Consider the following 44760-nt stretch of genomic DNA (forward strand, 5'->3'; position numbering starts at 1 on the left):
GCAAGAGCGGAAATCCATTATGTGCCTCGCCTCATTACCACCGACATGCTGGCGCTGCGGGAGGCGGCGGTGGCGGGCGTGGGGGTAGTGCAGTTGCCCATTTTGATGGTGAAAGATCAGCTTGCCACAGGGGAACTGGTACGGGTACTTGAGGCGTGGGAGCCAAGACGGGAGGTGATCCATGCGGTATATCCGTCCCGGCGCGGTTTGCTGCCGTCGGTCAGGGCGCTGGTGGATTTTCTCACTGAAGAGTATGCGCGGATGGTGGAAGACTGATGCTTTTTGTCCGGCGACCCGACCGGTGACACAACGTCCTTCTGGCGACTTTATTTTTATGTACAGTGTTCACGCGGACACTGTACATACCGTTACACAGCAACGCTCATCTTTTTATATACACCTGGTATAGAATGTCGCAAAAGATAAGTCTCAAATTCAACCGAAAAACACGCGGCTATTTGTTGTGTCAGTGTTAGAAAAATGAGTGTCATAAATTTTAAATAAATGAATACTATGTAGTCTTACCTACTTATAATGAAAATCAAAAATACGCTCTGTTTACATATCCTGATGGCTACTCTGGCTGTCTTGTTTCTCTGTGTTCACCCGTTGGTGACAAGCTTTGATCCACCGCTTGAGTTCCAGCCGCTGATTAAATCGATGGATGGGACACCAAAAGAACAAGCGGAAAGAATAGCCACGATTTCTCATGCGTTAAAAGGGAATTCGATTTTCTTCATCGGGGCATCTGAAGTGGCTACCTCTGAAGAAGAACATTACGCTGTATATAATTACTTTAATAAGCAATTGCACAAACCTGTAGTGGCGTATGGTGATAGTTTTGTCGATGACACGACACAATTTTTACTGTTTTCACGCTTTAAGGATGACCTTAACGCAAACAGTAAAGTTGTTTTACTTCTGGCTCCTGACAGCTTTTATTCGAAAGGTCTGCCACCAGCAATTTTTGCCGATAATTTCCCGGGGTCTATTTTCAATCCGCTGATGAAAGATCCGCAGGCACGTCCTTTGCTGACTCATTATTTACAGCATATTGATGCGAAGGATATAAGCCATTTAACGTTTGGCCAAATGGCTGTGTATGGCTGGCATCCGGATCTCATCTGGGAAGAGGTGAGCAATCAGTTCGCCAACTTCTGTACGATGATTAAAAACGACTGGCTGGCCATGCTCAATATTGAACCACAGACGGTACAACCGTGGCCGCAGCAGTCGACAACCCCTGTTGTTCCTGACTGGAATAAAGAGCTGGCTCATGCGCGCGAGTTGAATAAAAAACGTCAGCAGAGCGCGGCTACAATGTGGATGGATAAGTCTGTTTATGAACCGGGAGACAAGCCGGAACAGTGGGATGACACACCTGTGGTGCCCGAACAGATTGCGTCGTTAAAGAAAACTATCCAGCTTCTGAAACAACGCCATGTACAGGTGATTGCTATCGTCGACCCTGTTAACCCCTGGGCGCTCTACAACACCGACACATTCCGGCCGGTTGATAAGCAAATTCAAACCATTCTGGAAGAGAACCAGGTTCCCTATTTAGATATGTACGCTATGCCGTATGAGAACGGCTGGAACTGGGATCGCCTGCATCCTTCTGAACTGGCATGGGTTCCTATGATTCGCTTTATTGCAGAGAGCTTTAAATGATGAAAACCGCGATTCGTCTTTTTTTCCTTTATCTCCTGCTGGCAATCACCGTCGTTGCGTGGACCTCTGTCGATGACAGCATGAGTTTACAGCTGCATTTTGAATATCAAAAGTTCTGAGGTTGAATGATGTACAGCTCAGGAATGTTTTTTTTCTATTTGTTTTCATCAGCCCTGGTGTTTGCGCTGGTTAATCGCCTGTTGCATCGTCGACTGACGTATTTATCTGCCTTTTCAGTGCTGTCAGCATTAGGGTGGGGGTATATTTTCCAGGGTGATTATATTGTCCCGGTTGCCGTTTTTTTAGTTTTTTATGTTCTCGTTACATTAAAAGAGAAGGGGTGGTTAAAAACCTGGCAAGCGGTCTCCTTAACGTTGCTGCCATTGTTTTTGGTGAAATTACACTTAAATAACCACTGGGGGATGATCGGCCTCTCTTTCATGACGTTCCGCGCGATTGATGTATTGCTTTATCGCAGTAAAAAAGATGGTCGGAATTTCCTGCACTATTTCTGCTATCTCTTTATGCCCTTTGTTATTCTGGCCGGCCCAATGTACCGCTGGCGGACATGGATTAGCGATGTGAGCAAGCCTGTCTTCGCGATTACCCGCGAGCAGTTTTTAGTGGCGTTAGAGCAAATAGTTACCGGTATCGTCCAGAAGTTCTTGTTCGCTATGCTGGTCGACACGCTGGTTGTGCAGCGGTGGAGCCATGAGCCGTTCTCGCTGACCGTAGGTGTGGTGATGTCGATTGCCTATAGCGCCTATCTCTACTTTGATTTTGCTGGTTACAGCAATATGGCTATTGGGGCCGGTCGCTTATTTGGACTGAATATTCCGGCGAACTTCAATATTCCCATCCTTGCGAAAAACCCGCAGGATTTCTGGCGTCGCTTCCACATTAGCCTTTCTGAATGGCTGCGCGATGTGGTCTTTATGCCAATTTATATGAACTTGATGAAGTTCAACTTTTTCCGCCAGAACAAAACGCTGGCGCAGAATATCGGTATTTTTTGCACCCTGTTCTGTATGGGAGCGTGGAACGGACTCGAACGCCATTATGTCATCAGTGGAGCACTCTTTGGCGCTATTTCTGTTGTTCACAACATGCTGCTGTGGTTAGCCAAACGTAACCCGACGTTGAACAACGGGTTACAGCATCCGGTTATTGCATTTTTGGGGCGAATTCTGACGCTGGGAAGCGCCGCAGCCTCCCTTTACATCTTTAGTGGAATGTCACCTCTATGAAAAATCAATCCGATCTCCAGGAACTGCAAGATTTCTTGCGTGCGGCATTACGTGATCCCGCAGTTCCCCAGCAACTGGCCATCAGCGGTAGTGACGAAGCCTTAAGCTGGTTGCAACTTTCCTCTGCCGTGGTGGACTGGGAGCAACGCTATCAGCGTTGCCAGCCCTCCGCCGGCATGCCAGTCGTCTTGTACGGACATCAGCAGGCTGAGTTCGCCGTGGCGATTTATAGCTGCCTGTTGCACAACATTCCGTATATCCCGGTGGACTGTATCTACCCGCAGGAGCGGCTTAAAGAGATCTGCCACCTGGCGAATGCGCCTTACTATTACGATGTCGCGACAAAGCAGTTCATCGCCACCGGTGAAACGGGCAAGGTGCTGGCCGAACAGGATCTCGCTTATATCATGTTCACCTCTGGCAGCACTGGTAAACCGAAAGGGGTGCAGATTGGACGTGAAAGCGTATGGCACTTCATGAAATGGGTAAGCCAGGACTTTTTCCTGCCGGAAAAACCGGTGTTAATGAACCACGCGGTGTTCAGCTTCGACCTCTCCCTGATCCCTTTACTGGCGAATCTGGCGATGGGGGGACATATCGTTCTGAACGCAAAAGAAGATATCCTGCAGGATAACTGGCTGGACAGACTGAAAATGAATGCTGTTTCTGCCTGGGTTTCAACACCGTCTTTTGCTTATCAGAAATTGCTTTCTCCGCAGTTCAACAGTGAATATTTGCCTGACCTGAGCGTCTTTATTTTCATTGGTGAAGTATTAAATAAAGCGTTGGTTAAACAGTTACGTCGCCGTTTCCCACAGGCAAAAATTATCAATTCCTATGGCCCAACGGAAGCGACCATCGCGACCACCGTGGTTGAGATAACGGATGAGATCCTCAACAGCGACAACGCAGTGTTGCCGGTTGGGGTGATGATGCCTGACAGCAAAATGGAAATTACCGCCGAAGGCGAACTGATTATCTGGGGTAAGAACGTGATGCGCGGCTATCTCGGTTTACCGCAGGAGAACGCGGAAAAATTACTGCACCGGGAAAGTGAAGCGTTTCGTGGCTACCGAACCGGCGACCTGGGTTATGAAGATGGACTCATCTACTGCCAGGGGCGTAACGACAGCCAGGTCAAACTGAACGGCTACCGTATTGAAATCAACGAGATTGAAAACCGCCTGCTGGCCATGTCAGGTATCAGTGAAGCGGTGGTTCTGCCGCTGATGAAATCCTGCGGTAGCGTGTTGCGTATTGCCGCTTTCTGCGTGACGGATTTGGCACCGGAGGCCATTAAAACATCGCTGGCGAAAGTGGTGCCACCTTATATGGTACCTTCACAAATCATCATTAAAGACGCTTTGCCGCTGAATCCTAACGGTAAAATTGACCGTAAGTTGCTGGACTCTCATGCCCGCACGAATTAATTACCCCAGGAAAGGTTATGGAACAAGAAATTCTCGCCCTGTTTGAAAAAGTGTTATCCCGCAAAGTGGGTTTTCACGATGAGCTGATTGAATCCGACATTCTCGACTCCATTCTGGCGGTCGACATGGTACTGGAGGTGCAGGACGTGTACGGTTGTATGATCCCGCCGACCGAAGTTGCGACGGTGCTGAAAACTCCGGCAGATTTGGCTCGCTATATTGAAGAAAACCGTTAATCGCGATTGGTGTTAACGTTTCTGTGAAGACCCTGGATGATTTCATTCAGGGTTTTTTATTGCCCCATTCGCAGGCGTGCAACATGCGAAAAAAAAGCCCGTACTTTCGTACGAGCTCTTTCTCGAATATGGCGGTGAGGGGGGGATTGACTCGCTTCGCTCGCCGTTACTCGGCCCATCCACGGGCCTCGCCCCTTCGGGGCCAACGCAGGCGTTGTTCAAAAACGCTTCCGGCGTTTTTGTGCGGGCAGATTCCTCGCAGGCTCGTCATCTGTCCAACTGGCTGTCGCCAGTTGTCGAACCCCGGTCGGGTGTTCTCATCCCCCCCGCAGGCGTGCAACATGCGAAAAAAAAGCCCATACTTTCGTACGAGCTCTTTCTCGAATATGGCGGTGAGGGGGGGATTCGAACCCCCGATACGTTGCCGTATACACACTTTCCAGGCGTGCTCCTTCAGCCACTCGGACACCTCACCATATTGTCATCCCGTTGTTACCGGAACGGGCGCTAATGTAAGGAAAAGCCGAACTGCCGTCAACCCACTTTTTCAGTAAATTAGCGCGTTTAGACAAACTTCAGACAACCTGATTCCTAAATGTGCTGAAAGTGCCTTTTTTATCAGCAACGCGGTTTGCTGATAAATTTGTTATGCTGGCAATCTGGTTGAAAATGAAAATAAAAAGCGCAATGAAAGGCAGGAATGACTATGGATATTATCTTTTATCACCCCACTTTTGATACGTCTTACTGGATTAAGGCGCTTTCGGCTGCATTGCCGGGTGCACGCGTTCGCGAGTGGAAGCGTGGTGATCATGAACATGCTGACTACGCGCTGGTCTGGCATCCGCCAGTTGAAATGCTGCAGGGACGCAAACTGAAGGCCGTTTTTGCGCTGGGAGCCGGTGTGGATTCGATTCTGAGTAAACTGAAAGCGCACCCTGAAATGCTGCCTGAAGATATCCCGTTGTTCCGCCTGGAAGATACCGGAATGGGCCAGCAAATGCAGGAATATGCCGTAAGCCAGGTACTGCACTGGTTCCGTCGCTTTGACGATTATCTGGCACTCAAACAGCAATCCCACTGGGAACCCCTGCCGGAGTATCAGCGCGAAGATTTTACGATAGGTATTCTCGGCGCTGGCGTGCTTGGCTCAAAAGTGGCCGAAGCCCTTGCCCCGTGGGGATTCCCGCTGCGCTGTTGGAGCCGCAGCCGCAAGGATTATCCTGGTGTGAAGAGTTTTGCCGGAACAGATGAACTTCCGGCGTTCCTGAAAGATACGCGTGTGCTGATTAACCTGTTGCCGAATACGGCGGAAACGGTGGGGATCATTAACAGTACACTCCTGAATCAACTGGCTGACCGGAGCTACTTAATGAACCTGGCGCGTGGGGTGCATCTGGTGGAAACCGATCTGCTGAACGCTCTGGACACTGGAAAGCTCAAAGGCGCGATGCTGGATGTTTACAGCCGTGAACCATTGCCTGCAGAGAGCCCGCTGTGGGCTCACCCGCGCGTGGCAATGACGCCGCACGTGGCGGCCGTTACGCGCCCGGCAGAAGCGGTGGCCTATATTTCCCATACGATAGGTGAGATGGAACAAGGGAATGCAGTGACAGGCCACGTCGACAGGCAGCGCGGTTACTGAGAGAAACCCGGCGTTAGCCGGGTTTTTGCTAATATTCGAGACAGATAACTGCTATCCTTGGGAAAAACCGCAGAGGAGAGAGAGATGTATCCCGTTGACCTGCATATGCACACCGTCGCCAGCACCCACGCGTATAGCACCCTCCATGATTACATCGCGCAAGCAAAGCTAAAAGGTATCAAGCTTTTTGCGATAACCGATCATGGCCCGGATATGGCAGATGCGCCGCACTACTGGCATTTTGTGAATATGAGGATCTGGCCACGTCTGGTGGACGGAGTAGGGATACTGCGTGGCATCGAAGCGAATATTAAAAATATCGACGGTGAAATCGACTGCACCGGCCCGATGCTGACCTCGCTGGATTTGATTATTGCCGGTTTCCATGAGCCGGTTTTTGCGCCACAGGATAAAGAGGCCAACACCGCAGCGATGATTGCAACGATTGCCAGCGGCAACGTGCATATTATCAGCCATCCTGGCAACCCTAAGTTCCCGATTGATATTCAGGCCGTTGCGCAGGCGGCGGCAAAACACCGTGTGGCGCTGGAAATTAATAATTCCTCCTTTGTTCACTCGCGTAAAGGTAGTGAAGCAAACTGCCGCGAAGTGGCTGCCGCAGTGCGTGATGCCGGTGGTATGGTGGCGCTGGGTTCTGATTCACATACTGCATTTACGTTGGGCGATTTTAGCGAGTGTCTGAATATTCTTAATGACGTCGGTTTCCCTGAAGCACGGATCCTTAACGTCACGCCACGCCGTATGCTTGATTTCCTGGAGTCGCGCGGAATGGCTCCGATTGATGAATTTGCCGATCTTTAATTGTGTAATGGAACAAAAAATGAATGAGTTTTCTATCCTCTGCCGCGTGCTGGGTACGCTGTATTACCGCCAGCCGCAGGACCCGTTGCTGGTTCCGCTTTTTACGATGATCCGTGAAGGGAAACTGGCGCAAAACTGGCCGCTGGAACAGGATGATTTGCTGGAGCGCCTGCAAAAAAGCTGTGACATGCAACAGATTTCGGACGATTACAACGCGCTGTTCGTGGGCGAAGAGTGCCGTGTGTCACCGTACCGCTCTGCCTGGCAGGAAGGGGCGACGGAAGCAGAAGTGCGTGCCTTTCTCTCTGAGCGTGGCATGCCGCTGACCGATATGCCAGCCGACCACATTGGTACGCTGCTGCTGGCCGCTTCCTGGATTGAAGATCATGCCTCTGACGATGAAAACGAAGCCATCGAAACCCTCTTCGAAGAGTATCTGCTGCCCTGGTGTGGCACTTTCCTCGGGAAAGTTGAAGCACATGCGATCTCACCATTCTGGCGAACCCTGGCTCCACTCACCCGCGATGCTATCGCCGCAATGTGGGATGAGTTAGAAGAAGAGATTGAAGGGTGATTTAGGTCACATAAATTCTGCAACAGCACATTTCAATTTGCACATAATGTGCTTCTGATCTCATTTCTATGGCGCGCTTCTGCTAAGATGCGCGCCATGAACATATTACTTTGTATTGCACTCACAACAGGCATTCTCTCCGGGCTATGGGGATGGGTCGCGGTGTCTCTCGGGCTGCTTAGCTGGGCCGGGTTTCTCGGCTGCACGGCCTATTTCGCCTGCCCACAGGGTGGCGTAAAAGGGCTGTTTATCTCTGGCTGTACGCTGATGAGCGGCGTTATCTGGGCACTGGTGATTATGAAAGGCAGTGCGCTGGCTCCGCATCTGGAGATCCTGGGCTATGTCATGACAGGTATTGTGGCCTTCCTGATGTGTGTTCAGGCGAAGCATCTGCTGCTTTCATTTGTGCCGGGAACCTTTATGGGGGCATGTGCCACCTTTGCAGGGCAGGGTGACTGGAAGCTGGTGGTTCCCTCGCTGGCGCTGGGGTTGCTGTTTGGCTATGCCATGAAAAACAGCGGTCTTTGGCTGGCGGCACGACGGGAAAAGGCACAAAACATTTCTGCGCTGAGTGAATAAAAAAAGGCGAGATAACCATCTCGCCTTTTTTATGCGCTTTCGATCAGGATTCCGGAGGCACCGACATATCGCGGTATTTCACGAGTATCGGGTTTTGCACATCTGCTTTGTTCTGCAGATCCCACAGTCCGCGATCGATCCCGTCATTAATCAGGAAAATGACGCCAGTTTCAATGGCTGACATCAGACACATCATGACCGGCTCGTTTGAGGTATAACCAATTTCACCTTCCAGTAAACGCTGGTAATCAATAAAGCGGAATACCCCCGCCTGTACTTCATAAGAAAGAATGGTTTTACTGGTAGTGACCGAAGACAGAACCTCACCCGTGCTGACGTTGACCACGCGCAGGTTTACGGCGATTTGGTCAAGCTGATACTGGGTATCTGCACCGATACCGAAGTAACGCGCCCCGACGCCACCAGATTTAACGTTGCTTTCGTAGCCAATAATCGAACCTTCGATCATCACGTTCGCCGCCGCCAGTGATTGCAGTGGCGTGCGGTTATTCATTGCCACTGTGCCATTTTCCTGTGCGGCACGAATAATTTTACGTTCATTCAACAGGTTCTGAAGCCCCTGGCGTTCCAGAGGAATAAACCAGTGCGAGTCCTTGAGCGCGGTAACCAGCATGGCAGTGGCACTCTGTGGCACTGCCGTAGAGAAGTTACTGGCTGGGTAAGGCTTAAATTGCCCCGTTTCATCCTGAATGTTGTAAACGGAGACAAATATTTTACCCGTTGGTGCAGGTAAATGGGTTAAATCACGGTAACTTTGAGCCCGAGGCATTAATGTTGGTTTTGCAGCTTCTTTAGGTGGAGCAGTTAAACAACCGCTCAATAAGCACACTGCAACAAATATCAGGAAGCGCTGCATGATCGTTGTCCTTATTTTGATGTTGTTCAGAAGTTCGTGGAGTTACTTTGTAAACCGGAAACCTGGATGGTGGATGTTTTCCCCGTTTTCCGATCGGTCACGTTCAGCTGTAGCTGCCCATCCGTATTGGCGATGTCGACAATAAAGTCGTTGGTCACCATTCGGCCTGGTTTACCGGTATTAATGTTGGTCAACAAACCACCCAAAATTTGCGACTGAATAGCCTGCGTGAAGTTGTCCAGTGCTGATGGAGTGTCTACGTTATAATTCTTAAGGCTTGGATCTTTATAGGAGTTTTGTGCCTGGGCTTCGTTCAACAGGAACGCCCCGTTGTTGGGGTTACCGCCAAAGTTAGGGTTACGGAACTGGAACGTCATATTTCCGGCCCAGCTTACTGGTGCTACTAGCATTAACGAAATAACTGCATATGCAATACGCATGACAGCCTCCGGATATAGGTTCACTAAAACTCGTCTTTTGCTAAATCGCTGGTGCTTAATAGGGCTTTATCTATTTGCAGGCGATTAATAGCGTCTTCAGTTTGTGCCAGTGCTAAGGCTACGTTTTTATCGAAGTCTATTTTCGTGGGAAATAAAAATGTCTGGTAAATAACGTCCTGATTCGCCGTTATTGTTATCCAGCTTCCCCATCGAGCACTGGGCCGTTCGTTGATTGTTATATTCCCAGGGTACTTACCGTCCCATTTGTCGCTAAAGGCACGATAAAAACTGTGTCCGGTAGATGAGACAGTGTGGTCTGTTAACAATCCGGGAACTTCAACCTCGACGGCCTGAAGGTTCCCAGCAGCGAGCAGAAAGCCCGCTGCGGCAATCCAACTCAACGTGCGTTTCATGTGATTAACGCCTGAGGTTATCGTTTGCCCATGAGACTGCCTGAGTTCGGTTTTTAACAGCTATCTTCTTGAAAAGATTATAGAGATGCGTCTTAACGGTATTTTCGCTGATAAATAACGAACGGGCGATTTCAATATTTGAAGCACCGATACGCAACTTGTTCAGGATCTCTTTCTCACGATGCGTAAGGAGTGCCGACTCTGAACTGTTATAGCGATAATTTCCGGAGTGTGTGATGAGGTAGCTGGCAAGTTTTTGCGAAAAATAGCACTCTCCGCGCAAGATGCCCTGCATGCCTTCCACAACCCGATCTTCTTCATCAGTGACGTAAAAAACGCCATTGATATGCGGCCAGCTTTCAATGTCTCTGAAAGGATACTCATCAGGAGTATTCAATAATAGCACTCGGATATTATTGTTTTTCCTGCTTAAATTATCTTGCCAGTAATGGATGAGCTTTTTATCCGCTTCCATCATATCGAGAAGAATTATGCTACCAGGTGCAATATCATCGAAAGAACGTTGAATATTATGCAATTTCCCGTTCAATGATAAAGATTGCTTTAAATGTTGTAATAAAGCGGTCGCTTGCAAAGAAGGTTTGGTGATCAACAGTAATGTATGACCATGTAAACTATGGACTTCATTATACATGATGAAACCCCACTTTTTTATGACACCTGGCAGCTATCCTCTTAATAAAGAAAAGAGGACACCAGAAGTACTGACAGATGTTGCACTGCTGTGTGTAGAATCAGACCATAACCTCCAGGAGGAGGTAAATATAAAACAAATCTCGTACATCTAATTTCAATCTAGCTATTACGAACTTTAAAGCAAGTGTTAAACGTGTAACAAGATGTAAAAATCAATATTAATTTGTGAAAAATGAACATTTGAAATGCTGCGATTTGATAGGAAAGTTGTACATGCTAATAGCCCTGCATAGATTTTAAAAATCATACAAATATTTATAACATTATAATTTATATTGATATTTTTTATTGTTGATATGCTTTGTAAAGGTATGAGCTCGTGAAAATTTCTAAGTCCTTTAATCCAGCTGAAATCCTCTTAAGAAAGTGCATCTCGTGATCGCGTGATGATCAAAATGTTATCCTTGCGTCACATAACATGCCCGTCATGAAAGGCTGGACAACCAGCCCTGCCCTTGTACAGCCTGCCGCGCAGAACTTTTTTATAAAAAACCAAATGGTGCTGAATACAGCGATTTTTGGCATAAATTAATACTTTGAGGTGACATGATAAATAAAAATAATCCACGCGGGTGAGATATTAAAAATGTTTCAACAGACATACTCTTCACCGTAACGACACGTTAACAAAACAACGAGTCGTTTTAACCCTAAGTCACATTTTCAAGGTTATGTTTTTTGTATATAGCCAGGTCCAGGGTGACAACATGAAAAACACATCGTTATTTATGATGTTTACATTACTGGGTGTGCCTGGATTTGTTATCGCGGCGAGTTCAGATTTAGCAAACGCTGAATATAATTTCGCGGTTAATGAGTTAAGTCGGTCATCTTTAAATCAGGCAGCCATTGTTGGTCAACAGGGCGTAAATAATGACGCTCAGGTTCGTCAGGGCGGGGCTAAATTACTGTCCGTTGTTTCCCAGGATGGGGTAGGCAACAGAGCGAGAGTTGATCAATCAGGGACTTATAACTTTGCTTATATCGCTCAGAGCGGAAGCGCGAACGATGCGAGTATTACGCAAGGTGCATATGGTAATACGGCAATGATTATCCAACAAGGGTCGGGTAATAAAGCAAGTATTACGCAGTACGGTACGCAGAAAACCGCAGTTGTAGTGCAGAAACAGTCGCAAATGGCAATTCGCGTTATCCAACGTTAGTTATTTAGCGGCGACTTTAATCAATCCGATGGGGGTTTTACCATGAAATTTATCAAAGTGGCAGCACTTGCAGCAATCGTTGTTTCTGGTAGTGCTATGGCCGGTATGATTGATCAAGGCGGTTGGGGTCATGGCGGTCATGACAATGGTCCAAATTCAACCATGAGCATTTACCAGTACGGTGGTGGTAACTCAGCTGTCGCCTTGCAGACTGACGCAAGAAATTCCAGCCTGACAATTCGTCAGAGTGGTGGCGGTAACGGTGCTGACGTTGGCCAGGGCTCTGACGACAGTACTATTAACCTGACCCAGCATGGTTTTGGCAACAGCGCAACACTTGACCAGTGGAACGGCAAAAACTCCACTATGAATGTCAGCCAGTACGGTGGTGCTAACGGTGCCATTGTCGATCAGACTGCATCTAACTCAAGTGTGACTGTGCAGCAGGTCGGTTTTGGTAACCACGTGACAGCTCATCAGTATTAATACTGAAATCTGTGCTACAAAAAAACAGGGCATATGCCCTGTTTTTTTTCGGGAGTTCATCATGAATACCTTAATACTCCTCGCTGCACTCTCAAGTCAGATAACGTTTAAAACCTCGCAACAGGGAAATATGACGACCATTATTCCCCAGGTAATATTGACGGAATCGTGTGAGTGTCGGGTTCAGGTTCTCTCTGTGCGGCAAGGGCTGGGGGGACAAAGTACGTCGCAACAGCAAAATACCCTTTCTATACCCGCTAATCAGACGATTGATTTAACAAGATTGAGTTTAAATATTGGTGCAGGGGATACGGTGAAGATTACGGTCACCGTTTCCGATGGAAAATCGCTTCATTTATCGCAGCAATGGTCACCGCCAGGTTCGGCCCTGTAATTATTCATTAAATCAATGAGTTGAGTGCTGTGGCGATATTCGCTGGTTGTTACTATGATGTGATCAGGGACTGAGAAAAATGTGCTGTCCAGTCGCCTGATACTGCGTTTGTCATAATGGAGCGCTTTGCCCCTCAAGGACGATTTTCATTGAGGAGTATGTCTCATGACTAAATATAACGCTCAACTCGTTTCAGGTCTTGCCCTAATCATATCTGCTTTTATTCCCCCGGCCTTTTCAGCAACCGTTGTTGATGGTGGGGTGATTCATTTTCGTGGAGCCATTGTCGCCGATCCGTGTGAGGTCACACCGCAACAGCGACAGTTGGCGATGTCTTGTCCGGATAATAACCGGATGCAAACGCGCACGATCAGCTACGAGGATGCCCTGAACGGTAAGGAGACCGCTTCCAGCCTGGCGACTCTCAGTATGAAGTACCTCAATCCTGAAAAAACGCTTGCGGTTGTACAAATTCAGTATCGTTGATCCCTCTCTTCCGCTGGGCGGCGGAAGAGGTTTTTTCCGATAGTTTTTTCTCAATACCTCCTCTGCGATACACTTAAGAAAAAGGCGGGTAGCAGAGGGTATTTATGAAACCGCAAATTGAAGTCATTCACGGCGATATTACGACGCAGCACGTCGACGTGATCGTCAATGCAGCAAATCCATCACTGATGGGGGGAGGGGGGGTGGATGGCGCTATCCACCGTGCAGCAGGGCCACAGTTGTCAGAAGCCTGTAAAATGGTGCGTCAGCAACAAGGTGAATGTCCTCCCGGGCATGCGGTGATTACAATTGCGGGTAATCTCCCTGCCAAAGCAGTGATTCACACCGTGGGACCGATATGGCAGGGTGGCGAACAGCATGAGGCACGGATCCTGGAAGATGCATACCGTAACTGTCTGCGCCTTGCTGCCGACAATGGTTATAAAACGATGGCCTTCCCGGCCATCAGTACCGGTGTTTTCGGCTATCCCAGGGCTGCAGCGGCAACCATCGCCGTTGAAACCGTTTACCGATACCTGTCCCTCAAACCGATGCCAGAGCAGGTGTTCTTTGTCTGTTTCGATGAAGAAACGACACACCTCTATCAGCGACTATTGGCCCAGTGTGGGCAAGAATTCGATACCTGAAATGCAAACGCGGCGCACTGAGTGCGCCGCGTTGTTTATGAGGTTTTCGTTTGCGTTTTTCCCGAAAAAAGGAAGCGCAGCAGCGGGATCCGCAGATGGATTTCGTAGAGCACGAGCGCCAGGCCAACAACAAAGACCAGCCCGGTAAAGAAGCCCAGCGTGTTGGAGGCGATATGCGGCGTAATATAGGCTCCGAAGAAGAGTGTCAGCGGGTGGTGCACCAGATAAATAAACAGCGATGCGTTGACGAAATAGGTCACCCGATGGGATTTAAAATTCAACAGGCGATGGCCTAACGCGAATACCACATTGACCATCCACAAACCGAGCAGCATGGTGATGACGCTCTCGGTTTCATACATCCATGCATCGCCGCTGCCGTAACGCTGGTTCAGCAGGTAGGCCATAAAGGCGATTGCCGCACCGAAAGCGCACCACGGTGACGGGGTTGTAAAGAGCGATTTAAGCTTCGGATAAACAAATGCCAGTGCCCCGATTAAAAAGAAAGGGATATAGAACAGCGACTGCATTACCACAAAATTGAACAACCCGTCGCTCAGTATCGGTGGATAGACAATAAAAAGGGTGCGTCTTATGGCCGCATAAATGATACCCAGCAGCAAAAAGAGCAGTGACAGTTTACCCAGGGTAATGCTGGCGAAGAAACGGTCGGTTTGATCGCTCAGGTGACGGCGCAGGCGACCGAATATCACCAGACTGACCGTAGTGAGCACCACCAGAACCAGCAAGAACCAGAGGTGGGATACCAGCTCCCAGACCAGCGTGTTGTATTTTTCATACAGCGACAGATTGGGCCAGTTCTCCGCTTTACCTTTTACATACTGCAGCATAATAAACTGAGGCAGCGTCAGCAGCGGGATAGCGGTCAACATCGGGATGCCTACTCGCTCCACTCGCACTTTCCACCAGCGCTTGATCGGATAGCGCAAAAACAGCATGTAGGAAAAGTAACCGGAAATGACAAAAAACACCTGCATACGGAAGGCGTGAATAAAATCATTAAACAGCGTGAGCCACCAGGAAGGAACCTGGCTGTTAACGTGCCAGGTGTGGCTGGAGTAAATCAATGAAATGTGGAATGGGATCCCCAATAGCATCAGCCATGCCCGGATCGAGTCGAGGAAATATTCACGTTGTACGGGTGTTGTGCTCATATAACTTTGTGCATTCTCAGACTTTTCGCCTTATCCCTAAGACTCATAATGGTTACATTCGAAGCCAACCCTACACCAAGACCGACACCCTGTCTCCAGGATAAGCACGCAAAGTGAAAAGCAGGTTCTTTCATTTGCTTAATCCCTGAGCCAGCGAGCTGAACAAAGCAGTGATAATGTTGTCGGATTGCCTGAGTTTCCATTAAAATGGATCGGATCGATATAAGCACACAAAGGGGGAAGTGCTTACTTATTATGAAACATAAACCACAGATGATGAAAATGCGTTGGTTGGGTGCGGCAGTGGTCTTGTCCCTGTATACCTCATCGGCACTGGCCTTTAACATCGATGATGTCGCAAAACAGGCGAAATCGATGGCTGGCAAGGGCTATGAAGCGCCGAAAAGTAACTTGCCCTCCGTTTTCCGCGACATGAAGTATGCGGACTATCAGCAGATCCAGTTCAATCACGACAAAGCGTACTGGAACAATATTAAAACCCCGTTCAAGCTTGAGTTTTATCACCAGGGCATGTACTTCGACACGCCTGTTGCGATCAATGAAGTGACCGCGAACACGGTACGTAAAATCAAGTACAACCCGGGTTATTTCAATTTTGGTGATGTGCAGCACGACAAAGACACGGTGAAGGACCTGGGCTTTGCTGGCTTCAAAGTGCTTTACCCTATCAACAGCAAAGATAAAAACGACGAAATCGTCAGTATGCTCGGTGCCAGCTACTTCCGCGTGATTGGCTCAGGGCAGGTATACGGGCTTTCTGCGCGTGGCCTGGCTATTGATACCGCACTGCCTTCCGGTGAAGAGTTCCCACGTTTTCGTGAGTTCTGGATTGAACGTCCAAAACCAACGGATAAACGTCTGACTATCTACGCACTGCTGGATTCCCCTCGCGCAACAGGTGCTTATCGCTTCGTGATTATGCCAGGACGTGACACGGTTGTTGACGTGCAGTCTAAAGTGTACCTGCGCGATAAAGTGGGCAAACTGGGTGTTGCGCCACTGACCAGTATGTTCCTGTTCGGGCCGAATCAGCCGTCACCGGCGACCAACTTCCGCCCGGAACTGCATGACTCCAACGGTCTCTCTATTCATGCCGGTAACGGTGAGTGGATCTGGCGTCCGCTGAACAACCCGAAACATCTGGCGGTTAGCAGCTTTGCGATGGAAAACCCGCAAGGTTTCGGCCTTCTGCAACGCGGTCGTCAGTTCTCCCGCTTTGAAGATCTGGATGACCGTTACGATCAGCGCCCAAGCGCCTGGGTAACACCAAAAGGTGACTGGGGTAAAGGGAAGGTTGAGCTGGTTGAAATTCCAACCAACGACGAAACCAACGATAACATCGTTGCTTACTGGACGCCGGATCAACTCCCGGAATCCGGTAAAGAGATGAACTTCAAATACACCATTACCTTTAGCCGTGACGAAGACAAACTGCATGCGCCGGATAATGCGTATGTCATGCAGACGCGCCGTTCTACGGGTGATGTGAAGCAGTCTAATCTTATCCGTCAGCCGGATGGCACTCTTGCATTTGTCGTGGATTTCACCGGGCAGGATATGAAAAAACTGTCTCCGGATACCGCTGTTACCGCACAGGCCAGCATCGGTGATAACGGTGAGATCGTTGAGAATGCCGTGCGTTATAACCCGGTAACGAAAGGGTGGCGTCTGACCCTGCGCGTGAAAGTGAAAGATCCGAAACAGACCACTGAAATGCGCGCTGCGCTGGTGAGTGACGATCAGCCGCTGAGTGAAACCTGGAGCTATCAGCTACCTGCCAATGAATAATACAACTGAATATATTGATGCCATGCCGCTGACGGACATTGAAAAAGCGGCACTGCCTGAGAGCGACATCCGTGCGGTGCAAACCGCGCTGGATGGTGAACATCGTCAGTTTACCCGTGATGATGACACGCCTCTGGGGTCAGTGAAGGCGCGTCTGGCGCAGGCATGGCCAGACTCGCTGGCAGAAGGGCAGCTGATCAAAGACGATGAAGGACGTGACCAGCTGCAGGCAATGCCGAAGGCAACGCGTTCCTCTATGTTCCCGGATCCCTGGCGTACCAACCCGGTAGGCCGCTTCTGGGACCGCTTGCGCGGGCGTGATGTGACGCCCCGCTATCTGTCGCGTCTGACGAAAGAAGAACAGGCATCGGAACAGAAATGGCGTACCGTGGGGACGATCCGTCGCTACATTTTGCTGTTGCTGACGCTGGCGCAAACGGTCGTTGCAACCTGGTACATGAAAACCATTCTGCCTTACCAGGGCTGGGCGCTTATCAACCCAGCTGACATGGTGGGCCAGAATTTCTGGGTCTCCTTCATGCAGTTGCTGCCGTATATCCTGCAAAGCGGCATCCTTCTGCTGTTCGCCGTTCTGTTCTGCTGGGTATCGGCCGGTTTCTGGACGGCGCTGATGGGCTTCCTGCAGCTACTGATGGGACGAGACAAATACAGCATTTCCGCGTCAACGGTTGGGGATGAACCCCTTAATCCTGAACACCGTACTGCGCTGATCATGCCTATTTGTAACGAAGACGTTGACCGCGTATTTGCGGGGCTGCGTGCAACCTGGGAGTCCGTTAAGGCGACCGGCAACGCGGAACATTTCGACGTCTATATCCTGAGTGACAGCTACAACCCGGATATCTGCGTGGCCGAGCAAAAGGCCTGGATGGAGTTGATTGCCGAAGTGCAGGGCGAAGGCCAGATTTTCTACCGCCGCCGTCGTCGTCGTGTGAAGCGTAAGAGCGGTAACATCGATGACTTCTGCCGTCGTTGGGGTAATCAGTACAGCTACATGGTGGTGCTGGATGCCGACTCCGTGATGAGCGGTGACTGTCTGACCGGCCTGGTGCGTCTGATGGAAGCTAACCCGAACGCGGGTATCATTCAGTCCTCGCCAAAAGCATCCGGTATGGACACGCTTTATGCGCGCTGCCAACAGTTTGCCACGCGTGTTTACGGGCCGCTGTTCACTGCGGGTCTGCACTTCTGGCAACTGGGTGAGTCTCACTACTGGGGCCACAACGCTATTATCCGCGTGAAACCGTTCATCGAGCACTGTGCGCTGGCACCGCTGCCGGGTGAAGGTTCGTTTGCCGGGTCTATTCTGTCGCACGACTTCGTGGAAGCGGCGCTGATGCGTCGTGCAGGATGGGGCGTCTGGATTGCCTACGATCTGCCTGGCTCATATGAAGAACTGCCACCGAACCTGCTGGATGAACTCAAGCGTGACCGCCGCTGGTGTCACGGTAACCTGATGAACTTCCGCCTGTTCCTGGTGAAAGGGATGCACCCGGTTCACCGTGCGGTATTCCTGACGGGTGTGATGTCCTATCTCTCCGCACCGCTGTGGTTTATGTTCCTTGCACTCTCCACCGCGTTACAGGTGGTACATGCCCTGACGGAACCACAGTACTTCCTGCAGCCGCGCCAGTTGTTCCCGGTGTGGCCGCAGTGGCGTCCTGAACTGGCGATTGCGCTGTTTGCCTCAACAATGGTGCTGCTGTTCCTGCCGAAGCTGCTCAGTATCATCCTGATCTGGTGCAAAGGCTCGAAAGAGTATGGCGGTTTCTGCCGTGTGACGGTGTCGTTGCTCCTTGAGGTGCTGTTCTCCGTGCTGCTGGCACCGGTTCGTATGCTGTTCCATACCGTGTTTGTGGTCAGCGCGTTCCTGGGCTGGGAAGTGGTATGGAACTCACCACAGCGTGACGATGATTCCACGCCGTGGAGTGAAGCCTTTATGCGTCACGGTTCGCAGTTGCTGCTGGGTCTGGTGTGGGCGGCAGGGATGGCGTGGCTGGATCTGCGCTTCCTGTTCTGGCTTGCCCCGATTGTCTTCTCGCTGATCCTGTCGCCGTTTGTCTCCGTGATCTCCAGCCGTTCAACGGTGGGGCTGCGTACCAAACGCTGGAAGCTGTTCCTGATCCCGGAAGAGTATTCACCGCCGCAGGTACTGGTTGATACGGACAAATATCTGGAGCTGAACCGTAACCGCACGCTGGATGATGGCTTTATGCACGCGGTGTTTAACCCGTCATTCAACGCCCTGGCAACGGCAATGGCGACGGCGCGTCACCGTGCAAGTAAAGTGCTGGAAATTGCCCGCGATCGTCACGTTGAGCAAGCGCTGAATGAGACGCCGGAAAAACTGAACCGCGACCGTCGTCTGGTTCTGTTGAGCGACCCGGTCACAATGGCCCGGCTTCACTATCGTGTGTGGTCTGCTCCGGAGAAATACTCTTCGTGGGTGGGCTACTATGAAGGGCTGAAGCTTAACCCACTGGCGCTGAAGGCAAAATAGGTTTTCTTTGCCCGTGCGCGGGCCTGAAAATCACGTAGGTCGGGTCAGCGAAGCACCACCCGGCAACAAAATACCGGCTGAGAGGCCGGTATTTTTTTAGAGGTTACTCATGAGAATAATCATCGTTGTGATGATGGCGTGTTTACTCAGCGGTTGCGGCAGTATCATCAGCCGCACCATTCCAGGGCAAGGTCATGGCAATCAGTACTACCCCGGCGTGAAATGGGATGTACGTGATTCCGCATGGCGCTATCTGACCGTGCTCGATCTACCATTCTCACTGGTATTCGATACGCTACTGTTACCGATTGACGCCCAGCACGGTCCCTACGAGTAAGGGTAAGTTAACGTTCGTCCCACTCGTCGGCAGCGGTCTGACCCTCTTCCGTATCCAGCGGAGGTTCAAGCTGAAATTCTCCCTCATCCCACTCGTGCAGGGTATTTTCTTCAAGCCACTCCTGACGTAGCTCGATTTCATCATAGTCACCATCGAAGACGGCCTGTGCACCTTCACCGCTCAGGATCGGCAAGCATTCTCCATCTTCGCCTTCTTCTGCGAAGAATTCAGCCTGCCACATAATATCCCCGTCCTGCAGAATATATTTTTGGATATTGAGTTGTTGCACGTCAGCATCTTCTTCCTCAATGCCGGGATTATCGGCAAGGAATTCTTCGCGAGCGGCATCAATAGCTTCTTCCAGCGTACTATAGAATACATATTCTTTATCGGACATAATGAGTTCCTCAATGATTATGTTTATCAAATGTATAGGTGCATGAATGCGAACTGTCAAAGCCTACATCTATAGTAGGGTATCAAGCTTGCAGCAGGTTGATGCTTTTGGCTTAGATCGCCAAATTAGTACAGTATTAGACTTCCTCGAAAACGCTAAACTACCCGCTGAATTAGGGTATCAGCTCGATCCAAGCAATCATGAAGTACTGGATTCGGATAAAGGGCTTAGTGGCTACGCCGGGCACAACTTCACAAAGGGGTCATTGGGGCGATTCAAGGAACGTGTAAAGTCAGGAGAGATTACAGAAGGCTGTTTGCTAATTGAGAGTGTGGACAGGTTTTCCAGAAAACAGGGCTATGATGCCATTGATGAATTCACTTTCCTGATCAAGCGTAACATTGACATTGTTGAAGTAGAGACAGGGCAAATCTACAGCTACAAGCTTGACCATAAACTGTCCACTCTATCAACGAGCATTGAACGTGCTTACCAGGAATCAAAACGTAAGGCTCGTATCAGTAAGAAGTCATGGCAAAAACGTAAAAAAGACTCTGTAGATACTGGTATTGCTCTTAACAACAATACCCCTGATTGGCTGTCATTAAGTCAGGATAAGAAGTCTTATGAATTGGATGTTCAGAAGGTGCAGACAATTACAAAAATTTTTGAGTTATACCGTGATGGCTATGGTGTAACTCAGATCGTGAATCTGATGAACAAAGAAGGCGAGAGGTACAACGGCAAAGGCTGGAATACCGTTACGGTTTACAACAAATTGCGTGATCGTCGGCTTAATGGCTACCTTGTTGGTAAGTACACCACCATACCTAAAAAAGATAATGAAAGTACTAATGATGCTGAAAAGCGGATCTTAGAGAATATTAAAATAAAGAAAGAAGCGAACGATAATGCAAAGCGTATCTATCCAGTAGTGATTGAGGATGACCTCTTTTCAAGAGTACAATCAATGATGGATAGGAATGTATCTTCCAAAAAGCAAAAAAGTACAACTACTAAACAAAGAAATCTTTTTAATGGACTTACTAAATGTAATGAGTGCGGTAGTCCGATGATCGTCCAATCCATGTCTAATGGTGGACAATACTTACGTTGTTACAGACAACGAACAAAAGATGAAAAGTGTAATTCCAAAATGTTACGGTACTTTGAAACTGAAAAGGTACTCTTACAACATATCAAAAATCTCAATCTAGATGAAATCTATGGTGATGAAAAAAGTAATCAGTCACTTGATACCTTAAAACGATTACTTTCTGATGTGAATGGAAAAATAGCATTGCTGAATGAAAAAGTTCAGAGTGCAAACGATGAAAGTGAATTGTTTGCAATAATGGAATTTAAGAGGAAACGAATTTTAGAAAAGGATGAGTTGATTGCAAAGATCAACTCGCTTGAGAATCAATGTGAAGCAGTTACTTTGAATTATACATATGATATTGAGCAACTTACTAATCAAGATAATACAGTAATTAGACGTAAGGCTAACGAGCATATAGCTAAAGTTATATCTTCTGTTAAATGCCGAAGAATTGATTCGAGTTACATAGGTGCTTACTATCTTTATGATATAACCTACCATAGAGATATACTAAAACACATACTGATTACTGATAACAGCGGCAAGCTGATTAGTGAAATAACCATATCCGAAAAAGACAACGAACGTACTTATCTGGTAAGAGAAGAAGATCAAACTGTATTCAAGGTAGAATCTAATGGCAATGCGTGGGTAATGTATGCGAGTAGAACAAAAACAATAGATGATCTACTCTATTATATAAACACAATGATGGTGGGAAGAGAGCCTGATGATTTCACATACCTACTAAACGAAGACCATATCGAATGGATTGATTAGTACTGTAGAGGTTTATTGATATGTGGATTAACCCACTTATAGATATGATACTTGGTATTGGCCTAGTGTGCGGTATTGGTTGGTTAATCCTTAGGTTTTGGCCTTACTTCTTTAGTGTAGTATTCATAATGGCGACGATTTATGAAGTGTGGAACATCTTCAGATGATAGATACGCCGAAAGGGGGTTTGCGGGATTAGTAACTATCTATAACTATGAATAGTACTGAAAAGATTCAGAAAGGTAGTTTCATCATTTAAAACTTAATTTTTACCTCACCTGATGCTCTGTGTGAGGTTTTTTTGTATAAGGAGTGTGTTTCTGTGTCTGAAGAAATCAGACGCATATGGAGCGTTAAAGGGGTCGTTGTGAGGTGCTATTCAAATAACTGAAGACTGAACCTAAGCTATACACTTGCTTTTGTAGAGAGCAGATCCGATATGAGAAAAGAGAGGAAATCTCTCTATTTCAATCACTTGCGTGATTTTTGGGATAATCGACTGAAAATCGATAAAAAAAAGTAAGAAAATCTATAATAGATGAAAGCTAATAAAAAATGATTTTTAATAGCTTAGTATCTCATGGAATTAATAAAAAGTCAACATCTGAAATTACAATACTGCACCCGGTGGGTTTGATTTCATCAATTGAAGTAACATTGTAACACTCTTGATTGTAACTTGTCAAAATCCTGTTTGATTTCATTTAAGTAACTTTTTGACTAAGCCGTTTTCCGCCCTTACCATAGCAACTGTCAAAACGAGATGGTTTCAATACACGAGTAAAACAATAGATAACAGGAGGTAGCCCATGAGATGACTTTTAATTTAGACAACAAAGGGGGTCTCTATGACCGTATCAAAACGTGGCCGTGTGCCAAAAACAATCAAAGAAGCAGTACAAGCACAGTTTGCTCACATGGGGGAGGGCTATACAACACTTACAAAGTGGAAGAAGACTGAAAGCGTAGCCTACTTTAGTGTCTATCGTGAGTTGCCAAATGAACCAGAACCAATAATCTATACATTTGCTATTCATGGTGATGAAATACGCTACACATGTTGTGACGTGAACACCTGTGAAGCAACTCAGATATCATTAGCCTACTCAGAGGATGCTTTCTTTCAGTTCATGTTCAAATGTAATCTACCATTAGAATTTGAAGCATTTTCAGAAATAATGCGTCTGATAACTATACATGGGATAGACGTTTCAGCATTCTATAAATAAAAAGAATGAGAGGCATTATATTATGCCTCTTCTATATCAACTCCTATTTTTGCTAGTCACTATAAATAGTACTACATGAATAGGAGAATGATTATGATTTGGTTAGGTAATGTACTCATTGAAGTTCTTGCTACTATTGTATATATGTTTGTACTATTCCCACTTTGGGTAGTGCTATATCTTTGTTTTATGGTTTTAGCGTTACTGTCACTTCCCCTAAAGATCCCGATGATTAGAAGGTATCACGGAGTTAGTAATTCACAAGATTCTACAAAAAAAGATAAATAAAACGTAAGACAGAAAAATGAAACGGGATTTGTTTACATGGTATAATATAAGTATCTTGGGACACTTGGGGATCTATGTCCTATAATAAGATATTGCTATTTGTATGAAGTCGAAAAACATCCAGATAGCCCAAATCCCCACTCTAACTACAGAGAATAAATAGTAGTAATAACATTATAACTACTCCTATTGTTAATTAAAGATGGCCCTGAAAGGGGCTGCTTTTATACTTGAAATAAGACGAGTTATGTAACGCAAAAGGTAAATTTATGGAAAAGAAAAACAAAGATATTCCAGTATCAATTCGTATCACGACAGAACAAGCTGAGGCCATTCAAAAAATGTTAGTTGATACAGGTAAGGCAAAGAACCGATCAGCTGGTATTCAGTACTTGATTACTCAAATGATGATAAAAGGATAAATTATATTATGGTTGTCTACTAACCACACAATGAGTAGAAACGCGATTACAGGAAGTAACGCGAGAAAAAATAGGATGTTATATGAACTATAAAAAAGAGTGGTACTTAAAACCAGATGAAAGAATAAATGAAGAAATGTTAGGGCAGATGGAACTAGATAGTGGTGTTACACTTCTAATTGCTGATGTTGGTACTGGTAAAAGTTTCTCATTGGCAAAAAGAACTAATAACCTCTTTGGTGCTCCACTACTTAGTATTGTTGGTAGTGTTGAAGGGATTAGAGTACTTACATGGAACGCGATAGTATCAATGGTACAGTCCACCACTGATAAATCTGTTTTCAAAGATATGACAATAACTATTGATGAAGCACATGGTATATATACTGACTTTAGCTATAAGTCTAAAGTAATCCGTGAACTAATTGATTCATTCAAGTACTTCAAATCTGTTATTCTAATGTCCGGTACTACCAAATCTGAATATTTTAACAGTTTCAATATTGATCGTGTATATCGTGTACACAAACAACAAGAAGCAATGAAAGAAATCAAAACATACTACTATGATAGAAACGGTAAAGCAGTATTAGAATCTATGATTCTTGCCAATAAAGGTAAACGCCGTTCTATTGCTCTTGTGAATGATATCAAACTATGTAAACGTATTGCTAAAAAATATGGTGATAAAGCGTTAGTAGTTTCTTCAGAAGTAAAAGAAGAAGAAAACGTAAAATCATTCTTTGAGTCAAAACTAATGACTAATGGTGATCATGATTATGAATTGATCATTGGTACTGATAGTATACGTGAAGGGTTATCAATCGAGGATAATGAAGAACACGTAGATATCTTTATCTATGGTAATACTGATCCAGATGGTATAGAACAATTCTGTAATAGATTTCGTAATGTTTCGATGTTGAAAACTGTTCATTATATAGTGCCTGTACGTGATTCTAGTACGCTTCCAGACTTTGATATAGATACTTATACTTCTGATGCTCAGATGTTCGCAGAGAGCGTTACAAACCGTTACAGAGGCTTTACTAATGAGGTATTCAAAGATAATTTCAAGGCACAGTACTCGCAAGATGTAAAAGGTAGTCATCTACGCTATGACCGTGAAAGTGATGCTTTCATAGTTGATATTCTAAGCATTGATGCGGCATATGCCGATCACCGTTTCCACCAAACAGTATATGATCGTGGTATGTTTGAGTATCATATGATGGATTATGATTTCAATGTACAACCGCCTGTATTGATATCTGGTGATAATAATGTAGCTGAATCAATCCGTGCTGATATGGCAATTATCAAACGTGAACAAGCTGAAGAACGTGATGAAGTACTTTCTAGTTTAGTTGATAGTTATCGTTGCGGAACATTTAAATATGCGGGTAAACATGAAGAGTATGATGCGATACGTGAAAGCATTGATAAACTTCTAAAGGCTGGTTTGAAACCAACTCAAATTGAACAAGTAGTACATGGTGTTATTAGTGATAAGAGTTTTATTAGTCGCGTATGGGCTGATTATAGTTATGTGGATGAACATTCTAATATTAGGAATAAAGTACTAATGTACATTGCTAAAGAATGTCCCGATGATTCACTATCTTTCATTGATATGTCAATTCTAAGTAATCTTATTATTGGTCATGTATTAAAAGAACTATTTGATGGTGATAAAGCCCGTATGAAGAAAAACAAATTATGGTCACAAGTGATTCAATATGAAAGGGGGGATTTAGTAGTAAAATCAGGTCAAGAGGCTAAGATCATAAACCGTTATATTACTCTTGATAAACGAGTACAAAACCGTGTAAGTGCTAACACTCCAGCATTCATAAAGGCAGTATGTCAGATGCGTAAGATTGATCGTTACAGTACTTATCCGGTGAAGTACACAACCCTAAGCGGGATTGAGATTGACAAGGAAGCAGTAGAGAAAGAAGCAGAACGAAAATTCATCGGTGACGTTGCCGCCCTACGTACACGCTTCATGGCTCTACATGCTGCCTAACTCCTGATTTGTCACAGACAGAGTATATAGTATTATTATAATTATAGATCTCTCTGTGACAAAATCTACCTTACTTCTTGATCTAAGCCGTAGGCGTGACAAAACAAAAAAAACACAGGCGATAAAAAAGGCAGCCCGAAGGCCGCCACATTGATAACACACTATTTATCGCCTCTATACGAGGAATCTAAATGAAAGAACAATTCATATATATGTGTACTGTACAGAATAAGCACACAAAAGAACTTAGTGTAAAAGTTGGATATACATCAAACATACTACAACGTATGAAACAGCTAGAAAGATCTAATATTCATTATGAATACTCTGGCTTCCGTTTATTCGAACACAAATCTAAAATAATTGGGTACTTGTTTGATGAGCAGAGGATTCATGTAAGAAACAGAAAATATCTAGCAGGTATCAGCCGTGAAGCAATGCCAGTAGGTTATACTGAATGCTATGAGTGGGGTTATCAATACGAGCTAATTTCACAATTGACATATCTTGGTTATATTTGTGTTTATGATGAAAGTACTTATCAACCCCCACAAACACCAATGTTCCAATGGTAAATACCATATACACTAACAAGGACCTTGATGTATGGATATTGAAAAAGTTGAATATGAGTGGGGTGCAGAGTACCGCTGTTATGTAGATGAAGTACTAACAAGTATTATTCTAAAATCAGGAGGTACTGTCTATTTCTGGAATGATGAGTACTGTAGAATTAAAAACACAGAGCAAGATATTGATATGATCTATTCACCTGTATTTGGTCTTAGGTTCAATACAGATGAAACTGAACAGAGTAAAAAGATACTATGGGATATGTTTCTACCAGGACTAAAGGCACAACCAACAATTGAAGGTTATCCACTACTAGATAGTGAGTATCATCATTTGATGTACTGTAGGGACATTATTCAATAATATTATTAAATACACAGAAAGATTAACTAATAACAGGATTTATATATGCTACGAACAGAATTCCAAAATTATGAAGATGATTCATTTTACTTTCTATACGTTACAGACACGTTAAGAATAGAAACTGATGGCGATAGTGGTTTGGTAATAGAGCTACATGGTACATACAAGCAAGAACCAATAGATATGAACTACTATCTGAACTTGCCAGATGATGAGGCTGCTTACTTCCAGCAATCATTGGTAAATCCAGAACTGGATACAATAATTAAGGCAATGAATATTTTATATGTCAATTTATACTGGAGTCTTCATAATCCCCCTTCAAAGGTATAGGGGGAGTATATCCGATTACAAACTATGATTTTTTATATCTTGGAGTTCTAAATCTGAATTGACGAATACGATTGTCATCATTATTCGATGTGTCTTTTATTTTTTTATCACAATAAAATAATGTTGTTCCAATAGAATATATAAAGGCGAGGAAGTAGAAGATAGAAAAACATAGATGGCTGCTAAATATATTATAAAAAGAATAACAAAAACATGCGAGCCATACAGCTATAATAAACTTGCTAAGATAAATGTTTATTTTTGATACTGATGGTCGCTTTGTATGCTCACTTTCGAAAAAAAATGCTTTGTAAAGATTTCCTGTTATGTAGTATTCAATTTTATCAATTATAAATTCCCAGTTCTCTTGCCAATACTTGCTGCCAACATTTACATAATAAAAACAGCAAGAAAATACAACGCCAATTATGGCAATGGCTGGGGCAAGATGGCTATAACGGTAATTAGATAAAGTTAGCCCAAAAGCAGTTGTAACTACAGTGAAAAATGCGAAGAAATAGGTGGCTCGTTTCCAATACAATTCTATTTCAAACTTTCTAATATCATGAGCTTTTTCTAATGCCAGCCCTAACATTTTATGATGCCGTGATTCTTCTTTGAATATCTTAACATCATCGTTGAAAAAGCATTTAAAGAATTCTCTATCTTCTAGACGTATACTAATTTCTTCTTTATCTTTCACTCTAATTTCTCCTGATACTAATTATAAATCACTTTACCAATGTGTAAATGATCGAGTACACTCCGGTTTCACGCCATATCTACAATGGGGTTTTGGTTTGTTAGGCGTAGGTGTGGCGTGATACTTCATAACATTTGTTAATCATGAACCAACTACTCCTGAACGTAGATAATCAATGGCCGAAACGGTTACTTCACCTTAAAGAACGTTATAAATTTCTGCTTTTTGAATATATTGTAGGCACTCTCTGATGCAGCCAAACTTTGTAAATATTCCTCGTAGTGTTGATTGAAGTTTTTCCTACTAAACTCAAAACCTTTTTGGTGATTATTGGCATAATCAAAAAGGCTTGATTGAGCAGAAATATAAACATTACACGCAGATGCGTTAACATCCCTAAGTGACTTAGTGACTGCAAGTATAATGTCTTTATTTTCTACTTGAATTGACCATCGTTCCATAAGTTCTAATTCTATTACTAAGTTGTCAATTTTTGATATATATTCTCTATGTTTATTTTCGGATATCTCAAATTCATCAGCTTTTTTTTGATCTGGTTTCTTCAAACCACTATTCAACTCCTTGAGGTAATTAACAACTTGATAAATATCTTCTATAGTTTTATATGTTGTGTTGTATAGATGGTCAGTTACGGCTAAGATCTCTTCTGCTTTATCAAAACCCGTAGTATGAGATCTTTGAGAGAACCATTGTTTAGCGTTCCATGCAGCATACAAGGCTGCCCCTGCCATAATGAGATTAGCGATAGAACTAAACCAGTCACTAACCGAACCCCACTCGAAACCTTCATTGCCAGAAAAAAGAAACTTTATAAGTACCAAGCATGTAATTATTAATAATGTAGAAACTATTATTATAAGAGCGATATTAGCTTTTCTACAGTCTATCATAGGATGTTCCTAAATTTATAAAAGGTAATGCAATCACTTTACCATTAATCACCGAATAACGTACACTCCGGTTTCACGCTACATCTACAAAGGGGTTTGGTTTGTTGTGGTGTAGGTGTAGCGTGAAGTTAGAACGGTAATTCACCCTGCATATCACAGAATGCATCATCCTTATAATGTGCCTCCAACATAGCTTGCTGTGCGTAGAACCAACTACCAACAGCAAAGATATCCACTGGCTGAGCTACCTCAAGCATAAAGTAGTATGCGTTACTTGAAGTCACACCGAACCAGTACAAACGAGTACCATCCTCATGAGGTGTTGTCTCGAACAAGACACATTGCCCGTCTTCAATGCGTTCTAAGTACCCTCCAGGATGAACAACCACTATCCGTTGTCCACACTGCCAATACACCTGAACACCTTTTCTAACGCTTGAATCAAACGAATTCTTATTACCCATTTTCCTGCCCTTCGATGAGATTATGATGCTGTAAATTTATACAGTGTTTTTGTGTTGATCAATACGAAACGCTAAGAATCACATAAAAACGATCATTTTCAATAAGTTAAGTAATTTTCTTTAGTGTGGTTAGTCTTTCATTGATATCTAAAAACGATCAATAATTGATCATTAACCAATTTTTGAGATAAGCAGGGATGATCAATACAACCTTCATAGCAGAACCAATCATGACAACATCAGGCCAGCTCATAGGCTGTGAACTGTTAACCCGCTTCCATCGTGAAGATCTGCCAGTACTGAACAGTAAGTACTTCATCATGGCTATGACGGTCGAAGGGAAGAAGGAACTACTCAAACAACAATTAGAGAATGTAGAAGTTCATGCGTCATGGTTCAGAGATAACCGACTTTTCTGTACCGTTAACGTTGATACCGTACAGGCACGGCTTTGTGTCTTTGACAGGGAGATTATTGAGTTATTGGATAAGCTGGATTTCATCAGGCTTGAGATCTCAGAGAACTTTGAAGGGCTGGAATTGGGTATTGAACACCCGGTACTTAGTACCCTGTTAAACGTAGGCTATCGATTGTTTCTTGATGACCTTGGTTCCGGTCGGGCTAACGTAGCGGCGTTAACTACTGGATGTTATGAGGCGGTAAAACTTGATAGAGCGTTCTACCGTCAGGAAGTACAGAAACCCACATTCAACGTACTGATGAAGAACATCATGAACTACTGCCCGTATGTGATCGTGGAGGGAGTAGAGCAACGCCAAGAGCTACCAGTATTACGCGATGCTGGAGTAACGGCAGTACAAGGATACCTGTACCGATCAGTACCGTTTAACAAGATACACAACCTTCTCTAACACCATAGTAAATACCCTATAGACATCAACTATGGGGTATACCTATGAACATCACATTACACTTCCCTAAAGGCTCTACCAGCATCATAGACGGTACTTATACAGGCTACGAGTACTCACGTTCAGATAAGCTAATCAACGCTCAAATCACGTTTGATGAATCATACAAGCTATTCATCAACCAACACCGTTTAGTACTCAGCTATAAATACATCACAGTGAATCACCAGCACAGCTACACAATCGGTAGATGGGTTTATGACTGGAACACAATAGACAATTACAAAGGCTCAGAGCGTGTACACCTCGACTATCTACACTGCTTGACTCAGGAACTAATACAAGATGAATCATTGAACGGTAGACCTATAGATAACTATCGAATTGCTCTATTGATCAATCAATTCAGAGAAGAAAAATAACTCAACAAAATGAGAACCTTTTTCATTTAGGTTCTCTTTGGGCTTTAAAACACCGCGTAGATTTCGACGCACTTTGTTTTAAATATATGTGAAAAAATAATAAAGAGGCGAAACGATATCGAAATGAATAAGAACATTAGCATGAATCAGCTTGCGAAGCAGTACGGATACAACGAATCCACCGTTCGCGAATGGAAAGCACAGGGTATGCCAATTGGTGAAGGTACTGAAGAAGCTGATACACGAGCATGGATAGTACAGAACGTTATTCTACCATTGCGTAATACTGATACACGCGAACAAATAGATCAAGAACGCCTACGTAAACTAAAGGCAGAGGCAGCTTTATCAGAACTTGAATTACAGATGAAACATGGAACAGTAGTTAGTACTGAATATCTTGAACAAGTACTAACTGAATATCTATTTCAAGTTAAAACCGCGATGAGGGCAATCCCAAGTAAAACATACTTAGAGCTATTTGCTCAGACAGACGCGAAAGATTTAAGAGATATATTAAAACAACATATTGATAGTACTTTATTCCAGCTAGGAAGCATGGAATTTGAACTACCCACGGATGAAGAAATACTAGAAGATGGAAACGAACAAGAAGAAATTAACGAAAGTACTAAAGAGAGTACTCCCGACGATACAACCGCCGAAGATACAGAAAACGAGTGAATGGATTAGTAATGGTGTAGTTAAGTTTGTTGATGGACCGAATATGGGGCTTGATTGGGTTCCATTTAGTTTCCAACGAGAACCAATGGATATTGCTCAACAAAGGAGTACAAAAAAGATAGTTCTACAATCATGTTCACAACTTCTCAAAACTACAGTACTACAATCAATAGCATTTAACCTTATGGCAAATGATCCATGTAATTTTGCTTTTGGTAGTAGTTCTGAATCTGAAGTAAAGAAATTCAAGGACGGTAAATTTCTACCTGCTATTGAAACGAGTGAAGTACTGAAGCCTTTAGTAACAGATAAGAACGATAAGAACGCCGCTAATAACGCCAAACAAACACAAATGGTCAACGGTACTTTCGTATACTGGCTTAACTTGAATACTCCAGGGAACCTACGCGGTATTACATGTAGGGTAGTACTACTAGATGAAGTATCAAATGTTGGTATTACAGAGGAGGGCAATCCAATCAAATTATCCGAAGCACGAACAAGTACTTTCGGTGATGATGCTCTAGTAGTGATTTCAAGTACACCATTATATAAAGATGATCTAATTAACTCAGAATATAATTTATCCGATAAACGCCGTTGGTTTGTTACTCACACTTGCGGTCATGAGTATACTTTTGAATGGGAACAAGTAGCCTTTGAATTTAAGCAACTTGAAAACGGGCGAGCAATACCAGACAGTACTACAACTCGTTTAATTTGCCCCCATTGTCAGGAAGAGATAGACGAACATACACGCCACCAAATGATTGATAACGGTCGATGGGTGGCTACAAGTACTGATGGTGATCCGGGTGTAGTTGGCTATCAAATATCACGTATGTATTCCCCATTGAATACTATTTCTGAAATGGTTAGTAAGTTTGCCGATGCTCTTTATAATTTCAATCTTCAAACATTTTATAATAATGAATTGGGATTACCCTATGAAGATGAATACGCAAAAGAACTAGATATACTTCGATTGGAATCATTACGTGAAGATGAATTTAATCTACATAAAATACCTGAAAGTACTTTAGGTATAACAATAGCAGTAGACCAACAATTAGATCGCCTCGAAGCTACTATATTAGGTTTTGATGAAAAGAACATTTATGTACTTGGACATGAATTCTTCTATGGTCATGACTGTACAAAGATTGAATCTCAAGCATGGAAGGACTTAGATCTGTTTTGTCGTCAAGATTTCCGAAGTATTGACGGTCGAATAGTACCTACACTTGCTGTATTCGTGGATTCATCGAACGGTAACGCTACGGATACGGTTAAGAAGTTTACCGCACGTTGGGCTAAGTATCATCCTATTAAGGGTTCTAGCAGTACTACAAGTGACTTATTCAAACAGAGTACACAGGCAGGATATAAACTCCAGATCCTAAATGTTCATGAGCAAAAGAATACTATTCGAAAACTTTTAAACTTGATGCTCAGTACTGAAGCAGAGAACGCACCAATTCAATTACGATTCTCAAGTAGTCTTCCATCAGATTACTTTGAACAATTATCTTCAGAGGAATTAAAACCTGCTGGGGGTAAATTAGTATGGCGACTTAAGAAAGGACAGAAGCGAAATGAGGCTTTGGATTGCCTCGTATATGGAATGATAGCAATTGTATATTCACAATCACAATTAGGTACTCAACCGTTCAGAAAACTACGAGAACATAAAGCTAAATCATTACCTCAAAAGATAAATAAATCAGAAGAATCACAACCTACCCAAAGTACTAGACGTGCAAGGCGAACTGGTATGGGGGCAAAATGGTTTGGAAAAACGTAAAATGATAAGGATATAAAATGGCAATTTTACCAGAAAAGATATATATGGTTTCAAACCCATATGATTATCTAGTAACAATTCCTGCTAAAACACTTTTCGTTATTTCATATGTCAGTACTGGTAATTCAATTACATTAGATAATAAAGACGGTGCTAGTGAACAATCATTCACTATCACCTTCGAGACTAACGTTGCTTCAGAGAAACTATTCTGTACAACGATTACTGATGGCATTGCTAGTACTTCCCAATGTGAAGTAATCGATCCAACTAAACATACTGAAGAATACGCACGTATTCGCAAAATGATTGAAGAAGTTGAAGCTGTAATTGAAGCAAAAATACAAGGTGGTGCGAATTACAGCATTGCAATTAATAACAAAACTCTAGTTAGTGAGTCATTAGCAAACTTAGAAGCAATCCGTGCTCGTTATATTGAACGTGCTAATTCTCTATGGGCTAAAATGAATGGTCAATCAACATCTGGTTCAAGTAAACCATTTAAGAGCATGACCGTATTCCGAGATCCTAACTATCCGAATCGTTGGGGTACTCGCTAATGTGGTTTAAGAAAAAACAACCTGAACAACCAAAACCAGTACAGAAAACAAATGAAGTCCGTGAACATGTTGGTAAAACACTACAGCGTGATTTAAACCAGATCCGTACTACAAGTAATGGTATTAATACTTTCGGCTTTGGTGTCGGTACAAATACAGTAAGTATTAATAATATCATTAAATGGCATTTATCAGAATGGCGTAATCAATCACGTGATGCAACATTAGTAAACCCAATTGCACGAAAGTATATGATGCTTTCTGTAGATGGTGTTGTAGGCAGTAATGGTATCTATGTAAAACCCTCTGTAGATATTGATGTTGATGAAGAAACCAAACATACCATTAACCAACAATTAGAAAAGATTTTTGATAAATGGGCATATGATGCTGATAAATTCTCTATTGATGGTTCAATGACTTTTGATCTATTCGCACAAGTACTTGAAAAACATCGTTGTCGTGATGGTGAAGCGTTTGTACGTATTCATAATTTCAACCGTTCTATCAAGATTGAAATTATTGATTCTGCTAGATTGACTCAGTTGAATAACGCAGTACTGGCAGATGGATATATTAGTAATGGAATTGAATATAACAAGTACCGTCAACCAGTAAACTACTATTTCGCTAAATATAATCCAGTAACATATACATATGATGCTACTAGTTATGAAGTTGTACCAGCAAGTGAAATCCTACATTACTTTGTTATGGATGATGCCACACAGGAACGCGGCATACCCGATCTAATTGCCAGTACTAAGGTATTAGCTGACCTCAAGAACTTCCAGGAAGCGGCATTACTTGCCAAAAGAATCTCAGCAAGTGTAACCACATTCATTACCAATAATGGAAACAACAATGAATTAGCACTAACTGAAGGTGAACAAGATACTGCGATTTATAATGAGTACTTAGAACCTGGTGCAATCTTTGAATTAAATGCTAACCAAGATGTTAAATCAGTTGATCCTCGTAATGGTGTCGATGGTATAGCAGAATTCACAGATGTACTATTTGATAATATTTCAATGGGTTTAAATGTAACTAAGCAATCCCTAATGGGTAGTACTGCTGATGCGTCATTTAGTGCTGCGAAACTTGCCGAACGCCTACAAGCTACAACATTCAGTACTCGAACTAATGTACTTATAAATAAAGTACTCAAGCCAATTTATACGGCTTGGTTAAAAAACGAAATGCTAAATAATAGTAAGTTGAAATTAAGTTTTTCTGATTTCGACGATCTTGTATGTGCTCGCTATATTCCTACTAAACCTATTTCACTAGATCCATTGAAGGATATCCAATGTGAAGTAGCTGCAATTGATGCAGGTTTGAAATCCCGTACACAGGTAATTAGTGAAATGGGTGGTGATCCACGTGTTGTACTTCAAGAAATAGAAAATGAGAAAAATATGAACAAGGAAGTTCTAAATGAAAAACAAAAACCAGACGAGGGAACTAACCCTACCAACGGCGATTAATTCTGATAATCGTACCGTTGAAGTTGCTTTTTGTTCTGAAGCTGGCGTATTACGTGAAATAGAAGGAAAGGTATATACCGAAATACTTCTATGTAATCCAGAAAATGTAGACCTATCGCGTTTGAATAATTCAGGGGCAGTTCTTTTCAATCATGATCGAGATCATTTGATTGGAAGGGTTCTATCTGCACGTATTGATTCAGATAAAGTAGGTCGTGCTGTATTACAGATTTCTAATGCTTCAGAAAAAGAATGGGAACAAATCAATGAAGGCGTATTAACACATATTAGCTTTGGTTACACAGTTAATGATTACCGTATTGAAGGTAATATTATCTATGTAACTCGTTTCACACCATATGAAATATCTCTGGTAACTGTACCTGCTGATTGTACTGCTGGTGTTGGTCGTTCATTGATAAATAACAATGATGACAACCAGAAGGATACGATCATGGAAGATGATAACGAAATTGAAAGTACTGAACCTGAAATTAAAGAAGAATCAGAAGTAATTAGTACTGAACTTGAATCTGAAGAAGAAGTAGAAGAATCCCTAGAAGAAGAAATTACTGAAACTGAAGAAGTGCGTATGAGCGATGAAGAACTATTAGAACAAATTTCTAATCGTCCAGACTTGCTTGAACGAATGATAAATAAAATCGAAGTTGAAGAAACACGCGAAGAAGTACAAGAAAGTACTGCCAATTCTGAATCAGAAGATTCTACCGATGAAGTAGAACGTAAACGTGAATTGGAATCAATCGGCGTAGTTCTAAATATTGATGTGTCTGAAGCAATTGAAAATGGAATTTCAGTTGAGGACTTCAAACGCACACTAAATACAAAAACAAATCCTAATCATGATAAGGAAATCAAAATGGAAAAATCCGTATTAAATGGCCTAATTCGTTCACTAAGTGAAGGTAATTTTGCTGGTAAAACTGAAATCCCTGCGAGCGATTTCGTTCGTACTTCTACTACTGTTGGCGGTGCTGCTCTAGTTAAAGAAGTATATGCTGATTCTTATATTGATGTGCTACGTGCTCAATCAGTATTTGCGAATCTACCTGTACAAGTATACTCAAATCTAGAAGGTGAGGGTAATCTAGTTCTACCTAAACTATCTTCTGATTTCACCGATAACTTCGGATATGTTACTGAAGGTGCTCCATCACCATCTTATAACGCAGCTTTTGAGAAGATTACTCTAAAGCCAGAAATCTTTACTGGTTCTGTTGAACTAACTCGTACTCTAATTAAATCCGCGTCTACTGCTGAACAATATATTCAAGACGCAATGGTTAAAGGTGCTGCTCTAAAACTAGAACGTCTAATTCTTACTGACGTTGTTGCTGCTGCTCCAGAAGTTACACTAACTGCTGCTATTACTAAACAAGATGTTATTAGTGCTCTAGCTACTCTAGCTGCTGCTAACGTCCGTATTGAAAATGTAGTTGCTATTGTACACCCTACTACCGCTGCTGTATTGCGTACTACTCTAGATGGTTCTAACACCTCTGCTAAGTACTTGCTACAAGGCTATATGGGTGACGGTATCCTAGCTGATTCAGTACGTATTGTTGAATCTACTCAAGTTGCCGCAGGTGCTATTGTTTTCGGTGATTGGTCAAATATCGTTATGGCTCAATGGGGTTCAGTAACTATGGATCGTGACGATACAACTCAACGTAACTCTATGGGTATCGTTCTACGTACCTTTAGCTTCCAGGCTCATGCTCTAGCACACGATGAAGCATTCCTAGTACTTAAGTTAGCTTAATACAAGGATGACAAATGAGAGCATTTTTTAGTAATTCACAATCAGAGTCACTACTTAATGCTTTTGGTGAAAAGCTCGTCATTGTTCAAGATGGTGTATCAATAACGATTACCGCAATTTTTGAACAAGACGAGCTTTTTTTCGATGATAGTAAAACTACCGTAACATATTTTAGTGCTAAGTCAGGAATTAAACTAAATAGCACCTTCACGATTGATAACACCGAATACGTAGTAAATAGAATAGATGATGATACGAGCGGTATCTCTAACTATCACTATGTTCGCAAGATCGATTTAGAAGAGGAAATATAATATGTTCACGGCAGACTATACAATAAGAAAGTATTTGATTAATAAATTAGCAGTGATTGTTAATTTACAATATCCATCAAAAGCATCAGTAGATAATACTACAATGGTTTACATTGGTGATTCTTCTGTACAACGTACACAGATAGCTAAAGCAAATCAAATTGTAAACAATCAAATAGTACCTTCAACTATTAGAAATTTATGTGAATTTCGAGTTGAGTTTGTAGCTGTCGGACAATCATTTAAAAGTGCTTCAGATGAAATAGAAAAAATTCTTGAAGCACTTTATACATCTGGTTTCTTTGATGAACTAAACCAGCAACTTCCAATGCCATTATTCAATATCCGTATTGAAGATAGCCTAATGACTACTCAAGCCGAAGCAACGGAAACCGCTTATGTACACACGCAAACTCTATCTTTTAGCTATGGGGAATAATTATGGCTCAAACATTTTTAGGGAATCTAACTACAGTATGGATTAATACCGATACAACCAACGTTGATCCAAATGCCCGTACTTTTGTTCAAGTAGAAAACCTTTCAGCATTTCCAAGTTTTAGTGAATCAACTTCTGTTCCAACTGTAGAAACATATAATAGTACTTACACCTCTAAAGTAGCGGGTGATAGTTCATATGGTGATATGACTATATCAGTTAACTATATTCCAGGTGAAAACGCCGTACTTGATTCTGTTGTTGATTCTCAGCAGTTAGTACAAGTCAAAGTAGAAATGCTTGATGAAGGTTCAAACGATACTACCGTAAACTATGTGCTTTACAACGGTTACTTATCCAGCGTTTCCGATACGTCGGATATGGATCAGGTTGTTACCCGCTCTTACGTATTCACACCAGAAAGCCAGGTATCAGCAGGTATTCTTGATGAATCAGTAGTTGAACTCTATCGCGGTGATTGGGGTGTTGGTTCGAACGGTAATGAGTTTCCAAGCTATCAAGGCCGTGACGGTAACTCATTCGTTAAGATCGCAGCAGCCAACGCACCAACAGGTGTTGATATGTTGGGTATCACTAACCTTGATGGTTCTAACGGTACTCAATTGGTAATGAGCAAAACCGGTACGCCAGTACTCAACTTTCGTAACTTCTCAACAGCAAGTAACGGGGCATGGTACAAGGTCTACACCAGTGCTGATAAACCAACGCTAACAGAACTTGGTGCGGCAGCAGCTACCGATCTCAGTAACTACGTACCAATCACACGTACTGTCAATGGTAAAGCACTTACAGCTAACATTACTTTGGTAGCAGCAGATATTAGTGATGTTTACTCTAAGACCTACATTGATTCAAACGTAGTACCGAAAGTATTCCAGTTAAACGGACACGCATTATCAGGAACGGCGTTGAACTTAGTAGCGGCAGATATACTTGATGTGTATTCACAGACACAGGTTAATAATACCTTTGTTGCTAAAACGGTTACTGTTAACGGTTTGCCTTTGAGTAGCAATATCACACTAACGGCAGCACAACTTACTGATATGGCATCATTAGCATATAGTAATAGTACTTATGTGCCTAAGACGTTCTTAATCAATAACAAGCCATTATCTGGTACTAACATTCAATTAGTAGCAGCAGATATTAGTGATGTGTATTCCCGTACTGAAAGTAACGGATTGTTTGCATTACGTATCACTACAATTAACGGTTATGCTCTTAATAGTAACGTAACCTTGAACTATAACGATGTTGGAACGTATTCAAAAGCACAAATTGATGCCAAAGATGCCGCACTACAAGCGAACATTGATACCAAAGTAACTATCACTCAAGACCTCCTAACAATAAATAACGTAGAAGATACATTAGAACTTGATATGTCTGATGGTAAACGTGTTTTCAAAGCAACTCTAACAGCACCAGTAACACAACTCAGTGTTATAAATGCGAGTGGGAGTAATTTAAACAGCCAAACTATCACGATGTTATTAACACAAGGAACAGGGGCAAATAAAATTTCATGGCCTTCTAATGTTAAATGGTCTTATGGGCGTGAACCAGTATTAACCTTTACGAAAGATTCAATTGATGTAATTCAATTCTTGTCAATAGATGGAGGAAGTACCTGGTACGGCTCCTTACTAATGGCGGATCTACAAGAATGATAAGAAAACAAAATATCAGCAATGCCCAACAGATGATTGAAGGGCATTGGAAATTTTTAGAACGTAATACTGGTTTAGTTAATGATAATAAAACAGATCACTATGTACTAAACCCACAAAACGTTATATGTAACAACAGGCATTTTATAGCGGAAACGGGATGGGAAGCACAACCGGACGGTGACGCAACCACAGAAGGACAATCCTTAGCAATTCTTGGTGCTATCTATGCGTATCAGGCAACCAAAGAACCGTACTACCTACAACGTGCTAAAGACTTTTTCAACGCCTATCACATGGCGTTCTTCCGTGGTGTAGCGTTCCCCGATCCACCTAACGGTTCATTGCGTTGTAACTGGATCTGTAATGGTAAGGCTCCAGTACTGGCACATTACCCATTAGATCCAGAGTATCCAACTCACGGCGGGTTCAAGGGCGTATTGTTCACATGGACAAACGGACAAACACAGATACCTCATGGTTCACCTAACTACGGTGAATACCTCGATGCTGTATGGTTTGCCTTTCCTGAAAGAGCGGGGCTTGGTTGGAACCAGGTAAACGCAACAGCCTACGCATGGTTAGCTAATGAAGATTCCATAGATTGGGATACTAAAGCACCAACGTATGAAGTTGATTGGATTGTTGACCGCACAGGCCGCAAGGTAGATAGCAATGGTGATGTACTGGCAGAAGGACTAACAAGCCAGATCGGTACAGTCCAGCTCAAGGACACGTCTATAAACGGTAATTACCGATTCAACTACGCCACAAAGAACCCTGTATCAGAGGGTGGTTATCTGATGGGGCGTAATGAGCGTTGGCACAACAGGCCAGTAAACGTACCCATTGATAACTACGGTTCACTTGATTTCGCTGATAACGCATCAGATGCTGAATTGTGGTTCTGTCAGGCGGCAAAGCTACTATGGGATATCACAGGCGAGCGTATCTATTACTTAGCATGGCAGAACTCACTACTTACATGTATTGGATATTCCGATATTGATAAATTTGATATGTTCTTTCGTAAAAGTACTCTTGCTATAACGCCGTTTACTGATGGTATTTCATATGATTATTTCTATCCGAGTAATCAAGTAGCATCATATTCACGTGATTCAGATGGCTATATAGTCATTAATCAAAGTGCCTCAGCACAAACAACACTTGAACAACAATCTATATGGTTCAAATTTAATAATAGTTCAACTTTCCATGTTGAATATAGTGGTGTTGATACTACTGGCAAACCATTAAGCCTTGCTGTAGCAATGACAGTGAATAAAACTAAAACAGAAGATGGTGCTATAAGATACCGTTGCGGTTTACCCATTACCAATACTGATAATAGTATTATTTCAATGGATATACCGATGAATCATTTTACACGTATTGCTAAACCAGACGGTGGACAGTACTTAACAGCAGATATGCGTATGATTTCCGATTATGGGGATAACACAGTAACTACCTTACAATATGTATCTGGTATCGCTGGAACGTACTATGACAACGTGATTTCTACTACTATGGATTCTGACGGTAGTTCTACAGTTGGTTTCTGGATCTTTGATGATGAAACACAGGATTTAAACAGCTTCACATACAGAACATATGCTGATGATTTTAATATCCGTATCGTTGATGATCTTGGTTGGCGTTGGTGGGCTATGCTACCAGCAAGCAACGGGGCATGGGTAACACAAATGTTTAATGTACTTGATTTTAAATTGAGTTCTTATCAACCGGATCATGAAGAAGGTGATGAACAGCCAGGACAACCAACACTAACAGGACGTACAGAGTTTACACTATTACTTGATACCGATCCGGTTGATGGTGTCTCAGGTCGTATTGACTGGTATTGTGTTAACGATTTACCAGCACTTTATAACGATGGTGGTACAGGTGATTATTCAGTATTAGTAAGTTTAACATTCAATGATAGTACTGGTAATGGATATACAGCACGTTTAGGTGATTGTGTAATCCGTAATTACATGCTTGATAGCCTTTCATATACACCAGGACTAATACCATTTAGTAACATCACAGATCCATATGCTCAATTGTATTCCGGTTGGCGTGGATTACCATATCCTGGGTATCAATTGCCCGCGATTTGGTGCTTTAAGGGTACGACAATTGATCAAACCAGACTAAATAATAGTATTAAGTTCTTATGTGATGCTCAGGACTGGTTTACTAATAAATTCCATCCTACTTTACCTGGCCCGTGTGCTCAGGCTTATGTATGGAACCGTCAGGACGCTTTAGCATATGCCCCTGATGGTAAACCGGATCAATTCATTATGCAGCACTGGTACGAAGAAGCATGGTCAGGTTATGAACCTCGTGCGTTCTTTGCAGGTTGTGATGTAGTTCATGAGCTATATCAACGTGGTGATTATGCTATTCCACAGAACATTATTACGTACTGTAAGAACTGGATGAATTACTTAAAGTGGTTCATGAAAAATAATGATGGTCACGCACCAACACGATTTAAAGATACAGGTGAAGTTATCTATGATGGCTTTACAGGTCATATGTCTGGTTTGTGGCTTGCTGGTGCTTCAATGATGGCAATAGCAGGTTATCCAGATCACGAATTACTTGATTTACTATTCGCGGAAATTCAACAGAACTATAACGTAGTTTCAGCTAATCACGTAATGAATGGTGGCTGGTCATCAGCTATCAGAAGTGGAACACCTACTACAGCACAGAACAACTCTATGTTCTTTGGATTCTATACAGGTGAACTACTAAGAGGTTTAGCACTTTACATGAAGTACTACAACCAACATATATAAATAAACAGAAGGGGTATCAAGGACTGATGCCCCAAATATATAAAGGAATATTAAATATGGCTTTTAATTCTATTTTTGTAGGCAATAATGTAAAAGTTGAAATCGCTAATGCTCCAGCGGGTGGCGGTCAGGCAACTACCTTTACTGTTGTTGAAGAAGTTGGTGCTTTTCCATCAGCGGCAGGTGCGGAATCTAACGTTGTTAGTGTGAACACTTTCGGTCAACAGTACGCTAAGAAATTGCTTGGTTCTCGTTCAGTACCGGATCTAACTCTAACTGTTAACTGGAAACCAGGTGCGACAGGTCAAGAAATGCTTGCGGCAGCCGCAGCAGCACAAACCCTAATCCAGGTTAAAGTAACTTATTATCAAAATATTGATGATCAGGATGGTGCGGCTTATTACAGCATCGTAAACGGTTATGTAAGTTCTGATGTAGTTAACGGTGATTTTGATGGTGTAGTAACTCGTGATTTCGTTGTTTCCGTTACTGGTGCTCCAATTGCGGTTGGTGAAGTAACTGGTGCGTAAGTACTAAATACTACAAACCAACTAACAAGGATAAAGCGAAATGGATTTTACTAATCTTATGAATGCTATTGGTGTGAAGTTAACACCAGTAGTACTAACACCAGAATGTACTGTATACATCAAACTACCAACTATTACCCAACACGCAGAAGTTTCAGATCCATATAAAGCGATCTTCTATTGTGTGGTTGATGAAAGTGGTAAACAGATTTTTGATTCACCTGAACAAGTTGAACAGAATGTTGATTTAACAGTACAACTTAAACTAAATGCCGAGATCGGTAATGTGTTTGCCAAATCCTTTAATGTTGAGGATGTAGAGGCAAAGTAAGACGCGATCCGATTCTCAGACTATCACTATCTTTATTGTATAACAGCGGGTGTAGTGTGGATGATCTCTACACTATGCCCGTTTTGCTTTTCTTCTACCTATTAGTTTTCAAAGAATCGGTTGATCCTGATTCATCACAAATTGAACAAATCAGGCATACAGAACTACTACAGGCAATATGGTTAAGTACTGGCAATATCAAGAAAGAAGATATACCGAAATTTAGTATCTATGAACTCGATTCATTGAACATTATTTCAAATAAAACCTTAGCTGAACAACAAGCAGAGAGGGAGAAGAAGATCGCAGAACAACAAAAAGCAAACATGCTTAATTGGATGGGAGTAAAGCCTAATGGCAAACAATAATAAACAATCAATGATATTTGAAATCACAGGTGATGAATCTGGATTACAAAAATCATTAAAAAACGCAGCAAATGATATAGGTGATTTTGGGGATCGTGCTGGCGGTGTGTTCGGTAGTTTCAATACCGGACTATCAACCACGGCTAAAGCTATGTCTGGTTTCGCTGGTGCGGTAGGGGTGGCAGGTATCGCCATTGCCGCCACATTAGCCAACGTTCAAGCTCAATCAGAAAAGGCGTTTGAAGTCTTTCAGGCAGCATCACTATCACAAACTGGCATAGTGCAGATACAACAGGCGGCTAATATGTTTGCGGGTGTTGGTCTGACTATGGATCAAGTAGCCGATCAGATGAAAGATGCTAAGGATAAGTTAGGCGATGCTATCACGAATAACGCTGGCTCTATGCTAACCGATGTAATTCAACCGTTGAAGTTGAATATGTTTGAGTTACAGAAAGCAGCAGAAAACGGTGAAGATATTATTGCTAAGATTTACTATCAAGCTAAACAAATGGGCTTTAGTCAGGCTCAGATTGTACAGATGATGGAAACCGTAGCTAACGATGCTACTAAACGCATGACTGTATATAGAGAATTCAGTACTGAACAAGAGTACCAAAATAGCCTTGCTAATGAAACTATACAGTTAACAGCAGAGCAATCACGACAATTTGAAGAATATAGAACGGCAACTAATAATCTATCAAGGGCGTGGGATGCGTGGCGAAACTCAACACTTGCCCCTGTTGCTAAAAGCCTTGCTGATATTCTTGATTTAATGACTAAGATACTTAACAGTAAGCCAGTGGCAGCAGCCGCAGCCGCTACGAGTAAGCAGGGTATACAGGCAGTACAGGAATACCAAAAACAGTACCAACAGCAGATACAAAAAAACTCTTCTATCTATGGTGCTCAGATGGTAGAGGAACAGCAGAAGCAACAAGAAGCCAATAACAAAACCTTTGAGAATCTTTTAGCTAATCTTGATGCCGCACATAATCTACTTGATAAACAAAAAGAAGAATACAATAAAGGCTCTGATAGAAGTGTTATTGATACAGCGTTGAAACCTTATCTTTCAGCTAAGCAGAAGACACAAGCACAGATTGATACACTTGATGCTACTCACAAGCAACTACGAGCAACAATTAAAGATTCTTTAGTACGTGCTTATAAGGGTGATGAAGCGGCAATGAATGCCGATTTAGCTAAACTTGATGAAGGTTATAAAGCTAACCGTGAGAAGTTAGTGAAAAGCCTAAGGAAGGTGCGAACAAGTTCCTGATATGAGATCATCATATTCATCCGGAGCGCATCCCAGAGGGACATCATGAGCCATCAACTCACCTTCGCCGATAGTGAATTCAGCACTAAGCGCCGTCAG

Annotated in this window: 48 protein-coding genes and 1 tRNA gene (1 of these 49 cut by a window edge); 39 read left to right on the top strand and 10 right to left on the bottom strand. The window is 43.0% G+C overall.

The genetic code is table 11. The features are described 5' to 3' along the window. The 5 genes from ACHHZ6_RS15590 to ACHHZ6_RS15610 all read left to right on the top strand — a co-directional run. On the top strand, positions 1-276 hold the 3' portion of the coding sequence (locus tag ACHHZ6_RS15590) for a LysR family transcriptional regulator (protein WP_182919771.1). Its footprint begins 630 nt before the window's first position; 276 of the gene's 906 nt are visible here — the last part of the coding sequence; the start codon falls outside the window, past its left edge; the stop codon is at positions 274-276. A 258-nt stretch (positions 277-534) separates the two neighbouring features. Next, positions 535-1671, top strand: coding sequence for a D-alanyl-lipoteichoic acid biosynthesis protein DltD (locus ACHHZ6_RS15595; protein ID WP_196391139.1), 1137 nt, complete (start codon positions 535-537; stop codon positions 1669-1671). 128 nt (positions 1672-1799) lie between these two features. Then, positions 1800-2918, top strand: a complete 1119-nt coding sequence (locus ACHHZ6_RS15600; protein ID WP_395122640.1) for a membrane-bound O-acyltransferase — start codon at positions 1800-1802, stop codon at positions 2916-2918. Then, positions 2915-4348 (top strand): AMP-binding protein, encoded by a 1434-nt coding sequence (locus tag ACHHZ6_RS15605; protein ID WP_182919773.1) that lies wholly within the window; start codon positions 2915-2917, stop codon positions 4346-4348. Before ACHHZ6_RS15600 ends, ACHHZ6_RS15605 begins: the two co-directional genes overlap by 4 nt. A 17-nt stretch (positions 4349-4365) precedes the next feature. Beyond that, positions 4366-4584, top strand: coding sequence for an acyl carrier protein (locus ACHHZ6_RS15610; protein ID WP_182274487.1), 219 nt, complete (start codon positions 4366-4368; stop codon positions 4582-4584). 387 nt (positions 4585-4971) lie between these two features. On the opposite strand, the gene ACHHZ6_RS15615 is transcribed toward ACHHZ6_RS15610, so the two are convergent. Then, positions 4972-5059, bottom strand: a tRNA-Ser gene (locus tag ACHHZ6_RS15615). A 231-nt stretch (positions 5060-5290) separates the two neighbouring features. Between ACHHZ6_RS15615 and ghrA the strand changes: the two genes are divergently transcribed. From ghrA to ACHHZ6_RS15635, 4 genes are all read left to right on the top strand, one after another. Continuing rightward, the gene (ghrA, locus tag ACHHZ6_RS15620; RefSeq protein ID WP_196391141.1) at positions 5291-6229 is read left to right on the top strand and encodes a glyoxylate/hydroxypyruvate reductase GhrA; all 939 of its coding nucleotides are present in this window, start codon (positions 5291-5293) and stop codon (positions 6227-6229) included. Between the two features lie 84 nt (positions 6230-6313). Continuing rightward, complete coding sequence (locus ACHHZ6_RS15625; RefSeq protein ID WP_182274664.1) at positions 6314-7051, top strand: phosphatase; 738 nt, start codon at positions 6314-6316, stop codon at positions 7049-7051. Between the two features lie 19 nt (positions 7052-7070). Then, positions 7071-7625, top strand: coding sequence for a molecular chaperone (locus ACHHZ6_RS15630; RefSeq protein ID WP_341857467.1), 555 nt, complete (start codon positions 7071-7073; stop codon positions 7623-7625). Positions 7626-7721: 96 nt separating this feature from the next. Beyond that, the gene (locus ACHHZ6_RS15635) at positions 7722-8204 is read left to right on the top strand and encodes a DUF1097 domain-containing protein (protein ID WP_220471165.1); all 483 of its coding nucleotides are present in this window, start codon (positions 7722-7724) and stop codon (positions 8202-8204) included. A 43-nt stretch (positions 8205-8247) separates the two neighbouring features. Here ACHHZ6_RS15635 and csgG read toward each other — a convergent pair whose 3' ends face one another. From csgG to csgD, 4 genes are read right to left on the bottom strand one after another with little or no spacing between them, the layout of a single operon-like run. Continuing rightward, positions 8248-9081, bottom strand: a complete 834-nt coding sequence (csgG, locus tag ACHHZ6_RS15640; protein ID WP_395122616.1) for a curli production assembly/transport protein CsgG — start codon at positions 9079-9081, stop codon at positions 8248-8250. Positions 9082-9107: 26 nt separating this feature from the next. Further along, entirely contained in the window at positions 9108-9521 is a 414-nt protein-coding gene (gene csgF / locus ACHHZ6_RS15645) for a curli production assembly/transport protein CsgF (protein WP_182274668.1), read from the bottom strand. Between the two features lie 23 nt (positions 9522-9544). Further along, a complete protein-coding gene (csgE, locus tag ACHHZ6_RS15650) occupies positions 9545-9934 on the bottom strand; it encodes a curli production assembly/transport protein CsgE (protein ID WP_182274669.1) in 390 nt (129 codons plus the stop codon). Positions 9935-9938: 4 nt separating this feature from the next. Further along, positions 9939-10589 carry a biofilm master transcriptional regulator CsgD gene (gene csgD / locus ACHHZ6_RS15655; RefSeq protein WP_182274670.1) on the bottom strand — a complete coding sequence of 217 codons (651 nt, stop codon included), beginning with the start codon at positions 10587-10589 and terminating at the stop codon, positions 9939-9941. Positions 10590-11358: 769 nt separating this feature from the next. Here csgD and csgB point away from each other — a divergent pair. From csgB to ymdB, 5 genes are all read left to right on the top strand, one after another. After that, on the top strand, positions 11359-11814 hold the full coding sequence (gene csgB, locus ACHHZ6_RS15660; RefSeq protein WP_182274671.1) for a curli minor subunit CsgB: 456 nt from the start codon (positions 11359-11361) through the stop codon (positions 11812-11814). 42 nt (positions 11815-11856) lie between these two features. Further along, positions 11857-12300: a curli major subunit CsgA gene (gene csgA, locus ACHHZ6_RS15665; protein WP_182274672.1), complete on the top strand. Its 444-nt coding sequence runs from the start codon at positions 11857-11859 to the stop codon at positions 12298-12300. A 61-nt stretch (positions 12301-12361) separates the two neighbouring features. Continuing rightward, positions 12362-12694, top strand: a complete 333-nt coding sequence (csgC, locus tag ACHHZ6_RS15670) for a curli assembly chaperone CsgC (protein ID WP_182274673.1) — start codon at positions 12362-12364, stop codon at positions 12692-12694. Positions 12695-12859: 165 nt separating this feature from the next. Continuing rightward, positions 12860-13180, top strand: coding sequence for a type 1 fimbrial protein (locus ACHHZ6_RS15675; protein ID WP_182919776.1), 321 nt, complete (start codon positions 12860-12862; stop codon positions 13178-13180). A 104-nt stretch (positions 13181-13284) separates the two neighbouring features. Then, entirely contained in the window at positions 13285-13827 is a 543-nt protein-coding gene (ymdB, locus tag ACHHZ6_RS15680) for an O-acetyl-ADP-ribose deacetylase (protein WP_182919777.1), read from the top strand. A gap of 35 nt (positions 13828-13862) precedes the next feature. On the opposite strand, the gene mdoC is transcribed toward ymdB, so the two are convergent. Next, positions 13863-15002 (bottom strand): glucans biosynthesis protein MdoC, encoded by a 1140-nt coding sequence (mdoC, locus tag ACHHZ6_RS15685; protein WP_182919778.1) that lies wholly within the window; start codon positions 15000-15002, stop codon positions 13863-13865. A 255-nt stretch (positions 15003-15257) separates the two neighbouring features. On the opposite strand from mdoC, the gene mdoG reads away from it, so the two are divergent. From mdoG to ACHHZ6_RS15700, 3 genes are all read left to right on the top strand, one after another. Continuing rightward, complete coding sequence (mdoG, locus tag ACHHZ6_RS15690) at positions 15258-16811, top strand: glucans biosynthesis protein MdoG (RefSeq protein WP_182270990.1); 1554 nt, start codon at positions 15258-15260, stop codon at positions 16809-16811. Continuing rightward, positions 16804-19332: a glucans biosynthesis glucosyltransferase MdoH gene (mdoH, locus tag ACHHZ6_RS15695; RefSeq protein ID WP_182270991.1), complete on the top strand. Its 2529-nt coding sequence runs from the start codon at positions 16804-16806 to the stop codon at positions 19330-19332. Before mdoG ends, mdoH begins: the two co-directional genes overlap by 8 nt. A gap of 109 nt (positions 19333-19441) precedes the next feature. Further along, entirely contained in the window at positions 19442-19669 is a 228-nt protein-coding gene (locus ACHHZ6_RS15700) for a YceK/YidQ family lipoprotein (protein WP_182270992.1), read from the top strand. A gap of 7 nt (positions 19670-19676) precedes the next feature. On the opposite strand, the gene ACHHZ6_RS15705 is transcribed toward ACHHZ6_RS15700, so the two are convergent. Next, a complete protein-coding gene (locus tag ACHHZ6_RS15705; RefSeq protein ID WP_395122619.1) occupies positions 19677-20066 on the bottom strand; it encodes a MysB family protein in 390 nt (129 codons plus the stop codon). A 46-nt stretch (positions 20067-20112) separates the two neighbouring features. On the opposite strand from ACHHZ6_RS15705, the gene ACHHZ6_RS15710 reads away from it, so the two are divergent. The 7 genes from ACHHZ6_RS15710 (at position 20113) to ACHHZ6_RS15740 (ending at position 27188) form a co-directional block, all read left to right on the top strand. Beyond that, positions 20113-21948: a recombinase family protein gene (locus tag ACHHZ6_RS15710; protein WP_256666920.1), complete on the top strand. Its 1836-nt coding sequence runs from the start codon at positions 20113-20115 to the stop codon at positions 21946-21948. Between the two features lie 848 nt (positions 21949-22796). After that, positions 22797-23177, top strand: a complete 381-nt coding sequence (locus ACHHZ6_RS15715) for a hypothetical protein (RefSeq protein ID WP_063252789.1) — start codon at positions 22797-22799, stop codon at positions 23175-23177. A 557-nt stretch (positions 23178-23734) separates the two neighbouring features. Next, a complete protein-coding gene (locus tag ACHHZ6_RS15720) occupies positions 23735-23887 on the top strand; it encodes a hypothetical protein (RefSeq protein ID WP_256666921.1) in 153 nt (50 codons plus the stop codon). Positions 23888-23969: 82 nt separating this feature from the next. Then, positions 23970-25916 (top strand): hypothetical protein, encoded by a 1947-nt coding sequence (locus ACHHZ6_RS15725; RefSeq protein ID WP_177317305.1) that lies wholly within the window; start codon positions 23970-23972, stop codon positions 25914-25916. A 191-nt stretch (positions 25917-26107) separates the two neighbouring features. Further along, positions 26108-26491: a GIY-YIG nuclease family protein gene (locus ACHHZ6_RS15730; protein WP_177317306.1), complete on the top strand. Its 384-nt coding sequence runs from the start codon at positions 26108-26110 to the stop codon at positions 26489-26491. Positions 26492-26522: 31 nt separating this feature from the next. Next, positions 26523-26852: a hypothetical protein gene (locus ACHHZ6_RS15735; RefSeq protein ID WP_177317307.1), complete on the top strand. Its 330-nt coding sequence runs from the start codon at positions 26523-26525 to the stop codon at positions 26850-26852. Between the two features lie 45 nt (positions 26853-26897). Next, positions 26898-27188: a hypothetical protein gene (locus tag ACHHZ6_RS15740; protein WP_177317308.1), complete on the top strand. Its 291-nt coding sequence runs from the start codon at positions 26898-26900 to the stop codon at positions 27186-27188. Between the two features lie 22 nt (positions 27189-27210). Here ACHHZ6_RS15740 and ACHHZ6_RS15745 read toward each other — a convergent pair whose 3' ends face one another. The 3 genes from ACHHZ6_RS15745 to ACHHZ6_RS15755 all read right to left on the bottom strand — a co-directional run bounded on the left by ACHHZ6_RS15745 (position 27211) and on the right by ACHHZ6_RS15755 (position 29266). Beyond that, the gene (locus ACHHZ6_RS15745; RefSeq protein WP_395122621.1) at positions 27211-27891 is read right to left on the bottom strand and encodes a hypothetical protein; all 681 of its coding nucleotides are present in this window, start codon (positions 27889-27891) and stop codon (positions 27211-27213) included. Between the two features lie 188 nt (positions 27892-28079). Then, positions 28080-28802 carry a hypothetical protein gene (locus ACHHZ6_RS15750; protein ID WP_252056030.1) on the bottom strand — a complete coding sequence of 241 codons (723 nt, stop codon included), beginning with the start codon at positions 28800-28802 and terminating at the stop codon, positions 28080-28082. A gap of 128 nt (positions 28803-28930) precedes the next feature. Further along, positions 28931-29266: a hypothetical protein gene (locus ACHHZ6_RS15755; protein ID WP_252056029.1), complete on the bottom strand. Its 336-nt coding sequence runs from the start codon at positions 29264-29266 to the stop codon at positions 28931-28933. A gap of 197 nt (positions 29267-29463) precedes the next feature. Between ACHHZ6_RS15755 and ACHHZ6_RS15760 the strand changes: the two genes are divergently transcribed. The 15 genes from ACHHZ6_RS15760 (at position 29464) to ACHHZ6_RS15830 (ending at position 44661) form a co-directional block, all read left to right on the top strand. Continuing rightward, positions 29464-30138, top strand: a complete 675-nt coding sequence (locus ACHHZ6_RS15760; RefSeq protein WP_177317311.1) for an EAL domain-containing protein — start codon at positions 29464-29466, stop codon at positions 30136-30138. Positions 30139-30182: 44 nt separating this feature from the next. After that, positions 30183-30560, top strand: a complete 378-nt coding sequence (locus ACHHZ6_RS15765; RefSeq protein WP_395122623.1) for a hypothetical protein — start codon at positions 30183-30185, stop codon at positions 30558-30560. 141 nt (positions 30561-30701) lie between these two features. Then, positions 30702-31244 carry a hypothetical protein gene (locus ACHHZ6_RS15770; protein WP_395122625.1) on the top strand — a complete coding sequence of 181 codons (543 nt, stop codon included), beginning with the start codon at positions 30702-30704 and terminating at the stop codon, positions 31242-31244. Beyond that, complete coding sequence (locus tag ACHHZ6_RS15775; protein WP_395122626.1) at positions 31159-33048, top strand: terminase gpA endonuclease subunit; 1890 nt, start codon at positions 31159-31161, stop codon at positions 33046-33048. Before ACHHZ6_RS15770 ends, ACHHZ6_RS15775 begins: the two co-directional genes overlap by 86 nt. Before the next feature lie 17 nt (positions 33049-33065). Beyond that, positions 33066-33608, top strand: a complete 543-nt coding sequence (locus ACHHZ6_RS15780; protein WP_142978071.1) for a M55 family metallopeptidase — start codon at positions 33066-33068, stop codon at positions 33606-33608. Beyond that, positions 33608-35098, top strand: coding sequence for a phage portal protein (locus ACHHZ6_RS15785; protein ID WP_395122627.1), 1491 nt, complete (start codon positions 33608-33610; stop codon positions 35096-35098). Before ACHHZ6_RS15780 ends, ACHHZ6_RS15785 begins: the two co-directional genes overlap by 1 nt. Next, positions 35049-36881: a phage major capsid protein gene (locus ACHHZ6_RS15790; RefSeq protein ID WP_395122629.1), complete on the top strand. Its 1833-nt coding sequence runs from the start codon at positions 35049-35051 to the stop codon at positions 36879-36881. The genes ACHHZ6_RS15785 and ACHHZ6_RS15790 overlap by 50 nt, the downstream gene beginning before the upstream one ends. Before the next feature lie 14 nt (positions 36882-36895). Beyond that, positions 36896-37195 carry a hypothetical protein gene (locus ACHHZ6_RS15795; RefSeq protein ID WP_039261831.1) on the top strand — a complete coding sequence of 100 codons (300 nt, stop codon included), beginning with the start codon at positions 36896-36898 and terminating at the stop codon, positions 37193-37195. 1 nt (position 37196) lies between these two features. After that, positions 37197-37634, top strand: coding sequence for a hypothetical protein (locus ACHHZ6_RS15800; RefSeq protein ID WP_032659446.1), 438 nt, complete (start codon positions 37197-37199; stop codon positions 37632-37634). Positions 37635-37636: 2 nt separating this feature from the next. Beyond that, positions 37637-39328: a hypothetical protein gene (locus ACHHZ6_RS15805; protein WP_395122631.1), complete on the top strand. Its 1692-nt coding sequence runs from the start codon at positions 37637-37639 to the stop codon at positions 39326-39328. Beyond that, positions 39325-42147, top strand: a complete 2823-nt coding sequence (locus tag ACHHZ6_RS15810; protein WP_395122633.1) for a hypothetical protein — start codon at positions 39325-39327, stop codon at positions 42145-42147. The genes ACHHZ6_RS15805 and ACHHZ6_RS15810 overlap by 4 nt, the downstream gene beginning before the upstream one ends. Positions 42148-42203: 56 nt before the next feature. After that, the gene (locus tag ACHHZ6_RS15815) at positions 42204-42677 is read left to right on the top strand and encodes a hypothetical protein (protein ID WP_032659437.1); all 474 of its coding nucleotides are present in this window, start codon (positions 42204-42206) and stop codon (positions 42675-42677) included. A 40-nt stretch (positions 42678-42717) separates the two neighbouring features. Beyond that, positions 42718-43008, top strand: coding sequence for a hypothetical protein (locus tag ACHHZ6_RS15820; RefSeq protein WP_032659434.1), 291 nt, complete (start codon positions 42718-42720; stop codon positions 43006-43008). 56 nt (positions 43009-43064) lie between these two features. Next, the gene (locus tag ACHHZ6_RS15825) at positions 43065-43376 is read left to right on the top strand and encodes a hypothetical protein (RefSeq protein ID WP_133052131.1); all 312 of its coding nucleotides are present in this window, start codon (positions 43065-43067) and stop codon (positions 43374-43376) included. Then, entirely contained in the window at positions 43363-44661 is a 1299-nt protein-coding gene (locus tag ACHHZ6_RS15830; RefSeq protein WP_395122636.1) for a hypothetical protein, read from the top strand. Before ACHHZ6_RS15825 ends, ACHHZ6_RS15830 begins: the two co-directional genes overlap by 14 nt. Positions 44662-44760: the final 99 nt, after the last annotated feature.

Origin of the sequence: Enterobacter cloacae complex sp. 2024EL-00214 (genome assembly GCF_043945575.1) — a bacterium.
GTDB lineage: Bacteria > Pseudomonadota > Gammaproteobacteria > Enterobacterales > Enterobacteriaceae > Enterobacter > Enterobacter cloacae_P.

Coding starts and splice junctions, on each gene's coding strand:
- ACHHZ6_RS15595 (WP_196391139.1), top strand. CDS start 535: ATGAAAATCAAAAATACGCTCTGTTTACATATCCTGATGGCTACTCTG.
- ACHHZ6_RS15600 (WP_395122640.1), top strand. CDS start 1,800: ATGTACAGCTCAGGAATGTTTTTTTTCTATTTGTTTTCATCAGCCCTG.
- ACHHZ6_RS15605 (WP_182919773.1), top strand. CDS start 2,915: ATGAAAAATCAATCCGATCTCCAGGAACTGCAAGATTTCTTGCGTGCG.
- ACHHZ6_RS15610 (WP_182274487.1), top strand. CDS start 4,366: ATGGAACAAGAAATTCTCGCCCTGTTTGAAAAAGTGTTATCCCGCAAA.
- ghrA (WP_196391141.1), top strand. CDS start 5,291: ATGGATATTATCTTTTATCACCCCACTTTTGATACGTCTTACTGGATT.
- ACHHZ6_RS15625 (WP_182274664.1), top strand. CDS start 6,314: ATGTATCCCGTTGACCTGCATATGCACACCGTCGCCAGCACCCACGCG.
- ACHHZ6_RS15630 (WP_341857467.1), top strand. CDS start 7,071: ATGAATGAGTTTTCTATCCTCTGCCGCGTGCTGGGTACGCTGTATTAC.
- ACHHZ6_RS15635 (WP_220471165.1), top strand. CDS start 7,722: ATGAACATATTACTTTGTATTGCACTCACAACAGGCATTCTCTCCGGG.
- csgG (WP_395122616.1), bottom strand. CDS start 9,081: ATGCAGCGCTTCCTGATATTTGTTGCAGTGTGCTTATTGAGCGGTTGT.
- csgF (WP_182274668.1), bottom strand. CDS start 9,521: ATGCGTATTGCATATGCAGTTATTTCGTTAATGCTAGTAGCACCAGTA.
- csgE (WP_182274669.1), bottom strand. CDS start 9,934: ATGAAACGCACGTTGAGTTGGATTGCCGCAGCGGGCTTTCTGCTCGCT.
- csgD (WP_182274670.1), bottom strand. CDS start 10,589: ATGTATAATGAAGTCCATAGTTTACATGGTCATACATTACTGTTGATC.
- csgB (WP_182274671.1), top strand. CDS start 11,359: ATGAAAAACACATCGTTATTTATGATGTTTACATTACTGGGTGTGCCT.
- csgA (WP_182274672.1), top strand. CDS start 11,857: ATGAAATTTATCAAAGTGGCAGCACTTGCAGCAATCGTTGTTTCTGGT.
- csgC (WP_182274673.1), top strand. CDS start 12,362: ATGAATACCTTAATACTCCTCGCTGCACTCTCAAGTCAGATAACGTTT.
- ACHHZ6_RS15675 (WP_182919776.1), top strand. CDS start 12,860: ATGACTAAATATAACGCTCAACTCGTTTCAGGTCTTGCCCTAATCATA.
- ymdB (WP_182919777.1), top strand. CDS start 13,285: ATGAAACCGCAAATTGAAGTCATTCACGGCGATATTACGACGCAGCAC.
- mdoC (WP_182919778.1), bottom strand. CDS start 15,002: ATGAGCACAACACCCGTACAACGTGAATATTTCCTCGACTCGATCCGG.
- mdoG (WP_182270990.1), top strand. CDS start 15,258: ATGAAACATAAACCACAGATGATGAAAATGCGTTGGTTGGGTGCGGCA.
- mdoH (WP_182270991.1), top strand. CDS start 16,804: ATGAATAATACAACTGAATATATTGATGCCATGCCGCTGACGGACATT.
- ACHHZ6_RS15700 (WP_182270992.1), top strand. CDS start 19,442: ATGAGAATAATCATCGTTGTGATGATGGCGTGTTTACTCAGCGGTTGC.
- ACHHZ6_RS15705 (WP_395122619.1), bottom strand. CDS start 20,066: ATGTCCGATAAAGAATATGTATTCTATAGTACGCTGGAAGAAGCTATT.
- ACHHZ6_RS15710 (WP_256666920.1), top strand. CDS start 20,113: ATGCGAACTGTCAAAGCCTACATCTATAGTAGGGTATCAAGCTTGCAG.
- ACHHZ6_RS15715 (WP_063252789.1), top strand. CDS start 22,797: ATGACCGTATCAAAACGTGGCCGTGTGCCAAAAACAATCAAAGAAGCA.
- ACHHZ6_RS15720 (WP_256666921.1), top strand. CDS start 23,735: ATGGAAAAGAAAAACAAAGATATTCCAGTATCAATTCGTATCACGACA.
- ACHHZ6_RS15725 (WP_177317305.1), top strand. CDS start 23,970: ATGAACTATAAAAAAGAGTGGTACTTAAAACCAGATGAAAGAATAAAT.
- ACHHZ6_RS15730 (WP_177317306.1), top strand. CDS start 26,108: ATGAAAGAACAATTCATATATATGTGTACTGTACAGAATAAGCACACA.
- ACHHZ6_RS15735 (WP_177317307.1), top strand. CDS start 26,523: ATGGATATTGAAAAAGTTGAATATGAGTGGGGTGCAGAGTACCGCTGT.
- ACHHZ6_RS15740 (WP_177317308.1), top strand. CDS start 26,898: ATGCTACGAACAGAATTCCAAAATTATGAAGATGATTCATTTTACTTT.
- ACHHZ6_RS15750 (WP_252056030.1), bottom strand. CDS start 28,802: ATGATAGACTGTAGAAAAGCTAATATCGCTCTTATAATAATAGTTTCT.
- ACHHZ6_RS15755 (WP_252056029.1), bottom strand. CDS start 29,266: ATGGGTAATAAGAATTCGTTTGATTCAAGCGTTAGAAAAGGTGTTCAG.
- ACHHZ6_RS15760 (WP_177317311.1), top strand. CDS start 29,464: ATGATCAATACAACCTTCATAGCAGAACCAATCATGACAACATCAGGC.
- ACHHZ6_RS15765 (WP_395122623.1), top strand. CDS start 30,183: ATGAACATCACATTACACTTCCCTAAAGGCTCTACCAGCATCATAGAC.
- ACHHZ6_RS15770 (WP_395122625.1), top strand. CDS start 30,702: ATGAATCAGCTTGCGAAGCAGTACGGATACAACGAATCCACCGTTCGC.
- ACHHZ6_RS15775 (WP_395122626.1), top strand. CDS start 31,159: ATGGAAACGAACAAGAAGAAATTAACGAAAGTACTAAAGAGAGTACTC.
- ACHHZ6_RS15780 (WP_142978071.1), top strand. CDS start 33,066: ATGGCAATTTTACCAGAAAAGATATATATGGTTTCAAACCCATATGAT.
- ACHHZ6_RS15785 (WP_395122627.1), top strand. CDS start 33,608: ATGTGGTTTAAGAAAAAACAACCTGAACAACCAAAACCAGTACAGAAA.
- ACHHZ6_RS15790 (WP_395122629.1), top strand. CDS start 35,049: ATGAAAAACAAAAACCAGACGAGGGAACTAACCCTACCAACGGCGATT.
- ACHHZ6_RS15795 (WP_039261831.1), top strand. CDS start 36,896: ATGAGAGCATTTTTTAGTAATTCACAATCAGAGTCACTACTTAATGCT.
- ACHHZ6_RS15800 (WP_032659446.1), top strand. CDS start 37,197: ATGTTCACGGCAGACTATACAATAAGAAAGTATTTGATTAATAAATTA.
- ACHHZ6_RS15805 (WP_395122631.1), top strand. CDS start 37,637: ATGGCTCAAACATTTTTAGGGAATCTAACTACAGTATGGATTAATACC.
- ACHHZ6_RS15810 (WP_395122633.1), top strand. CDS start 39,325: ATGATAAGAAAACAAAATATCAGCAATGCCCAACAGATGATTGAAGGG.
- ACHHZ6_RS15815 (WP_032659437.1), top strand. CDS start 42,204: ATGGCTTTTAATTCTATTTTTGTAGGCAATAATGTAAAAGTTGAAATC.
- ACHHZ6_RS15820 (WP_032659434.1), top strand. CDS start 42,718: ATGGATTTTACTAATCTTATGAATGCTATTGGTGTGAAGTTAACACCA.
- ACHHZ6_RS15830 (WP_395122636.1), top strand. CDS start 43,363: ATGGCAAACAATAATAAACAATCAATGATATTTGAAATCACAGGTGAT.